The sequence below is a fragment of the Streptomyces lomondensis genome, assembly GCF_014651035.1.
Taxonomy (GTDB): domain Bacteria; phylum Actinomycetota; class Actinomycetes; order Streptomycetales; family Streptomycetaceae; genus Streptomyces; species Streptomyces lomondensis.
The window spans coordinates 169,031-224,591 of the sequence record NZ_BMWC01000007.1 but is presented as its reverse complement, the minus strand read 5'-3'; the positions used below and the strand labels follow the sequence as shown (position 1 = coordinate 224,591).

Below are 55,561 nucleotides of genomic sequence, written 5' to 3'. Positions count from 1 at the left end.
ATCACCGGTGTGGATTTTCACTTCGTTCAACCACGCCCCATCGCTCGCGTCAGCGCTATCTCGATCACCACGCGCGACGGATTGGGCGACGGCGTCCTGCCGTAGCGCTCGGCGTAGCGCCGCTCCGCCTCCGCCACCCGGTCCGGTTCGGTGCGGACGCGGGCCCGGCCCTCCAGCGTCGCCCACCGGCGGCCCGCCACCTGGCAGACGGCGACCGCGGCCCCCTGCTCGCCGGCGGCCAGTACGTTCCGCACCTTCGCGCTCGCCTTGTCGGCGATCACCCGAGCCAGCCGGGCCGCGGGATCGTATGTGACCCCGACGGGTACTACGTGCGGGGTGCCGTCCGGGCGGGGAGTCGTCAGGGTGCACAGGTGCCGTTCCCGCCAGAAGCTGAGATACGGCGGGTCGGGAGCGCCCGGATCCATGGAGTACTTGGTCGCCATGCCCCGGGAACTTAGCCCCTGCGGCCCTCCCCGAACCGCCCTTGAGTGCACTAGACTCAACTTTGTGCAAGTCGTTCGGGTCAGTGCAAGGAGGAGAACGCGAACGTGGACGCCGAGCTGACCAACCGGAGCCGGGACGCGATCAACGCGGCCAGCAACCGGGCCGTGACCGAGGGGCACCCCGACCTCACCCCTGCCCACCTGCTCCTCGCGCTGCTCCAGGGGCAGGACAACGAGAACATCACCGACCTGCTCGCCGCGGTCGACGCCGACCAGGCGGCCGTACGCTCCGGCGCCGAGCGCGTGCTCGCCGGGCTGCCGAGCGTGACCGGGTCGACCGTGGCGCCGCCCCAGCCCAACCGCGAGATGCTCGCCGTCGTCGCCGACGCGCAGGCCCGCGCCAAGGAGCTCGGGGACGAGTACCTCTCCACGGAGCACCTCCTCATGGGCATCGCTGCGAAGGGCGGCGCGGCCGGTGAGGTGCTGTCCCAGCAGGGGGCGAGTGCGAAGAAGCTCCAGGAGGCCTTCCAGAAGGCCCGGGGCGCACGCCGGGTGACCACGGCCGACCCCGAGGGGCAGTACAAGGCCCTGGAGAAGTTCGGGACCGACTTCACCGCCGCCGCGCGGGAAGGCAAGCTCGACCCCGTCATCGGCCGGGACCAGGAGATCCGGCGCGTGGTGCAGGTGCTGTCCCGCCGTACCAAGAACAACCCCGTCCTCATCGGTGAGCCCGGTGTCGGCAAGACCGCCGTCGTGGAGGGGCTTGCTCAGCGGATCGTCAAGGGTGACGTCCCCGAGTCCCTCAGGGACAAGCGGCTGGTCGCCCTGGACCTCGGCGCGATGGTCGCCGGGGCGAAGTACCGCGGTGAGTTCGAGGAGCGGCTGAAGACCGTCCTGGCCGAGATCAAGGAATCCGACGGGCAGATCATCACCTTCATCGACGAGCTGCACACGGTCGTCGGGGCCGGCGCGGGCGGGGACTCCGCCATGGACGCCGGCAACATGCTCAAGCCCATGCTCGCCCGCGGCGAGCTGCGCATGGTCGGCGCCACCACCCTCGACGAGTACCGGGAGCGGATCGAGAAGGACGCCGCCCTGGAGCGCCGCTTCCAGCAGGTGCTGGTCGCCGAGCCGACCGTCGAGGACTCCATCGCGATCCTGCGCGGACTCAAGGGCCGCTACGAGGCCCACCACAAGGTGCAGATCGCGGACAGCGCGCTGGTCGCGGCCGCCGCCCTCTCCGACCGGTACATCACCTCGCGCTTCCTGCCCGACAAGGCCATCGACCTCGTCGACGAGGCGGCCTCCCGGCTGCGCATGGAGATCGACTCCTCGCCCGTCGAGATCGACGAGCTCCAGCGCGCCGTCGACCGGCTGAAGATGGAGGAGCTGGCGATCGGCAAGGAGACCGACGCCGCCTCCCGCGAGCGCCTGGAGAAGCTGCGCCGCGACCTCGCCGACAAGGAGGAGGAGCTGCGCGGCCTCACCGCCCGCTGGGAGAAGGAGAAGCAGTCCCTCAACCGCGTCGGCGAGCTGAAGGAACGCCTCGACGAACTGCGCGGCCAGGCCGAACGCGCCCAGCGCGACGGCGACTTCGACACCGCGTCGAAGCTGCTGTACGGCGAGATCCCCGCCCTGGAGAAGGAGCTGGAGGCCGCCTCCGAGGCCGAGGAGGAGGTCGTGACGGACACCATGGTCAAGGAGGAGGTCGGCGCCGACGACATCGCCGACGTCGTCGCCTCCTGGACCGGCATCCCCGCCGGTCGGCTGCTGGAGGGCGAGACGCAGAAGCTGCTGCGCATGGAGGACGAGATCGGCAAGCGCCTCATCGGGCAGGGCGAGGCCGTGCGGGCGGTGTCGGATGCCGTGCGGCGCAGCCGCGCCGGGATCTCCGACCCCGACCGGCCGACCGGGTCGTTCCTCTTCCTCGGCCCGACCGGCGTCGGCAAGACCGAACTGGCCAAGGCCCTCGCCGACTTCCTCTTCGACGACGAGCGGGCGATGGTCCGCATCGACATGTCGGAGTACAGCGAGAAGCACAGCGTGGCCCGGCTGGTCGGCGCCCCGCCCGGCTACGTCGGCTACGAGGAGGGCGGCCAGCTCACCGAGGCCGTCCGCCGCCGCCCCTACTCCGTCGTCCTGCTGGACGAGGTCGAGAAGGCCCACCCCGAGGTCTTCGACATCCTGCTCCAGGTGCTCGACGACGGGCGCCTCACGGACGGCCAGGGCCGTACGGTCGACTTCCGCAACACGATCCTGGTGCTGACATCGAACCTGGGCAGCCAGTTCCTGGTCGACCCGCTCACCAGCGAGGCGGAGAAGAAGGAACAGGTACTGGAGGTCGTCCGGACCTCCTTCAAGCCGGAGTTCCTCAACCGCCTGGACGACCTGGTCGTCTTCTCGGCGCTGACCAAGCCCGAGCTGGAGCGCATCGCGGAGCTCCAGATCGACCGCCTGGCCAAGCGGCTCGCCGAGCGGCGCCTCGCGCTGGACATCACGCCCGAGGCCCTGGCCTGGCTCGCGGAGGAGGGCATGGACCCGGCGTACGGCGCGCGACCGCTGCGACGCCTCGTCCAGTCGGCCATCGGCGACCGCCTCGCCAAGGAGATCCTGTCCGGGGAGATCAAGGACGGCGACACGGTCCGGGTGGACCGCTTCGAGGACGGGCTCCTGGTGGGACCGGCCACGGGCAAGACGCTGTAGGACGTCAGGTCGTGAACGCCGAGAAGCGCACCCGCGCCGTCTCGGCGTTCACGTGCTCCACCCTCACCTGGACCACATGCGCCTCGGCGGTGCCGGGGAGCCCGTCCTCGTGGGTCACATCCAGACACAGCGCCCCGCAGGAGCCGCCCGTGCGGACCTCGGGGGCGTCCGGGTAGGTCGCGCGCAGCCAGCCGCGCACGTCCTCGCGCGGCATCCGCAGCACCGCCGAGTACATGGTGTCGATGCCTCCCTGCACGGTGCAGTGGCCGGCGTCCGCGGTCGCCGGGCGCTGGGCGCCGCCGAAGGCCAGTGCCTCGGCGCAGGGCACCGTGGCCTTGCCTCCCGCGCGCGTGTCGTCCTCGTCGGTCAGGGCCCACATGAACATGCCGATGACGAGGAACCCGAGAACGAGCACCGGCACTGCCAGGAACGGCAGGATCAGCCCCCACCGGGTGTGCCCTCTGCCCGTCGCCGCCATGGCCACCGACCCCTCCGTCCGCCGTTCAGGAGGACGGTGTCCGGCAGTCGGCGGTTGCGGTTGACCGGATCGTGTCAGCCGAGGGCTGACAGGGTCCGTCGGGGCTTGCCACCCCCCTCCCCGCATGGGGGAGGATGGCGGAATCCGTACGAAGGGAAATTCACGGTGACCATCGACCCGTCCTCGATTCCGAACTTCGGGGGCCAGCCCGAGCCGCAGCCGCAAGGACCGGCGGGCCCCGTCGTCCCGGATCAGGACCTCGTGAAGCAGCTCCTCGACCAGATGGAGCTCAAGTACGTCGTCGACGACGAGGGAGACCTCGCGGCGCCGTGGGAGCAGTTCCGCACCTACTTCATGTTCCGTGGAGAGGGAGACCAGCAGGTCTTCTCCGTGCGGACGTTCTACGACCGGCCCCACGAGATCGAGGCCAAGCCGCAGATCCTGGAGTCCATCGACGACTGGAACCGCCGGACGCTGTGGCCCAAGGTCTACAGCCACACCCACGACGACGGCACGGTCCGCCTGATCGGCGAGGCCCAGATGCTGATCGGCATGGGCGTCAGCCTGGAGCACTTCGTCTCCTCGACGGTCAGCTGGGTGCGCGCCGCGATCGAGTTCGACAAGTGGCTCGTCGAGCAGCTCGGCCTGGAGCAGGAGATCAACGAGGCGGAGAAGCCCGAGGACGACGAGTAGGGCCCTGAGCGGGCCGCCCACGGCGCGTCGGCGCGTACGAGCAGGTACGTGCTGTACGCGCCGTTTGCCTTTTCGTGACGCGGCGCCCATGCCGTCCTGCCCACCGGGCGGCGAGGCGCCGACACACCGGGCACTTGTCCACGAGGCTCCGGTCGGCCGCTGACCTCCTGAAGGAACCGGGGAAAGACCTACGCCGTACGACGCGACCGCATCGAGCGCACTTGGCCGCCGTGACCGGTCCGGCGCACCATTCGGGCGGAGGGTGCCTGCGTACCGGTGGGCCTAGAACGCCGCCCCGAGTCGCTTCGCGGCCTCCTGGAGAACTTCCGTTCGCTTGCAGAACGCGAACCGTACGAACGGTGCGCCCTCCTCGCGGTGGTCGTAGAAGACCGCGTTGGGGATGGCGACGACGCCGGCGCGTTCCGGCAGGCCGCGGCAGAAGGCGAAGCCGTCCGTCTCGCCGAGGGGGCGGATGTCGGTGGTGACGAAGTACGTGCCCGACGGGCGGAAGACGCGGAAGCCGGCCTCCTCCAGGCCCGCCGACAGCAGGTCCCGCTTGGCCCGCATGTCGTCGCGGAACGCGGAGAAGTACGACTCGGGCAGCGCCAGCGCCTCGGCGACCGCGTACTGGAACGGGCCCGCCGAGACGTACGTCAGGTACTGCTTCGCCGAGCGGACCGCCGTGACCAGCTCCGGGGCCGCCGTCACCCAGCCGACCTTCCAGCCGGTGAACGAGTAGGTCTTGCCGGCCGAGCCGATCGTCACCGTGCGCTCGCGCATCCCCGGGAACGTCGCCAGCGGCACGTGCTCGGCGTCGTCGAAGACCAGGTGCTCGTACACCTCGTCCGTCACCACGAGCAGGTCCCGCTCCACCGCCAGCTCGGCGATCGCGGACAGCTCTGCCCGGGTGAGGACCGTGCCGGTCGGGTTGTGCGGGGTGTTGATCAGCAGCAGGCGGGTGCGGTCGGTGACGGCGTCGCGCAGCTCGTCGAGGTCGAGGCGGAAGCGGCCCGCGCCCTCGTCCGGGCGGAGGGTGACCGGCACCCGGCGCCCGCCCGCCATCGCGATGCACGCCGCGTACGAGTCGTAGTACGGCTCGAAGGCGATCACCTCGTCGCCGGGCTCCAGCAGGGCCAGCAGCGAGGCGGCGATCGCCTCCGTCGCCCCGGCGGTGACCAGGACCTCCGCGTCGGGGTCGAAGGACAGGCCGTAGCGGCGCTGCTGGTGGGCGGCGACGGCGGTGCGCAGCTCGGGGATGCCGGGGCCCGGCGGGTACTGGTTGCCGCGGCCGTCCCGCAGGGCCCGTACGGCCGCCTCCCTGACCTCCTCGGGGCCGTCGGTGTCCGGGAAGCCCTGCCCGAGGTTGATGGCGCCGGTGCTCAGCGCCAGGGCCGACATCTCGGCGAAGATCGTCGTCCCGAACTCGGCGAGCCGGCGGTTGAGGAGGGGGCGCGCGCTGGAGGTCATGCCGGTCATCCTGCGCCGAAGCTCTGGACTTCCTCAACTCTGCTTTGACTCGGATGAGGGCCGGGCATCACCGGTTCACGCAAGAGCGAGGCGCCCACGGGGGGCCGCTTCGGGGGAAACGGAAGGAGGGTGGCGCCATGGTTGTCGGCATCATCCTGGCGGTGATCGGAGTCGTCCTGGTCGGGGCGCTGGTGTCCAAGGCCCGCAGTGGTGGGTCCGGGCGGGCGGCGCGTCGCGGGGCGGGGGCGTCCACCGGCAGCGGCCGCCACGACAGCGGCGGCAGCTGGTGGGCCGGCGGGGGAGACTCCGGCTCGTCCGGCGGGCACTCCTGCGGCGGCGGGTCGTCCTGCGGAGGCGGCGGAGGCGGCGGGGGCGGATGCGGCGGCGGAGGCAGCTGACCGTCACCGGCCGGCCCTCATGACGGGGGAGCCGCAGCCATCGAGCGCGGGGTCCGCACCTGGGGGCGGGCCCCGCGTTCCCGTGCCGGGGCGGAGTTCTCGTCCGGCGGATCCGTCGAACGCCTGTCGGGTGACTCCCTGTGGATTCGGGCAACTTCTCATGCCTGTAGGACAACCGCGTCCACGGAGCGGCGTATTCGCGCGTGACTCCGGCAACTGCGCGCGGCGAACGGCCAGTTCGGGAGCCAGGCGGCAGGCCGGGCGCCCGTCCGTCCCGGCTCCGGGCGCGAGCCACGGCGCACCGGCGCACGCCTCCCCGGCACCGGCGCACGCCGTGGTTGAACAGTTGAGCTGTGGAGCCCCCTGAGGGATGGAAAGCCTACGAACTTGGGTAAAAACGCTGTGGCGACGCCACAGTTCATGATTCCCTCTAAATCACCAACGCAGCCTCTCGGACGTCCCGCGGACACCTTCCTGAAACCGGCCGACCGGTCTGACCCGGGCCGACATCCCCCGGTGCGACCGGGGCGCAGCGGACCCATCTCCCTCTCCTTGTGTGCTTGCGGAGCCGATCCATGCTCACGACCCTGAACACCTCCTACAGCGACACGCGCGCGGCCGATCTCGCCTGGGCCCTGGGGCGCGAGCCGCTTCCCGCACTGGCCACGCTCGACCTCGAACTGGCGGGCAGCAAACTGCAGTTGCGCCTCCTCGGCGCGTCCCACCAGGTCCTGCTGGAGGAGGAGCGGGGCATCTGCTCGGAGACGGTTGCGTGCATTCCGGGCAGCAGCACTCCGCTTCCGCTCGGCGTCGCCAAGCGCGTGGGCGACTGGGAGTACGAGTTCGCGGCCCGGGTCGAGGTCCTCTCACCCGGCTCCTTCGCGGGCCGCGCCCAGGAGTTGCTGGCCCTCGTCTCCGACCACCCGCACGGCCTCGCCGGCGTCTTCCCCGGCAGCCCGCACGCCTTCACGGCACTGCTGGCCCAGCACCACGAGGGGCAGGTGCACTGGCGGACCTGGCACGCGTACCCGCAGGACGGCCAGTTGGTCGCGACCCGGACGAGAGTGGGCGTCCGGGTGCCGGCGACGGCCACCGCCACCTGACCGCGGCCCGGCCGGCCGGAGTGCCGTCCGGCGAACCGGATCTCATACCGATATCGGGCCTCTGTAAACCAGCACCACACGTGTGGGTGACGATCCGCGGTCGAGGCGTGACGTAACGTCGCAGCGTGATCGAGCCGCACGCGCCCGCCCCGCCCGGTTCCCCGCCGCCCTGGAGCGCCCCGGGCGGCCCCGGCGGCCCGGCGCGACTGCCCGTCCGGCCGGGCACCGGACGGTTCCTGGTCCTCGCGGGCGTGTTCGTCTGCGCGGCCTGCGGACTCGTGTACGAACTCGAACTCGTCGCGCTCGCCTCGTACTTGATGGGCGACTCCGTCACCCAGGCCTCCGTCGTGCTGTCCGTCATGGTCTTCGCGATGGGCATCGGCTCCCTCGCCGCCAAGCGGCTGCGCCGGCTCGCCGCGGCCGGGTTCGGCGCCGTCGAGGCCACCCTCGCCCTCGTCGGCGGGTGCAGCGCGATGGCCCTGTACGCCGTCTTCGCCTGGACCGGCGACTGGGGCGGCATATGGGCCAGCGGCCCCCGCTGCCTGCTGGTCGCGTTCTCCCTCGCGACCGGGCTGCTCATCGGCGCCGAGATCCCGCTGCTGATGGAGCTGATCCAGCGCATCCGCCGCGAGGACGCGGGCGGCGCGGTGGCCGACCTGTTCGCCGCGGACTACGTCGGCGCCCTCGTCGGCGGCCTCGCCTTCCCCTTCCTCCTGCTGCCGTTCTTCGGCCAGCTGACCGGGGCGCTGCTCACCGGCGCCGTCAACGCGGTCGTCGGCGGCGCGCTGGTGCTCGGCCTGTTCCGCCGGGACCTCACCCGGCGCGCCCGCTGGCTGCTGCTGCTCGCCAACGCCGCCGTGCTCGCGGTCCTCGCCTCGGCCGCCGTCCTCGTCGACGACTTCGAGGACGCCGCCCGGCAGGCGGTGTACGGAGAGGACGTACGGGTGGCACTCCAGTCCGGCGTGCAGGAAGTGGTCCTCACCGGCGGCACGCCCGGCCGGCCCCTCGACCTGTTCCTCGACGGCCGGCTGCGGGTCAGCGGACGCGACGAACTGCGCTACCACGAGGCCCTCGTCCACCCCGCGATGAACGGACCGCACGCGCGCGTGCTGATCCTCGGCGGCGGTGACGGCCTCGCGGCCCGCGAGGTGCTGCGCCACCCCGGAGTGCACCGGGTCGACGTCGTCGAACTCGACGCGGAGGTGGTCCGGCTGGCCCGCACCGACCCGGCCCTGTCCGCGCTGAACCAGCACGCGTTCGGCGACCCGCGCGTGCGCGTGACCACCGGGGACGCCTTCGGCTGGCTGCGCTCGGCGCCCCCGGCGGCGTACGACGTGGTCGTCTCCGATCTGCCGGACCCGGGCATCACGGCCAGCACGAAGCTGTACTCGCAGGAGTTCTACGGCCTCGCGCGGCGCGTGCTGGCCCCCGGCGGCCGGATCGTGGTGCACGCCGGACCGGTCGCGTCCAGCCCCCGGGTGTACTGGACGGTGGAGGCGACACTGCGCGCGGCCGGCTTCCGCACCGCCCCGTACGGCACGGGCGGCCGGCACGCCGGTTTCGCCGTCGGCCCCGACCGCACCCCCGCCGACCGCTCCCACGCGCCCCGGGACTGGGGTTTCGTCCTGGCGGCCCGCACCCAGCCGCGGCCGCGGCTCGACCCGGACGGGCCGCGCCCCCGGGTCCTCACCGACGCGTCCCTCGCTGCGGGCGCGCGTGCGGCGCGGGGGACGCGGATCGCGGGGTTGCCCGCGTCGACGCTGGTGCATCCGCGGTAGAGCGGGTGGGTTGGGATGGGCGGTTGGGATCGGCGGTCGGGATCGGCGGGCCGGGAGCATACGCCTGGTGGGCGTGGATCGGGGGTGAATCCCTCGGGCGGGGGTGCGTTTCGGGCTCTGCTGGGTAGAGTCCGTCGACATGGAGCACGAGGTGTTCGTTCCGGTTCCGGCCGAGCGGCTCAGGGAGGTGCTGGACGACCCCGCGCGGGTCGCCCGGGCGGTTCCCGGGCTCCAGCAGGACGCCGGTGCCGAGCCCGTCGCCGGGCGGCTGAAGATCCGGGTCGGGAGCCACTCCGTCACCTACCGGGGAGCCGTACGGCTGTCCCGGCGGGACGACGGGGCGTACGCCGTCGAGGGCGAGGCGGAGGAGTCGCGCGGCAGCGGCTCGGTCACGCTCGCGGTGCGGATCGCCCTGCGGGAGGCGGAGGACGGCTGCACGGTGGTCTTCGACGGGACGGCTTCGGCGGACGGGCGGATCACGGACCTCCCGCCGGACGCCGTCGAGGGCGCCGTCACCCGGCTGCTGAACCGTTTCGCGGAGCACCTGGCCGCGGCGGCCCCGGAGACGACCACGCCCCTCGCCACGCAGGACTTCGAACCCCGCGCCACGACGGACTACGAGACGACCCCGGACGCGGACGACCCGTCCCCGCCGCCTCCGCCTCCGCCTCCGGCGAGACCAGAGGGCGAGTCCGGGGGTTCCGGGGCGGCGGAGCAGGAAACTCCGGGTTCCGGGCCGGCCCCCGCGCGCGGCGGCGACGCTTCCGGTGCCGGGCTCACCGAGGAGCCGCCGGCGCGAGGGTCCGCCGACGAGGCCGCCACCGGCTTCGGCGCCGTCGAACCCCCGGGAGCCTCGGGAGCCTCGGGGGAGGACGAGGAGGACGCCGAGGGTGTCGCCGAGGCGGCGCACGCGCGGCGGACGATGATCGGGCGCAGTGCCGAGGAGGTGGACCACGCCCCGCCGCGCGGCCGGTACGCCCCCGTGCCCGCCCCCCAGACCGTGTCAACGCCCGCCCCGCTGCGCTGGGCGGCCCCCGCCGCGGCCCTGGCCGTGGCGTCGGCCATCGTGGCGGTCCGGGCCCTGCGCAGACGCCGCTGAAGCACGCCGCGCCGCCGCGGAAGCAGCCGCAACGCCTGAGGCCCTCTTGATCACCCCAGTAGGGTCGTCCCGTGAGTGACGAAGAGATCACGCTGACCGCGGGCGACGCGGAGGCGACCGTGCGGCCGGGCAACGGCGGCCGGGTCGGAGGACTGCGCGTCGGCGGCGTGGAGCTGCTGCGGCAGGGGGAGCGGTTCGGCTGCTTCCCGATGGTGCCGTGGTGCGGGCGGATCCGGGACGGCCGGTTCCTGGACGGCGCCGCCGTACGGCAGATGCCCCTCAACGCCCCGCCGCACGCCATCCACGGCACCGCCCGCGACGGCGCCTGGCGCACCGCCCGCACCGGCACGGCCGAGGCCGTCATCACCTACGAGCTCGTCGACCCCTGGCCGTACCCCGGCCGCGTCACCCAGGCCGTCGCCCTCACCGAGGACGCGCTGACGCTGACCATGTCCGTGGAGACGTACGAGTCGTCCTTCCCGGCGCAGATCGGCTGGCACCCCTGGTTCAACCGGAACCTCGGCGGCGAGGACGTCCGCATCGACTTCGCCCCCGCCTGGCAGGAGGAGCGCGGCGACGACCACCTGCCCACCGGCAACCGCATCGACCCCGAGCCCGGCCCCTGGGACGACTGCTTCGGGATGCCCGGCGGCGTCGACGTGACCCTCACCTGGCCGGGACAGCTGGAGCTGAAGGTGACCAGCCGGGAGGAGTGGGTGGTCGTCTACGACGAGCAGGAGGCCGCCGTCTGTGTGGAGCCGCAGACCGGTCCGCCCAACGGGCTGAACACCCTGCCGCGCCTGGTCACGCCCCTGGAGCCGCTGGAGGCCACCACGACCTGGAGCTGGCGCCGCCTCTAAGCTGGGCGCCATGACGGAAGTACGTGGCGCGCTGCTGCAGCAGATCAAGGACAAGGCCGTGGTGCACGGCAAGGTGACCCTGTCGTCGGGTCTGGAGGCCGACTACTACGTCGACCTGCGCCGCGTCACCCTCGACGGCGAGGCCGCGCCGCTGGTCGGGCAGGTGCTGCTCGACCTGACCGCCGACCTCGACTTCGACGCGGTGGGCGGGCTCACCATGGGCGCCGACCCGGTCGCCGCCGCCATGCTGCACGCCGCCGCCGCGCGCGGGCGGCGCCTGGACGCCTTCGTCGTACGGAAGGCCGCGAAGGCGCACGGCCTGCAGCGGCGCGTCGAGGGCCCGGACATCGCGGGCCGCCGCGTGCTGGTCGTCGAGGACACCTCCACCACCGGCGGCTCCCCGCTGACCGCCGTCGAGGCCGTGCGCGAGGCCGGGGCCGAGGTCGTCGCCGTCGCGACGATCGTCGACCGGGCGACCGGTGCCGCCGAGAAGATCCAGGAGGGCGCCGGGGTGCCGTACCTCTTCGCCTTCTCGAAGGACGAGCTGGGCCTCGACTGACCAGGGCGTGGACGGTGGCCTGGACCTTCCGGCCAAGTCTGGAAAGATGGGGCCGACGATGACGTCGCACCCAAGGTCTAGGTCAGGGCCGTAAGAGACGCAGTACGCCAACCCGCAGATACAAGGAGCGGACGCATGCCCATCGCAACTCCCGAGGTCTACAACGAGATGCTGGACCGGGCGAAGGCAGGAAAGTTCGCCTACCCGGCCATCAACGTGACCTCCACCCAGACCCTGCACGCGGCCCTGCGCGGTTTCGCTGAGGCGGAGAGCGACGGCATCGTCCAGATCTCCACGGGTGGCGCCGAGTTCCTGGGCGGCCAGTACAGCAAGGACATGGTGACCGGCGCGGTCGCCCTGGCCGAGTTCGCGCACATCGTCGCCGAGAAGTACCCGGTGAACATCGCGCTGCACACGGACCACTGCCCGAAGGACAAGCTCGACGGGTACGTACGTCCGCTGCTGGCGCTCTCCAAGAAGCGCGTCGAGGCCGGTCTGTCCCCGCTGTTCCAGTCGCACATGTGGGACGGCTCCGCCGAAACCCTCGCCGACAACCTCTCCATCGCGCAGGAGCTGCTGGAGCAGGCCCGCGCCGCGAAGATCATCCTCGAGGTGGAGATCACCCCGACCGGTGGCGAGGAGGACGGTGTCTCCCACGAGATCAATGACTCCCTCTACACCACGGTCGACGACGCGATCCGCACCGCCGAGGCCCTGGGCCTGGGCGAGAAGGGCCGCTACCTGCTCGCCGCGTCCTTCGGCAACGTGCACGGCGTGTACAAGCCGGGCAACGTCGTCCTGCGTCCGGAGCTGCTGAAGGAGCTGAACGAGGGCGTCGCCGCCCAGTTCGGCAAGGCCTCCCCGTTCGACTTCGTCTTCCACGGCGGCTCCGGCTCCACGGAGGAGGAGATCCGCACCGCGCTGGAGAACGGCGTCGTGAAGATGAACATCGACACGGACACGCAGTACGCCTTCACGCGCCCGGTCGCGGACCACATGTTCCGCAACTACGACGGTGTCCTGAAGGTCGACGGCGAGGTCGGCAACAAGAAGACCTACGACCCGCGCACCTGGGGCAAGCTGGCCGAGGCCTCCATGGCCGCGCGCGTCGTCGAGGCCTGCGGTCACCTGCGCTCGACCGGCACCAAGATCAAGTAAGTCCCGGTCGCTCGCGTCGAGCCCGGCACCTTCTGAGGTGCCGGGCTCTTCCGTATGCTCCGAGCATGCCCGATGTCCGGCTGGCGTCACCGCAGGGCCGATGGATCCTGCTCACCACCGTCCTCGGCTCCGGCATGGCGCTGCTGGACTCGACCGTCGTCAACGTCGCCCTGCCGCGCATCGGCCGCGACCTGGACGCGGACCTGGCCGCCCTGCAGTGGACGGTCAACGCGTACATGGTCACGCTGGCCGGGCTGATCCTGCTGGGCGGGGCGCTGGGGGACCGGTTCGGGCGGCGGAAGGTGTTCGTCGTCGGTGTGGTGTGGTTCGCGGTGGCGTCCCTGCTGTGCGGCATCGCGCCGAGCGCGGAGGTGCTGATCGCCGCGCGCGCTCTCCAGGGGGTGGGCGGTGCGCTGCTGACCCCGGGGTCGCTGGCGCTGATCCAGGCGTCCTTCCACCCTGACGACCGGGGGCGGGCGGTGGGCCTGTGGTCCGGGTTCGGCGGGATCGGGGCGGCGGTCGGGCCGTTCGTCGGGGGCTGGCTGGTGGACGGGCCGGGCTGGCGGTGGGTATTCCTGCTGAACGTGCCGCTGGCGCTGCTGTGCGTGCCGGTCGCTCTGCGGCATGTTCCGGAGTCGGGGGACGAGCGGGTCCACGGGCGGTTCGACGTGCTCGGGGCGGTGCTGGGGGCGGTGGCGCTCGCGCTGGTGACGTATGCGCTGATCGAGGCCGGTGCGGGTGGTGTCGTGCCGGCGGTCTCGGCGGTGGCCGGGGTGGCCGCGGCCGTGGCGTTCGTGGTCGTCGAGCGGCGGCGGGCCGATCCGATGATGCCGCCGGACATCTTCGCGTCGCGGCAGTTCACCGCGGTCAATCTGGTCACGCTGTGCGTGTACGCGGCGCTGGGCGGGTTCTTCTTCCTCGCCGCGCTGCAGTTGCAGGTGGTGGTGGGTTACTCGGCTCTCGCGGCCGGTACGGCACTGCTGCCGACGACCGTGCTCATGCTGCTGCTGTCGGCGCGGTCGGGGGAGCTGGCCGACCGGATCGGGCCGAGGGTGCCGCTGACGGTGGGGCCGCTGCTGTGCGCGGCCGGGATGCTGCTGATGCTGCGGGTCGGGCCGGGGGCGTCGTACCCGGCCGATGTGCTGCCGGCGCTGGTGGTGCTCGGGCTGGGGCTGGTGACGCTGGTGGCGCCGCTGACGGCGACCGTGCTGGGGTCCGTGGACGTGGCCCGGGCGGGGCTGGCCAGTGGGATCAACAACGCGGCGGCCCGGGCGGCGGGGCTGGTGGCGGTGGCGGCGTTGCCGTTGCTGGCGGGGATGGGGGAGGAGGCGTATCGGGAGCCGGGTGCTTTCGACGCGGCGTTCGGGCGGGCGATGGGGTGGGGTGCGGGGGTGCTCGTCGTGGGGGCGGTGGTCGCCGTCGCGGTGGTACGGAGGCCGCCGCCGGGGTGCAAGCGGCCGGAGTGTCTGAGGCATGGGGGTGTGACGGCGCCGCCGTTGGAGGGGGAGCCGGTGCGGAAGCGGTTGCAGTAGGGCGGGTGGGTTTCGGCGGGGCTGGTTGCCCTGGTGCTCGGCGTTGCTGCCGGGGCCGGGTGGGTTCGCAGCCCGGCGGTGCGGGGTGCCGCTTCTGTGGGACGGGCGCCGCCCCTGCGCACGATTGCCCGCAGCTGAGCGGAACCGGCGGTCCGCAGCTGAGCGGCGTGGCGCCGCCGCGCCAGATTGCCCGTAGCTGAGCGGAGTCGGCGGTTCGCCGCTGGGCGGAGTCAGTGGCTCGCAGCTGAGCGGTATGGCGTCGCCGCCCCTGCGCACGATTGCCCGCAGAGCGGAACCGGCGGTCCGCAGCTGAGCGGCATGGTGCCGCCGCCCCAGCGGCATGATTGCCCCGCAGCTGAGCGGCCGGCGTGCCCGCAGCTGAGCGGAACCAGTGCCCCGCAGCCTCGCGGCATGGTGCCGCCGCCCCAGCGGCATGATTGCCCGCAGCTGAGCGGCTGGCGTGCCCACAGCCAGGTGGCTGGCGTGCCCGCAGCCACGTGCCCGGCGTGCCCGCAGCTGAGCGCGTGGCCGCGGCCGACGGGGCGGGGGGCCGCGCCGGGGGCGATGGACCGCGGCTCATGCCGGAGGCAGGTGGCAGTACCGCTGCACACGGCCCGTCGGCATGGCGCAGACTTGGGGCATGTCCATTCACGAGAACCTCCTCGGGGGCCCGCCCCCGACCCACCTCCCCGATGACCCCGGGCCACGGGAAATGCTCGCGTCGGGTGCCGCGCCCGCCGAGGTCGCCGCCGCGCATCCGACCTCCTCGCTCGCCTGGGCTCAGCTCGCCGACGAGGCGTTCGAGCGGGGCGCGGCCGTGGAGTCGTACGCGTACGCCCGTACGGGCTACCACCGCGGCCTGGACGCGCTGCGCCGCAGCGGCTGGAAGGGCCACGGCCCCGTGCCGTGGGAGCACGAGCCGAACCGTGGCTTCCTGCGTGCCCTGCACGCCCTCGCCCGCGCCGCGCAGGCGATCGGCGAGCAGGAGGAGTACGAGCGCTGCTCCCAGTTCCTGAAGGACTCCTCGTCGACGGCGGCGCAGGTCCTGGGCTGACGGCGGCCCCTGGTGCGCGAGGCCCGGCCGTCCCGAGCGGGCGGGCCTTGCGGTTTCGGGGGACGATTGCGGAGTATGCCGGTGGGGACCGGGGCCCCCGTGCCGGCATCGGCAGGGGCGGACCGCTACCCGGAGTTATACGCAGGAGACAGCGATGTCCCACGAGGCTCATGAGCCCGAGACCCCGCATCTCGACTTCGCCGGCACGACGCCGTACGAGGACTACGTCAAGGCGGACGTGCTCACCCACCTCCAGCACACCCTCTCCGACGACCCCGGAGAGATGGTCTTCCTGGTGACGACCCAGGTGATGGAGCTGTGGTTCACCGTGATCGTCCACGAGTGGGAGACGGCCGCCCGCGCGCTGCGGGGTGACGACGTACCCACCGCCACCGCCGCACTGAAGAGGTCCGTGCGCGAGCTGGAGGCGCTGAACGCCTCCTGGCGGCCGCTGGCCCAGCTCACGCCGGCCCAGTTCAACTCGTACCGCAGCGCCCTCGGCGAGGGCTCCGGCTTCCAGTCGGCGATGTACCGGCGGCTGGAGTTCCTGCTCGGCGAGAAGTCCGCGTCCATGCTCGTCCCGCACCGGGGCGCGCCGCGCGTGCACGCCGAGCTGGAGAAGGCGCTGCACGAGCCGAGCCTGTACGACGAGGTCGTGCGGCTGCTCGCCCGGCGCGGCTACGACATCCCGCAGGCCGTGCTGCGGCGCGACGTGTCGCAGCGCTACGAGCCGTCGCCGGAGGTGGAGGCGGCCTGGGCGGCCGTCTACTCCGGGGACGAGAGCGACGAACTCTCCCGCCTCGGCGAGGCGTTGAGCGATGTCGCCGAGCTGGTGTGGCGCTGGCGCAACGACCATCTCGTCGCCACCCGCCGCGCGATGGGCGCCAAGACCGGCACGGGCGGTTCCGCCGGGGTGGCCTGGCTGGAGAAGCGCGCGCAGAAGAACGTGTTCCCCGAGCTGTGGACGGCGCGGTCCTATGTCTGAGTTGGCGGCGCGGGCCGAGAAACTGGACGCCACCGATGAACTGGGCGGTAAGCGGGGCGAGTTCGTCCTCGACGACGTCGTCTATCTGGACGGCAATTCGCTGGGCGCGCTGCCGGCCGTCGTGCCGGGGCGGGTCGAGGACGTCGTACGCCGCCAGTGGGGCGAGCTGCGCATCCGGTCCTGGGAGGAGAGCGACTGGTGGACGGCGCCCGAGCGGATCGGCGACCGGATCGCCCCGCTGGTCGGGGCGGCGCCCGGGCAGGTCGTGGTGGGTGACTCGACAAGTGTCAACGTCTTCAAGGCACTTGTGGGGGCGGTGCGGCTGGCGCGGCTGACCGACCCCGCCCGTGACGAGATCGTCGTGGACGCGACGACCTTCCCGACCGACGGGTACATCGCGGAGTCCGCGGCGCGGCTGACCGGCTGCACGCTGCGGCCCGTGGCACCGGCGGACGTCCCGGCCGTGCTGGGCGACCGTACCGCCGCCGTCCTCCTCAACCACGTCGACTACCGCACCGGCCGGCTGCACGACCTGCCGGGACTGACGGCCGCGGTGCACGCGGCCGGGGCGTACGCCGTCTGGGACCTGTGCCACAGCGCGGGCGCGCTGCCGGTCGGACTGGACGAGCACGGGGTGGATCTCGCGGTCGGCTGCACCTACAAGTACCTGAACGGCGGGCCGGGTTCACCGGCGTACCTGTATGTGCGCCGGGAGCTTCAGGACCGGTTCGACTCGCCGCTGCCCGGCTGGAACTCGCACGCCGAGCCGTTCGGGATGCGGACCGACTACGAACCGGCCTCCGGTGCCCCGCGCGGCCGGGTCGGGACGCCCGACATCCTCTCCATGCTCGCCCTGGAAGCGGCCCTTGACGTGTGGGACGGGGTGTCGGTGGAGGCCGTGCGGGCCAAGTCCCTCGCGCTGACGGACTTCTTCCTGGAGTGCGTCGCGGAGTACGTGCCCGCGGGGCGGGTCGCGTGCCTGACGCCGGTGGCGCACGAGGAGCGGGGCAGCCAGATCGCGCTGCGCTGCGACGACGCCGGTGACGTGATGAAACGGCTGATCGAGCAGGGCGTGGTCGGCGACTTCCGGGCACCGGACGTGCTGCGCTTCGGCTTCACGCCGCTGTACGTCGGGTTCGCCGATGTGGAGCGGGCGGCCCGGGTGCTGGCCCGGACGCTGGCGTGAGCGGCGGCGGGGCCGGGAAACCGCGGTCGCGGACCCGGCCCCGTCGCACGGAAACGACGGCAAACGACGGCACCGTTCGGTCTTCACCGAGCGTGACATCCCCGTGTCCGCGCATGTCACGCGCCTGATACCGTCCCGGCCAACGGCTGAACTCTCAACTGGTCCGCCGCGTACGTTTCATCGCTGAGAGGTTGGAGCATGACGGACGACGTCGCAGCAGCACGGGCCGCCGCCGAGGAGAAGTCGGTCTTCTCCCACGCGCCCGTCGACCCCGACGCCACCGCGGCCTACGGCGACCACCCCGACCAGGTGATCGACTTCTTCGCCCCGCGCGCGCAGGCCGGTCCGGGCGGGCCCGCCCCGGTCGTCGTCGTGCTGCACGGCGGTGCCTGGCGGGCGCCGTACGACCGGCGTCACCTCAGCCCCTTCGCGGACTTCCTCGCCCGCCGCGGGTTCGCCGTGGCCAGTGCCGAGTACCGGCGCGGCGGTGGCGACGACTCCCTCGCGGGCCGCTGGCCCGACACCTTCGACGACGTCGCCGCCGCGCTGGACGCCCTCCCTGCGCTGGTCCGCGAGCTGCTGCCGCAGGCCGACCCGCGCCGCACGGTCCTCACCGGCCACTCGGCGGGCGGGCACCTCGCCCTGTGGGGCGCGGCCCGGCACGTCCTGCCGGCGGACTCGCCCTGGCGCGCCGACAGCCCGGCGGCACTGCGCGGCGTGGTCGCCCTCGCCCCGATCGCGGACCTCGCGGTCGCCGACAAGCTGGACGTGTGCGGTGGTGCCGTACGGCAACTCCTGGGCGATGACGAGCACTTCGCCGAGCGGCAGCCGTACGCCGACCCGGCGCTGCTGCTGCCCACCGGCATCGCCACCACCCTCGTCCAGGGCCGCACGGACCTCGACGTGCCGCAGGCGGTCGCCGAGTCGTACGCGGAGGCGGCGGCGAAGGCGGGGGAGGTGGTGGGGGTGACGCTGCTGGAGGACGTGGGGCACTTCCCGCTCGTCGACCCGGCGGCGGACGCGTGCGCGGTGGTGGCGGAGGAGATCGCCCAGCTGGCCTGGTGAACGGCCGTGGCGACGACGCCGTGGTGGCTGTCCCGGTGATCGCCGTAGGGGTTGTCCCGCTGTCGCCCTGGTGGCTGTCCCGGTGACCGCCGTAGGGGCTGTCCCGCTGTCGCCCCGGTGGCCGTCCCGGTGACCGCCGTAGGGGCTGTCCCGCTGTCGCCCCGGTGGCCGTCCCGGTGACCGCCGTAGGGGCCGTCCCGCTGTCGCCCCGGTGGCTGTCCCCGGTCATACCCGTAGTACCTGAGAGCCAGTCCCGAGGTGAGCTCCGCGGTGTGACGCGGACGACGGGGCCCGCTCCGTACCTTCCCTTCCACGCAGACCCGATGGCCGGGTGCGCTGGAGGGGGACGACCGTGGGGTTCGCATCGAGGTACCGCCGTGGCGCCGGGCGGTTGCGCTGGGCCGCGCTCGCCGCCGTCGTCACGGGCGCGGTGGTGCTCCCGCTGTCCGCGGCGGTGCGGCCGGAGATCCCCGCGCCCGCACCCGCCGCCCTCGCCCCGCTCGACGCGTCGACGCTTCGCGCGGCGTACGCGGCCAACCGCGCGGGCGCCGCCGAGGCGGCCCGCATGGCCGCCGCCCACCACGACCGGGACCGCGCCGCGACGGACCGTTCCCTGGCCGACCCGGCCCGGCACCTCCTGGCGTTCGACGGCCGCGGCTCCGGCCGGGTGACGGAGGTCCTGGGCGACCTCGCCCGGGCCGACCGCATAGCCGTCCTGGTCCCCGGCTCCGACACGAGCCTCGACACCTACGGCCGGTTCCACGCGGCCGCCTCCGCCCTGTACGGGCAGCTCGCCCGGCACGCCCCGGCGGGCACGCGCCCCGCGGTCGTGGCCTGGCTGGGCTACGAGACGCCGGGCACGGTCAGCGCGACCGTCACGACGACCGGCAGGGCGGAGCAGGCGGCCCCGCGGCTGCGCGCGCTCGTGGCCGAGCTGCGTGCCATCACGGGCGGCGCAGCGCGCGTCTCGCTGCTGTGCCACTCGTACGGCTCGGTGGTCTGCGGGCGGGCCGCCGCCGGGCTCGCCGTCGACGACATCGCGCTCGTCGGCAGCCCCGGCACCGGCGCGGACTCCGCCGCCGCCCTGCGCACCCGCGCCCGGGTCTGGGCGGCCCGCGGCGCCGACGACTGGGTGCAGCACGTCCCGCACGTCAGCGCGGACCTGTTCGGCACGACCGTCGGCTTCGGCACCGACCCCGTCTCCCGGGCCTTCGGCGCCCGGGTCTTCGCGGCCGGCGACGGCGGCCACAGCGACTACTTCAGACCCGGCTCGACCTCCCTGACCAACCTGACCCGGATCGTCCTGGGCGAGACCAAGGCGGTGCCCCATGAGTGACATCGGCGTGCGCGCTGTCCCCGTCGCCCTGCGGCGGGGCGCCGACCGCTTAGGCGCGGCCACCCCGCCCGACCGGGACCGCGCTGTGGACGCCCTGCGGGCCCTCGCCGTCCTCGGCGTCGTGCTCGGGCACTGGCTGGTCACGGCCCTGGTCTCCGACAGCGGCACCCTGCGCACGGCGAGTCCCCTGCGGTACCTGCCCTGGCTGGCGCCGATCTCCTGGCTGTTCCAGACGCTCGCCGTGTTCTTCCTGGTCGGCGGCCATGTCGCCACCCGGGGTTACGCCTCGGCCCGCGCCCGGGGCGTCCCCTACCACCGTTGGCTGACGGGCCGCCTCGCCCGGTTGTTCACGCCGGTCGTCGCCGTCCTCAGCCTGTGGACGGTGGCCGCGACGGCCCTGCTGCTGTCGGGCGCCGAGTTCGGCACGGTCCGGACGCTGGTGAAGCTGGCCCTGTCCCCGCTGTGGTTCCTCGTGGTGTTCGCGGCCCTGACGGCGGCGACCCCGCTGCTCACCCGGCTCAACCCGCTCTGGCCGCTGGCCGTCGTCCTGCACGTGGACCTGCTGCGCTTCGGCCTCGGCGGCCCCTCCTGGCTGGGCTGGGTGAACGTGGCGGCGGGCTGGCTGGTGCCCTTCACGCTCGGCGCGGCCTGGACCCGGGGCGAGCTGGAGCACCGCCGCGCGGGCTGGGTCCTGCTCGCCGGCGGGGCGGCGGCGACCGCGGGGCTGGTGGCGTGGGCGGGCTACCCGGCGTCGATGGTCGGCGTCCCGGGCGAGGGCATGTCCAACCTCGACCCGCCGACGCTGGCCGTCGTCACCTTCGGCCTGGCCCAGTGCGGTCTCGCCCTGCTGCTGCGCGAAAGGCTGCGGAGGGTGACGCGCCGGCCCCTGGCATGGGCGGCGGTGGCCCTGGTCAACCTCTCCGCGATGACCGTCTTCCTCTGGCACCAGACGGCCCTGATGGCCACCACGGCCACCGGCCTCCTCGCGGGCCGGCTGCCCGGCCTGCACACACCGCCCGACGGCCTCGGCTGGGCCGCGGCCCGGCTCCTGTGGCTGCCCGTGTTCGCCCTGGCCCTCGCCGTCTGCTGGGCCGCCTTCCACTCCTTCGAGCAGGGCGGCGGCCGCGGCCGCGGGTCGCGGGTGGTGCGCTCGCACCGGCCGTCCGGCCGGGGGACGGCGGCGGAGACCCGGCATGTCTAGGCTGGGCCGCGTGACGGACACGGGGGTGGGCCGCGCGCCGCGGGCGCGCGTCAGGGGCTGGCTGCGGATGCTGCGCGCGGACCTGTGGACCCTCCGGCCGGACCCGCTGCCGCCCTCCACCTGGCTGCGCTGGCTGCCGCACGGCCTGCTGTGCCTGACCGCGTTCGGGGTCACTCTCGGTGCCGTGGCGCAGCTCGCCGACAACGGAGGCTCGGGCTCCCACATCGCCTTCCCGCTCGGGATCGCACAGGGCGGTGCGGTCGTGCTCGCGCTGTGGCGGCCGGTCCCGGCGTGGTGGCTCTCGACGGCGGCCATGGTGGCGGGGGCCGTCGAGGTGCGTCGCCACCTGCTGGCCGGTGGTGCCCACGACTTCACCTGGCCGTGGACGTCGGCCGGGATCATCGGGCAGATGGCCGTGCTGCTGCTGCTCGCCCTGCGCGTGCCTACCCGGGTGTCCGTCGAGGCGCTGGCGCTGACCGGGCTCCTCACGTACGTCATACAGGGGCTGTGGGGTGCGGCCGACTACCAGTCCACCGGCGTGCTCGCGGTCTCCCTGTCCACCGTCGTGGTGATAGTCGGCACCGCCCTGCGCGGCCGCCGCGAGGCCCGCGCGGAACTCGTCGAGCAGACCACGCTCACCGCCGAGGAACGCACCCGGCGCACTCTGCTGGAGGAGCGCAGCCGCATCGCGCGGGAGCTGCACGACGTGGTGGCCCACCACATGTCGGTCATCTCCATCCAGGCGCAGGTCGCCCCGCACCTCGTCGAGAACCCGCCCGACGAGCTCAAGGAGAACCTCGCCGGCATCCGGCAGAACGCGCTGGAGGCGCTGACCGAGCTGCGCCGGGTGCTGGGCGTGCTGCGCTCGGAGCACCCGGACGCGGGGGAGTCACCCGCCGGGCCGGGCGGCGACACCGTCCCGCACGCCCCGCAGCCCGACCTCGACCGGCTCGACGCGCTGGTGGAGAACACCCGGGCCGCCGGCCGTGAGGTCATCACCGAGATCAACGGCGAGCGGCGGCCGCTGCCGCCCGGCGTGGAACTGTCGGCGTACCGGATCGTGCAGGAGGCGCTGAGCAACGTCCTGCGGCACGCGCCCGGCGCGAGAGCCACGGTCCGTCTCACGTACCTGCCGGACGGGCTGGAGGTGGAGGTCGTCAACGGCCGGCCGACCGGGCCCGCACCGCCGTCCACGGGAGCGGGACACGGACTGCTCGGCATGCGGGAGCGGGTCGCGATGCTCGGTGGCACGATGACGGCGCACCCCTGGCACTGGGACGGCTTCAAGGTGACCGCGTTCCTCCCGGACACCCCGCCCGCCGACGCCCCGGGCACCGACCACACCACGGACCTCAAGGGAGGGACCCCATGACGAGCGGCTCCGGCCGACCCATCCGAGTTCTCATCGTCGACGACCAGGCGATGGTCCGGCAGGGCTTCACCGTGCTGCTCGGCACCCAGCCCGACATCGAGGTCGTCGGCGAGGCCAAGGACGGAGAGGGCGGTGTCGCGAAGGCCGCCGAGACCGCCCCGGACGTCGTCCTCATGGACATCCGCATGCCCGGGATCGGCGGCATCGAGGCCACGGAGCGCATCACCACCGCGCACCCGGACATCAGGGTGCTGGTGCTCACCACCTTCGACCTCGACGAGTACGTGTACGACGCCCTGCGCGCCGGAGCCTCCGGGTTCCTGCTGAAGGACGCGTCGTCGGATCAGCTCGCCGAGGCAGTCCGGGTGATCGCGGCCGGTGACGCGCTGCTCGCCCCGGTCATCACGCGCAAGCTCATCGCCGAGTTCTCCCGGCTGGACGACCGGCCCCGCGCTCCGCTCAAGGAACGGATCGGGGACCTGACCGAGCGCGAGACGGAGGTGCTCTCCCTGATCGCGCAGGGCCTGTCGAACGCGGAGATCGCCCGGCACCTGTTCGTGGCCGAGCAGACGGTGAAGACCCACGTGGGCCGGATCCTGGTGAAGCTGGGCCTCAGGGACCGGACGCAGGCGGCGGTGTTCGCGTACGAGTCGGGGCTGGTGCGGCCGTCGGGGTACTGAGGCCATGCCCGTGGACCCCGTAGTACCTGAGAGGGACGCCGAGGGACCCCTCTCCAAGGGGACGACCGGGACCCGGGGTGCGCCTACCGTTCTGTACGTGACCGAGACGACTCACCTGCAGACCACGCCGCCGGGGGACGGGGCAAAACCGCGCAGCCCGGAGTACCGGCTGGCCGTGGACGCCCTGCGCGGGCTGCGGCAGGACCTCATCGACGACGCCTTCGCCTACCGCCTGCTGCCGCGCATGCGGGTGGACGGCCCCCTGACCAGGAGGCTGCCCGGGCGGCTGCGTGAGTACGCGGCCTGGACACCGCACGCGCTGATCGCCGTGACGGCCCTGTTCACCCTGCTCCTCACCAGCGTCGACACCGACGCAGAGGTGCTGCTGATCGCCCCGCTGACCGTACTCCCGGTCCTGCTGACCATGGTCCGGCCGGTGGGGGCGTTCTGGCTGTCCATGGCGGCCACCCCGGTGGTGGGCGTGATCGGCAGCAGCTGGGGCGACTGGCCGTGGCAGGACGGCAGCTTCGCCTGCCACCTGAGCGTGCTGACAGTCGTGGCGATACGCACCAGGCCGCGCACGGCGGCGTGGATGTGGGTGTTGACGGCGGCTTATGCCCTCGTCGTGGATGCCGGCTTCGGCCCCGGCTACGGCACCAACTCCGCCCCCATGCTGATCTTCTCGGCCATGATCCTGCTCTGCGTCACCGTCTGGCACATCCGCCGCGACGCCGCGCAGGAGGTCACGGCCCAGCAGACGGTCACCGCGCACGAGCGGTCCCGGCGCACCCTGCTGGAGGAGCGCACCACGATCGCCCGTGAGCTGCACGACGTGGTCGCCCACCACATGTCGGTGGTCGCCATCCAGGCGGAGGCCGCGCCCTACCGGGTGGAGAACCCGCCGCCGGAGCTGGAGAAGGCCTTCGCCACGATCCGGGAGAACGCGGTCGCGGCCCTGACCGAGCTGCGCCGGGTCCTGGGCGTCGTCCGCGCCGAGGACTACGAGGCCCCGGACGCCCCGCAGCCCACCCTCGCCGACCTGGACGGCCTGCTGGCCAATGTGCGGGAGGCCGGGCTGAGCGTGGAGAAGGTGGTGACCGGGGCGGTGCGGGAGCTGCCGCAGGGCGTGGAGCTGTCGGCGTACCGCATCGTGCAGGAGGCGCTGAGCAACAGCCTGCGGCACGCCCCCGGCGCGAGCGCCCGCGTCGAGATCGGGTACGTTCTCGGCGGCCTGGGCCTGCGCATAGTCAACGGCCCGCCGCCGAACCTCAGCCTGATCAAGCCCTCGCCCGGCGCCGGGCACGGCATCACCGGCATGCGGGAGCGCGTGACGATGCTCAACGGCGAGATGACGGCGGGCCGCACGGACGACGGAGGATACGAGGTGGCGGTGTTCCTGCCGGTCGCCCTGCCGGACGAGGACGACGTATGACGATCCGCGTACTGATCGCGGACGACCAGATGATGGTGCGCGAGGGCTTCTCGGTCCTGCTGAACGCGATGCCGGACATCGAGGTCGTCGGCGAGGCCGTCAACGGCCGGGAGGCCGTCGCGAAGGTCCGCGAGCTCGCCCCGGACGTCGTGCTGATGGACATCCGCATGCCCGAGCTGAACGGCATCGAGGCGACCCGTGAGATCGTCGCCGCCGACGGCGCGGCGAAGGTGCTGGTGCTCACCACCTTCGACCTCGACGAGTACGTGTACCAGGCGCTGCGCGCGGGAGCCTCCGGCTTCCTGCTCAAGGACGCCTCGGCCCGCCAGCTCGCCGACGGGGTGCGGGTGGTGGCCTCCGGGGAGGCGCTGCTGGCGCCCTCGGTGACCAGGCGGCTGATCACCGAGTTCTCCAAGCTCTCCGAGACCCCGCGCCTGATGCCTTCCGCGCAGGCGGCGTACGGCGATCTCACCGAGCGGGAGACGGAGGTGCTGGTCCTCATCGCGCAGGGCCTGTCCAACGCGGAGATCGCGGAGCGGCTGGTGGTCGCCGAGTCGACGATCAAGACGCACGTCAGCCGGATCCTGGTGAAGCTGGGCCTGCGCGACCGCACGCAGGCGGCGGTGTTCGCGTACGAGGCGCGGCTGGTGACGCCCGGCTAGCCGGCCGCGTCGACCACGTGAAGGAACACCCCTGGTCAGTGAGGGGGATGTGGGGCTAGCGTCCCGGCATGGCTGCCCTCTTCGACCCGTGGGACCCGGCGTTCCTCGCCGACCCGTACCCCGCCTACGCCGAGCTGCGTGCCCGGGGCCGCGTGCACTGGTTCGAGCCCACGAACCAGTGGCTCGTCCCGCACCACGCGGACGTCTCGGCCCTGCTGCGCGACCGGCGCCTGGGCCGGACGTACCAGCACCGCTTCACGCACGAGGAGTTCGGCCGCAGCGCGCCCCCGCCGGAGCAGGAGCCGTTCCACACGCTCAACGACCACGGGATGCTCGACCTGGAGCCGCCGGACCACACCCGGATCCGGCGCCTGGTGTCGAAGGCGTTCACGCCCCGCACGGTGGAGCGGCTGAAGCCGTATGTGCGGGGCCTGGCGGACGAGCTCGCGGCCGCCCTGGCCGAAGCGGGCGGCGGCGACCTGCTGAAGGACGTCGCCGAGCCCCTCCCGGTCGCCGTCATCGCCGAGATGCTGGGCATCCCGGAGTCCGACCGGGCCCCGCTGCGCCCCTGGTCGGCGGACATCTGCGGGATGTACGAGCTGAACCCGTCGGAGGAGACGGCGGCGAAGGCGGTCCGGGCGTCGGTGGAGTTCTCCGACTACCTGCGCGAACTGATCGCGGCCCGCCGCAAGGAACCGGGCGAGGACCTCATCTCGGGCCTGATCGCGGCCCACGACGAGGGCGACCGCCTCACCGAGCAGGAGATGATCTCGACGGCGGTCCTCCTCCTCAACGCCGGCCACGAGGCCACGGTGAACGCCACGGTCAACGGCTGGTACGCCCTGTTCCGCAACCCCTCCCAGCTCGAGCTGCTGCGCGCGGACCACTCCCTGATCCCCTCCGCGATCGAGGAGCTGATGCGCTACGACACCCCGCTCCAGCTCTTCGAGCGCTGGGTCCTGGACGAGATCGAGATCGCCGGCACGACGATCCCGCGCGGCGCGGAGATCGCCCTGCTCTTCGGCTCCGCCAACCATGACCCGACGGTGTTCGAGAACCCGTCCGCCCTGGACCTGACCCGCGCGGACAACCCCCACATCTCCTTCAGCGCCGGCATCCACTACTGCATCGGCGCGCCGCTGGCCCGTATCGAACTGGCGGCGTCGATGGGGGCGTTGCTGGAGCGGGCGCCGACACTGCGCCTGGCAGCGGAGCCGGAGAGGAAGCCGAACTTCGTGATCAGGGGGTTGGAGGGGCTGGCGGTCGAGGTGGGGTGATCACCCGTTCGGCTGGTCGTGGGGGGATCGGGGCGGTCGGACACCGGTTGCTCGGCAGGCTGGTGGGGCCTGAGAGGGGAGCAACCATGGTGGTCGAGGTGCGGCAGTCGTCGGCTCAGATGTCGGTCGAGGAGTTCGAGGCGCTCGCCGAGTTCACAGCCCGCGAGATCGAGACGGTCGGACTCGAGTTCATCGGCGGGCGGCTCGGGGTCAGGAAGGCGAGGAACGGCAACCACGGCACGGTGGCCGCGTGGCTGGCCCGCCGATGCCTGCGGGACCGGCCCGACCTCGGCCTCCACCCGAACGTCGGCCTGCGCGTGGCGGAACACGGCGAGGGGCGCGCTCTTCCCGACGGGGTGCTGGCGCCCACGGGGAGTTTCGCGGGCCAGGGCGCCTGGGCCGACCCCGGGAGCGCCCTGATGACGGTGGAGATCACCTCGTGCGACTCGGACACCCATCACCGTGACCGCGAGGAGAAGCCCCAGGCCTACGCCGGCGCCGGCATCCCCCTCTACCTGCTGGTCGACCGCCACACCCGCTGGACGGCCGTGCACAGCGAGCCGGACCCCGCACTCGGGTACCGGGACGTCCACATGGTCAGGTTCGGCGGCACCATTACCCTCCCCGAGCCCCTCGGCATCGAACTCGACACCGAGGAGCTCAAGCAGTACGTCGACTGATCACGTCGACAGGTCCCGCCTCCGCAACCCGGCGAGCCCCGCAGCCACCAGCACGACCGCCGAACCGGTCAGCACGCCCACCGGCCCCGACTCCATGGATCCCCCGGGCAGCTTCGGCAGGTGCCCGAACGGCGAGATGTCCAGCACCGCGCCAGGACCGGTTCCGCCCGGCCCGGGCTGACCCCGGCCGCACACCCGCGCACCCGCTCACCCCGCCGCCGGCACCGTCAGCCCCCAGGCTCCCTCGCGTACCACCCAGGTACGGGTGCGCACCGGCCCCGACACCAGCGCGTCCGCCCGGTAGCGGAAGTGCGCGCCCGACACCGTCACCGTCCGGCCCTCCGCGAGCAGGGGCGACGCCTCGGCGCCCACGGACACCGGACGGACCTCCACCGAGGCCACTCCGGCAGCCGACGGGGACACCGACACCGCCTCCACCGGCTGGTTCAGGTCGACGAGGGTCTCGCCGTCGACCTCCACCCGCAGCCGGGAGGGGCCCGGCTCGGGCGCGGCGGCGGGCCGGGACGGGCGGCCGGCCGGGACCAGGGTGCGGACCAGGGACTGGCAGGTCCGCAGCCAGGGGCGGCCCGGGGCCGCGTCGGGATCCGGCGGCTGCGCGGCGGCCGTCACCGGCGGTATCCGCAGCGCGCCGAGCACCACCCCGTCGCTGTCGTCGACCAGCAGGTCCATCCGCCGCACGACCCCGTCGAGCACCGCCCGCGCCGCCGCCACCGTCCCGGTCGGCACGCCCAGCGACCGGGCCAGGGCGAGCCCGCCCCCGACCGGCACCACCGACAGCGCGCATCCGGCCAGCTCCCGGTGCCGGTGCAGCAGCGACACCGCGCGGATCAGGGCCCGGTCGTCACCCACCACCACCGGGCGCCGCGAGCCCCGCCGCCGCAGCGCCCGGGCGAACTCCTCCGGCCCCTCGGGCAGGCACAGCTTCACGGCCGCACCCGCTCCGAGCACGTCTTTCGCGATCCGTACGGACTCGCCGTCCGACCGACGGGCGACCGGGTCGACCACCACCAGCAGCTGCTCGGACGTCGCGGAAGTCGCCACCTCGGCCATGCCTCGCTTCCTCGGGTAGCATCTTTGTGCAAGAGCCCCTTGCGCTATTGCGCCAGGGGCTTCGTCTATTCCGGGGCATCCGGTCCGACGGTTGGCGGCCAACGGCGGTCGCGGTGACGCGGCTGCAGACGCTCCGCGTTCGCCCTCGACCATGGACATGCCCCGCCCGGAAGGGGTGTACGCGCGTGCCCGCACTTGTGCTGCTCGGTGCTCAGTGGGGTGACGAAGGCAAGGGAAAGGCCACCGACCTGCTCGGTGGCTCGGTGGACTATGTAGTGCGCTACCAGGGCGGCAACAACGCCGGCCACACCGTGGTCGTGGGCGACCAGAAGTACGCCCTCCACCTCCTCCCTTCCGGAATCCTGTCCCCCGGCTGCACGCCGGTCATCGGTAACGGCGTCGTCGTCGACCCGTCTGTCCTGCTCTCCGAGCTGAGCGGGCTGAACGAGCGTGGCGTCGACACCTCCAAGCTCCTCCTCAGCGGAAACGCGCACATCATCACGCCGTACAACGTGACGGTCGACAAGGTGACCGAGCGCTTCCTCGGCAAGCGGAAGATCGGCACGACCGGGCGCGGCATCGGCCCGACCTACGCCGACAAGATCAACCGGGTCGGCATCCGCGTGCAGGACCTGTACGACGAGTCGATCCTGATGCAGAAGGTCGAGGCGGCCCTCGACGTCAAGAACCAGATCCTCACCAAGCTCTACAACCGGCGCGCGATCGCCGTGGACCAGGTGGTCGAGGAGCTGCTGGACTACGCCGACAAGCTCGCGCCGTACGTCGCCGACACCGTCCTGGTCATCAACGAGGCGCTGGAGGAGGACAAGGTCGTCCTGTTCGAGGGCGGCCAGGGCACCCTGCTGGACATCGACCACGGCACGTACCCCTTCGTCACGTCGTCGAACCCGACCGCGGGCGGCGCCTGCACGGGCGCGGGCGTGGGCCCGACGAAGATCAGCCGCGTGATCGGCATCCTCAAGGCGTACACGACCCGCGTCGGCGCCGGCCCCTTCCCGACGGAGCTCTTCGACGAGGACGGCGAGGCGCTGCGCCGCATCGGCGGCGAGCGCGGCGTCACCACCGGCCGCGACCGCCGCTGCGGCTGGTTCGACGCGGTCATCGCCCGCTACGCGACCCGCGTGAACGGCCTGACCGACTTCTTCCTCACCAAGCTCGACGTCCTCACGGGCTGGGAGCAGATCCCGGTCTGCGTGGCGTACGAGATCGACGGCAAGCGCGTCGAGGAGCTCCCGTACTCCCAGACCGACTTCCACCACGCCAAGCCGGTCTACGAGATGCTCCCGGGCTGGAGTGAGGACATCAGCAAGGCCAAGTCCTTCTCCGACCTGCCGAAGAACGCCCAGGACTACGTCAAGGCGCTGGAGGAGATGTCCGGCGCCCCGATCTCCGCGATCGGCGTGGGCCCGGGCCGGGACGAGACGATCCAGATCAACTCGTTCCTGTAGGCCGGACGGCCGTCAGCGCACCCTCACCGGCGCCCGCGCGGGCGCCGGTGATCGGGCATAGGCTGAAAGCCGACCCCCCGCGTGCGTCGATCAGAAGAAGGTGAGTGCGATGCGCGTACTGCTCAAGGCCCACTTCGACACGGAAAAGGCGAACGGGCTGGTCAGCAGCGGCAAGATGGGCGAACTGATCCAGGACATCGTGGAAAAGGTCCATCCGGAAGCCGCCTACTTCCTCCCGGACGAGGGAGACCGCACGGCCTTCCTGGTCTTCGACATGGAGGACCCGTCGCAGATGCCGGTGATCACCGAGCCGCTCTTCCGGGAAGCGGACGCCAAGGTGTCCTACAGCCCGGTGATGAACCTGGACGACGTGCAGAAGGGACTCTCCCAGCTGTCCGGCGGCTGACTCAGCTGAACACGATCATCGACCCCTGGGCCAGACTCCGCGTCACGGCCGCGTGCAGGCCGAGCCAGACATGGCGTTCGCGGGCGAACGGGCTGGGGTCGTACGGGGCGGGGACGGCGGGTTCCTCCAGCTCCGTGGGCACGAGCGGCGGCTGCGGGGCCGCCGGCGGGTTGGCCGGGTCGATCCCGATGACGGGGGCGACCACCTCCAGTTCCCGCAGCAGCGCGTGCGAGGAGCCCAGCGGTCCGCCGCCCGCGAGGAGCTCGTCGTCGGCGAGCGGGCTCGGGAAGTCGACCGGGACGTAGGCGCCCGCGTGGTCGTAGTGCCAGACCAGGTGCGACTGCTGGGCCGTCGACTCGAACATCTCCAGCAACTGCTCGTAGTCCCCGCCCAGTTCGTCCACCGGCGTCACCGGCAGGCCGCACACCTGGAGCAGGTAGGCGCGGCGCAGGAAGTGCAGCGCGTCGTAGTCGAAGCCCGCGACCGGGGCGACATCGCCCGACAGGCCCGGCATGTACTGGTACACCGGCACCGGCGGCAGCCCGGCCTCGGCGAGCACCTTGTTGTATTGCGCGAGTTCCTCGGCGAACGGGTTGTCCGGCGTGTGGCACAACACGTCGACGAGCGGTACCAGCCACAGATCACAGGCCAAAGAAGGCTCCTCGCTCAGCGCGGTGGTCGGGTAGCACGGTGGTCAGGGCAGGGTACCGGTGCGGCACGGTCACGGCTCCCGCCGTGCATGTCCCATACCCAGCAGGACACGGGCGACGCAGGTCATCCGGAGGCGAGGCGCTCGATCAGGGCGAGGGAGTGGGCGTTGTAGCGGGCGATGATCGCCCGGGCGGTGTCGGTGTCGCGGGCACCCAGCGCGTCGACCAGTTCGGTGTGGCCGGCCCACAGCTCCCCGCGCAGATCGCTGAGCCGCCGCAGGTGCTGCACCGCGCACACCCAGGTCTGGACGCGCAGCCGGTGCAGGAAGTCGGCGAGGTAGGGGTTGCCGAAGCAGGCGCCGAGCTCGCGCCAGAAGCGCAGGTCGTAGCCGATCAGGACGGTGAGGTCACCGGCCGCAGCGGCCCGCTGCGCCTCCTCGCCGCGCCGCCGCACCCCGGCGAGCACGGCGGCGGCCCGGGGATCGTCCGGCGAAATGGAGCCGCGGTGCCCCTCGGTGAGCGCGAGGAACATGCCCTCGATGACCAGGCCGCGCGCCTCGATCATGCCGCGGAAGTCCTCGACCGAGTACTCGTGCACCCGGAAGCCGCGGTGCTGGTCGGCGTCGAGCAGCCCCTGCGCGGAGAGGTCGACGAGCGCCTCCCGCACGGGCGTCGCGGAGACGCCGTACTGGTCGGCGATCTCCTTGACCGTGAACTCCTGCCCCGGCTGGAGCCGCCCGGCCAGCACCTCGTCGCGAAGCGCGTCGGCGATCTGCTGGCGCAGGGTGCTGCGCGTGACGGCGCCGTTGCCGGAGCTGCCGGGCATGGTCAGAGCGTCTCCCTCGTCGCGTTCGGGTGGCGTGCGCGTCTATGTCTACGGGCACGCCACCTTACGCGTTCGAATGAGGCGCGAGGATGTCTGTTACTGACGGGTTTACAGCTGTTTACTCGACGTGCTCGTCCGCCACGGAGAGCGCCGCGTCCAGCACGGCGAGCCCTTCCTTCAGCTCCGCCTCGCTGATGGTGCAGGGCGGCACCACATGCGTCCGGTTCATGTTCACGAACGGCCACAGCCCGCCCGCCTTCGCGGCGGCGGCGAAGGCGGCCATCGGCGCGTTCGCCTCGCCCGCCGCGTTGTACGGCACCAGCGGCTCCCGCGTCTCCCGGTTCCGGACCAGTTCCAGAGCCCAGAACATGCCGACGCCGCGCACCTCGCCCACGCTCGGATGCCGCTCGGCCAGCGCCCGCAGTTCCGGTCCGACGACGGACGCGCCGAGGCGGGCCGCGTTCTCGACGACGCCCTCCGCCGCCATGACGTTGATCGTCGCGACGGCGGCGGCACACGCCAGCGGGTGCCCGGAGTAGGTCAGGCCGCCGGGGTACGGCCGCTTCCCGAACGTCTCCGCGATCGCGCCGGAGATCGCGACCCCGCCCAGCGGCACATAGCCGCTGTTCACGCCCTTGGCGAAGGTCAGCAGGTCGGGCGTGACGTCGAACAGGTCCGCCGCGAACCACTCGCCGGTCCGCCCGAACCCGGCCATGACCTCGTCCAGGACGAAGACGATCCCGTACTTGTCGCACAGCTCCCGCACCCCGGCGAGATAGCCGGGCGGCGGGACCATGATCCCGGCCGTCCCGGGGATCGTCTCCAGGATGATCGCCGCGACGGTCGAGGGCCCCTCGAAGGCGATCGTCGTCTCCAGGTGCTCCAGCGCCCGCGCGCACTCCTGCTCCTCGGTCTCGGCGTAGAAGCGGGAGCGGTAGAGGTAGGGCGCCCAGAAGTGCACGACCCCGGCCGTGCCGCTGTCGGAGGCCCAGCGGCGCGGGTCGCCGGTGATGTTCACGGCCTGCTGCGTGCCGCCGTGGTACGAGCGGTACGCCGAGAGCACCTTCGGTCGGCCCGTGTGCAGCCGGGCCATCCGGATCGCGTGCTCGACGGCGTCGGCGCCGCCGTTGGTGAAGAAGATCTTGTCCAGGTCGCCCGGGGTCCGCTCGGCGATCAGCCGGGCCGCCTCCGAGCGGGCCTCGATGGCGAACGCGGGCGCGAAGGTCGTCATCCGCGCCGCCTGCTCCTGGATCGCGGCGACGACCTCGGGGTGCTGGTAGCCGATGTTCGTGTAGACGAGCCCGCTGGAGAAGTCGAGGTAGCGCCGGCCGTCGTAGTCCCAGAAGTACGACCCCTGCGCCCCGGCGACGGCGAGCGGGTCGATGAGGTCCTGGGCGGACCAGGAGTGGAACACATGGTCGCGGTCGGCGGCCTTCACGGCGGCGCCGGCTTCGGGGTTCGGCTGAGGGGTCATGCGGGTGAGCGTAGGCGCGGGGGAGAGGGCGGTGACATCGGCGGCCTGTCTGCCGTCGGCGGCATTCCGCGACAGGTTGTCCAGGCGAGGGTCCGTCGATTGACAGCGCACTGTCGAAATGTCAGGATGCTGTCATAAGGTTCACGGTCCGAGGAGGAACCATGAACGCCACGCCGACCACCGCCGGACACGACCGCAAGCCCGTCCACCTCGCGGTCTACGACACCCTCGCCGACTGGGAGACCGGCCACGCCACGGCCCACCTCGCCCGCGCCGGCCGGGAGATCCGCACCGTCGGCCCGTCCACGGCCCCCGTCACGAGCATCGGCGGACTGCGCATCCAGCCCGACCTGGCCCTGGACGGCGTACGGCCCGAGGACAGCGCGCTGCTGATCCTCCCGGGCGCCGACCTCTGGGACACAAGCGACGACCTGGCGCCCTTCGCCCGCACGGCCCGGGCCTTCCTGGAGGCGGGCGTGCCCGTCGCCGCGATCTGCGGAGCCACCGCCGGACTCGCCCGCGAGGGCCTGCTCGACGACCGGGCCCACACCAGCGCGGTCTCCTTCTACCTGGCCGCGACCGGCTACGCGGGCGGCGAACGCTACGTCGAAGCCGACGCCGTCACCGACGGATACTTGATCACGGCCGGCCCGACCGAGCCCGTCGCCTTCGCCCGGGAGATCCTCCGCCTGCTCGGGGTCTACGAGGGCGAGGTGCTGGACGCCTGGTACCGGCTGTTCCACGACTCCGACGCGGGGGCGTACGCGGTGCTGGAGAAGGCCGGCGCGCTGTGAGCCGGGAGCGTCAGGACCTGCTCAGCCGCAGCGCCCTCGGGGTGTTCCGGCTCAACGGCCAGTTCCTCGGCGTCGCGGAGGAACTGGCCCGGCCGGCAGGGCTGACCGCCGCCTGGTGGCAGGTGCTCGGGGCGGTCCTCGGCGAGCCGCTGCCCGTCTCGGGCATCGCCCGCGCCATGGGCATCACGCGGCAGAGCGTGCAGCGCATCGCCGATCTGCTGGTGGAGCGGGGTCTCGCGGAGTACCGGCCGAACCCCGCGCACCGCCGGGCCAAGCTCCTCGCGCCGACCGCGGAGGGCCGGGCGGCCGTCGCCCGGATCGACCCCGGGCACGCGGCCTTCGCCGACCGGTTGGCCGAGGCGTTCGGGGAGGCGGAGCTGGCGGAGGCGGTGGGGGTGCTGGAGCGGTTGTCGACGGTGCTCGACCAGGTCGGTGCGCCTGTTACGGAGCCGTAGAGGTCTCCCAGGTCGCCGCGCACCTGCCCCGCACACGGCGGCGTGCCCGGTCGCGGAACTGCTTGGGCCGCATGCCGAGGCTGTAGGCGGCCAGCTCGGTCGGCACCGGGGGGCGCCCGTCGCGGCCCGTCTGTGAAGCGGGAAGCATGCCACCCATGTGCGGCGCGCGCTTTGGTGACCTTGCCAGGAAACCCGCCGAAGCGGCGCCTGACTGCCGTCTCCCGACTGATCTGGGCGCCGCGCGGGCAAAACGGTGCCGCAAGCGGGTGGTACGGCCGGGAGACGGGCGCTGAGAGAGTCAGCGTCGCTGTGCTGCGACGGCGGCCGTGTAGGTGTCCCGCGTCAGGTCCCCGGGGCCGATGCCGAGTTCGGCGAGGACCGCGCGGATGTCGTCCAGGGCGGTGCTCACCGCCTGTTCGTCCACGAGGGTCTCCACTTCGAGGAAGGTGCCGTCGATCTCCGGAACCCGCACGAGCGTGGCGAGCATCTGCCGACCGTGCGCCTCGAAGTCGTAGTTGCGGCACCGCTTCTCGAAGGCGATCAGCTCAACGTGGCCGAGGCCGCGCAGGATGGCGTGCGCTTGGTCAGCGTCCTCGACTCGGGTTTCGTACTCGGGCTTCGACCCGGACTCCTCGTCGACCGCTGCGCCCTTGTACGTCAGGACCGTGCGGGTGCCGTCGGCACCGTGGACGGTGCGCACCCGGAGTTCCTCGCCCGCCTTCTCCAGCGAGCCGTCCGGCCGGTCGTAGTACGTGTCTCGGTACACCTCGACCCGCGCGGTGGCGCGCTCGTCGAGCTGCCGCATGACCTGTTCGGGTGCGTGCACGCGTGCCTTCAATTCCGCCTCGATCACTTGCGGTTCCTCCCTCTCAGATCGTGCGCCGCGCGCCGTCGATGACCGCCTCGAACATCCTCCGGAACCCCCGGTAGAGGGGGCCATGCGGAGTGTCCATCACCTTGTACAACGCCGACTCGTGCCCTTCCCACCCGGAGTCGAACGCGCCGACGAACATCGTCCCGTCGGTGCGGATCAGCCGCCACGTCGGGAGCATCCGGTATCGCCACACGCCTACGTCGCCCGCGTCCGCGAGTTCTCTGAGCCGCGCTTCGGCCAGCCGTACCCCGGACGCGAGGGACTCGGCGGACTCCCCGATCTCCGCCGCGCGGCGCGCCAGGGCGTCGCTGTCGGGGTCAAGGAGGGCGACCCGGACGCGGAGGCCCTGGCCGCCCTGTTCGCGCGGCAGACAGGCGCGCAGCAGGCTGTCATTCAAGCCGATCAGTCCAAGGCCGCGTACAGCGAGCACGTCCAATTCCGTAGCTGAGCGCGCCAGCTGCTGGATCTCCTGCGCTGCGGAGTTCTGCGCGGCGTACACGCGCACGACCTCGGGGAACGCCGCCAGGTCGAACGCAGCCCCGCCCGCCCGGCGTTCCCGGCTGGCGGCGAGGCCGAGGAGATGGCGGGCGTCGTCTGGCATGTGGAGTCCGTCGGCGATCCGCTCGTACACGTCCAGCCGGGATACTTCACGGCGCCCGCTGATGATCTCGGAGACGCGGGCCTGAGTCATGCCGGTGGCCGTCGCGATGCGGGCCTGGCTGGCACCGGCGTACTGCTGCGTGTGCCGGAACACGGCACCGATGTCGCGGGCTCTCAGCGCTTCCCGCACCTCGGCACGCTCCCATGCCCAGTCGGGCAGTTCGATCGGCTCCAACGCGGTCCCCATGGTGCGGCCCCCGGTATCCACGAACGGATGAGATTCCATCTCACCGTGAGATTACCGGCAGGGGATCGCACACGGACCCACGCGCCCACCAGGCTGGCCGGACAACAAGACCCCGGCGCCGCTGTCACGGCCCGGGGCGTGGTCAACGCGTACTAGGAGCGTCGACAGTGAACCTTGTATCACTACTACTCGACAGGGCGAGAACACTCCTGTTCGGACGGGCGGAGCGCAGTGCATTCGCTGGCACGGAGCCGCCCTCTGGGGCCGGCCCCCGCTGGGCGGGGCCGGTGCCGTCGCCGGAGATGTGGGCCGCGGTCCTTGCCGGGGCGCGCCGCCGCAGGGCCCCGCACCTGTTCCCGGCGGCTACGTCGCCCGCTGCCACGGACGACGTCGGGGCCCCGGTGCGCCCCTACGTGCTGCCGCCCCAGGAGCGTGCTCGGGTCCTGGCCACGGCTGCCGGAGAGGTGCGGTGATGATGACGGCGTACGAGCCGCGTCTCGGAGACCTGGTCGAGGACACCGGCGGCAAGAAGGTCGGCAAGGTGATGGGCTTCATCGGCTTGTACGTGCAGCTGCGGCCGGTCGGTGGTGGCGTCGAGTGGGACGCGAAGCCGGAGAAGCTGCGGCCTGTCACCGTGGCCGACGCGCTCAGCGCGGGTGTGGCGGTGGCCAACGCCCGCTCACGGGGTGAGCGGGCATGACCAACTCCCTGCCGCCCGACATTCCCACCATGCGCGTCGCAACTCAGCGGGTGCTCGCGCAGGGAGCCGCGCCGCTCTCCGACGAGCAGCTGGAGACGCTGAGGCTTCAGCTGCGAGGGCATATCCAACTGCTCGGCCCCGAGATCGAGCGGGCGGCCCAGCGTCTCCCCAAGGGAGACTCGCTGCGCGAGTGCGCCCTGACCAGTGCCGGAGAAGCCCGGATGCGGCTTCTCCTGGGGCCGGGAGACACGGTCGTCGTCCGCGTGGCGGTGGTACAGAAGCTCGCCCGCTCGGTCCGCGCCCTTTGCGATCAGTACGAGCAGCTGGGCGGTGGACGCGTATGAAGGCGACCATCCGGCCTGCCACGGAGAAGGCTTCCCTGTCGGCGGAATGCACCCTGGGCCTGACGCCGGACTACCAGGGCTTGCACCGCGACTGCCGCCAGACCCGCGACATCCCGCTGCCGCACTCGCGCGGGCTGCTGTTGGTGCGCCGGTGTGGCTGCACCTGCCACAGGGGGACCGGATCCGCGTCGTGACCGCGGTCGCTGGTCTCCTGCTGTACGTGGCGGCCGTGACCGCTCCCGTCCTCGCCTTGGTGCTGGAGCGGACACCGTCCTGACGCTCCCCCACGGCGACCGCAGGATCAAGGTCGCACCACAGACGCCCGTCCCGTCGGAGGACCGCAAGCTCCGGCGGGCCGGGTCCCCAGACTCCCGCCCCGGCTTCCCGGAATCCTGGACAGGTCGAGCAGCCGCGGCGGGGCTCCCCATCCTCGACGGGCGCACCACTGCACAAGCCCGTCGAGGCGTCCACCCAACGCGAATTGGAGGCCCCATGAAGGCAGGCACGTTACGAGCCGAGGCGGCGGCAGCGCGCTCGCTCCTCGGTGATGAAGAGTTCGGCCACGTCGTCGCCACTGTGCTCGGCGACAACGAGGGCATGGAGCAGCGCGCCGCTGAACGGATCGTCGAGGAGGCGCTGAAGTTCGTCGCCACCTGCGCCGCGACGAACGGGGAGAGCATGCGCCCGTCCCGGGCGGTCGACAAGGGTTGGCACGCCCTCATCCTGCACACGCACACCTATGAGCGCCTCTGCTCGCGCCTCGGCCGCTTCGTCCACCACAGGCCCGACAAGCCGGCCTCCACGGAGGTTCGGAGCGAGGCGCTGGATCGTACGCAGGAACTGATGGCTCAGGCCGGGTACGAGCCGGACCGGACGTTGTGGCTCCAGCCCTCGGGATCCGCCGAGTGCGAGGGCGGCCCGGCCCCCTGCTGTGACTACTGCGGCCCCAAGAAGTAGACGCCCGGCCCTTGATACGCCCTCCCGTCGCGGACCGCAAGCCGCGGCGGGAGGGGTCCCCAGACTCCCGGGCCCATGTAAGGCCCCGGCGGGCGCACCGCCGAGCACAGGGCCTGACCTGGACTCATTGGACTGTGTAGACCTCTAACGGACGTCGAAGACGCTCTGTAGACTCCTCCGTCTGTTGCTCGCGTGTGGGGGGAGGCGGCTGAGCGATGGAGACGTTGGGGCCCGGGGATCCGCAGCGCATTGGTGCGTACCGGTTGCTGGCGCGGCTCGGTGCGGGGGGCATGGGGTACGTGTACCTGGCCCGCTCGGAGCGGGGCCGTACCGTCGCCGTGAAACTCGTGCGCGAGGAGCTGGCCGCGCAGGAGGAGTTCCGCGAGCGGTTCCGGCAGGAGGTGCAGGCCGCGCGGCGGGTCGGCGGGTACTGGACGGCGCCGGTGCTGGACGCCGACACCGAGGCCGCCGTGCCGTGGGTCGCCACCGGGTACGTCGCCGGGCCGAGCCTCCAGCAGGTCGTCGGGCAGGACCACGGTGCGCTGCCCGAGCGGACGGTCCGCATCCTCGCGGCCGGGCTCGCGCACGCGCTCAAGGACATCCACGCCGCCGGCATCGTCCACCGCGACCTCAAGCCGTCCAACGTGCTCGTCACCATCGACGGCCCGCGCGTCATCGACTTCGGCATCGCACGCGCCCTGGAGACCGTGACCGACGGCGGGCTCACGCGCACCGGGGCTCTCGTCGGATCGCCCGGCTTCATGGCGCCCGAGCAGGTGCGGGGCGACCGCATCACCCCGGCGTGCGACGTCTTCTGCCTCGGCTCGGTCCTCGCCTACGCCGCCACCGGCAACCTGCCCTTCGGCACCGCCAACAGCGGCGTGCACGCCCTGATGTTCCGCATCGCCCAGGAGGAACCGGGCCTGGAGGGCGTCCCCGAGGGCATCGCCGACCTGGTCCGCGACTGCCTGCGCAAGGACCCCGCCGCCCGCCCGAGTCTCGACCGCGTCCTGGAACGCACGGGCGCGGACGACACCGTCGCGGACGGCCGCGCCCTCGACCCGTGGCTGCCGAGTGCGCTGGTGGCCCAACTGGGGCGGCATGCGGTGCGGTTGCTGGACGCGGAGGACCCGGAGGGGGAGGGGGTTGCCGCCGACGGGCCTGTGGAGCAGCAGGGTTCTGGTTCCGAGGAGCGTCCCGGCCCTGACCCGACCCCCGAACACGCCCCCGCCGCCGACGAGTCGGCCCCGGGCCCCGCGCTGCCCCCGGCCCCCGCGACGGCGCCCGCCGCGATCCCCGGCCCGCCTCCGCCGGGCCGTCCGGGCGAGGGGCCGCCGCTGAACCACCTGCCCACCATGGTCGCGGGCCAGAGCACCACCGCGCCTCCGCCGGGGCCGGCTCCCGGCAGCCACCCGCAGACACCCCAGCCGAGCCACGCCCCGGGCGCCCCGGCCCACCAGGCGTCCTCGCCGAGCCCCGGCCCGGGCGCCCCGGTCCACCCGCAGTCGCCCCCGCCGAACCCCGCCCCGGCCCCCGTCCCCCACCCGCAGACACCCCCGCCCCCGTACCCGGCGTACGGCTACCCGCAGCAGCACCCCCAGCAGCACCCCCAGCCCGCCGCCCCGACTGGCGCCGCCCCGCCCTACTCCGGCTACGGCGGCCTCGGCGCAACCCCGCCCTACGGCCCGCCGCCCTACGGCACGGCTCCGCCCTACGGCACGGCTCCGCCCTACGGCACGGCTCCGCCGTACGCGCACCCGCAGGAGCCGCCGCGAAGAGACGGCCGTTCCACCGCGCTGCTCGTCGTGATCGCCCTGGTCGTCGCGCTCGCCGCGGGCGGGTCGGTGTACGCGCTGATGCAGGGCGGTGAGGGCGACCGGGCAGGCGGCGACCCCACCTCCACGCGGAGCACGGCCGCGCCCACCACCCCGGGCCCGTCCCCGACCACCTCGCCCTCCCCGGCGGACGGCGCGATCCCGACGGCGTACCTCGGCACCTGGACCACGACCATCGACAACGCCGACGGGCAGCACAGCCGCTCGCTCACCCTCCAGCAGGGGGAAGCGGGCGACACGGTCCTGTCCCTCGTGGCGGACGGCCCCACCGACGGGGGCGGCACCTACCACTGCGTGTTCGAAGGGGACCTGACGGCGGCCCCGGACGCCGACGGCCCGCTGAAGATCGGCCCGACCACCGTGACCGTCGGGCAGCCGCGCACCGCCTGCACCCCGGGCGCGGCCACCGAGGTCGCCCTCCTCCCGGACGGCACGCTCCAGCGCGTCAACACGAGCAGCGGGGAGAAGCTGACGTACACGAGGCAGTGACGAACTCCCGGTGCCCGTGAGGTCGTTGAACGTCCGGCGAATTCGAGCCGACCAATCCCGGATACCCGCTCGTACAGCCGTACGGTAACCAGACGATCGAGTTCGTCGGGCGGCAGCGGGGGCACCCACGATGGAATGGCTGAGCGCTGAGAACCTCGTGGCCGTGGCGACGGCCCTCCTCGGCATCATCGCCTCGGGCGTCATGGTCTGGTACGAGCGCCGGGTGCCGCGCCGCAAGCGCATCGGCTACCGCGTGCAGATGGACAACCCCATCGGCGACGACGTGCGCTCGGGGCGAGTCAACCCCCGTCTCGGCCTGTTCGACGAGGTCCCGGGCATGGCCGACGCGACCCTGGTCCTGCTGCGCATCGAGAACGACGGCTCGCAGGGCATCGACCGCGACGACTACACCGGCCCCGAACTCCACGGCCTCACCGCGGTGTTCACCGGCCGCACGGTCCGAGCCGTGTCGGTCACCCAGCCGTCGGACACCGACCACATCATGGACCACTTCACCGTGGGGCACGGCTTCGCCTACGAGGGCAACACGCTGCGCATCCCGCGCGTCCCCCTCAACCGCGGCGACCACTTCAAGCTGCTCGTGCTGCTGTCCGGCGGCGACGTCGGCGACGCGATACGGCTGGTCGGGGGCCTGCGCGACGGCGAGGTGCACCCCAACCGCAGTGCCACGCCCGACGAGAAGCCGCCGCTGTTCAGCCGGGCGGCGCGGCTGATCACCATCGCGCTCACGGCGAGCGTGGTCGTGCTGGCCGCGATCGTCGTCGCCCAGGACGACACCCCGCCCCCGATCGGCTGCGCGAGCGGCACGCTCACCCTCACCGGCTCGACCGCCTTCGCGCCCGTGCTGCGCGAGGTGGCCCACAAGTACGAGCGGGACTGCGGCGGCGACCCGGTCATCGAGGTGGACACCCATGGCTCCACGGCCGGGATCAGGGAGCTGGCGGCGGCCGGCGCCCAGGCGGCACGGGACGAGAAGGGCTCCCCGCCGGTGGTGGCGCTGTCGGACGGGCCGAAACCCGCCGGGCTGCCCGAACTGCGCGAGAACCGGGTGGCGGTGTCCGTCTTCGCGCTCGTGGTCAACGAGGACGTGGGGCTGAGGAACCTGTCCACGGAGGACGTCCGGCGCCTGTACCGGGGCGAGATCCGCAACTGGCGGCAGCTCGGCGGCCCCGATCTCCAGGTGCACCTGGTCAGCCGGGACGCCAACTCCGGGACGAGACAGGTGTTCCAGCGCCGGGTGCTGGGGCGGGGCGAGATCGCCAACTCCTCCGTCGACTGCGTCCACAAGGACGACCCGACGGCGGCCGTCATCCGCTGCGAACTCGACTCGACCGAGCAGGTGCTGGCCACGGTCGCCGACCTCCCGGGCGCCATCGGCTACAGCGAACTCAACCTGGCGGCCCGCGCGAAGGGCCTGCACTCGCTGCGCCTGGACGGCGACCCCGCCTCCGTCGACGCCATCGAAGACGGCACGAGCGACTACCCGTACCGCGAGATCGAGTACGCCTACACCTACGGCCGGCCCCCGGCCGACTCCCTGGCGTCGAGCTTCCTCACGTACCTCTCCCGCGGCAACGGCCAGGACGTCATCCGCACGCACGGCCATCTGCCGTGCTGGACGCCGGAGGGCCTCACGCTGTGCGCGCAGGACGACCCGAGCTGAGCCCCTTGTCGCCCGTTGGCGTGTCCACGACCATATGTAAAGGCCGGCACCCCCAGACCCGGGAGGACACATGCGCCCCAGCAGGAGAACGGTCCTGACCGCGACGGCGGCGGCGGGAGCGGCAGGGGCGACGGCGGGCACGGCCGCGGCGGCACCGCACCCGGGATCCGGCCGCCCGCCGGCGACGGCCCAGCGCCCCTCCCGTGAACTGCGGTCCCTGCTCGGGGAGATCGACCCGGACCGCATCGCGGCGACCGTCCACAAGCTCGTCTCCTTCGGCACCCGCCACACCCTCTCCGCGCAGGACGACCCCGCCCGCGGCATCGGCGCGGCCCGCGACTGGCTGCTGGCCGAACTCCACTCCTACGCCGCCGGGTCGGGCGGCCGGATGACGGCGGAACTCCAGTCGTACGTCCAGGAACCGGCCCCGCGCATCCCGGCCGCCACCCGCATCACGAACGTCGTCGCCACGCTGCGCGGCTCGGTCACCCCCGACCGGATCTACGTCGTCGCCGGCCACTACGACTCCCGTGTCACGGACGTCATGGACGCCACGTCCGACGCGCCCGGCGCGGACGACGACGCCTCGGGCGTGGCCGTCGTCCTGGAACTGGCCCGGGTGCTGGCCAGGCGCCGCCCGGCGTCGACGATCGTGTTCGCGGCGGTGGCGGGGGAGGAGCAGGGCCTGTACGGCTCCGCCCACATGGCACAGCGGTTCAGGGCGGCCGGGGCGGACGTCCAGGGCATGTTCACCAACGACATCGTCGGCAGCTCCACGGCGGACGACGGCACGCGGGACCCGTACACGATCCGCCTGTTCGCGGAGGGCGTCCCGTCCTCGGAGACCCCGGAACAGGCGGCGATCCGCCGCTCGGTGGGCGGCGAGAACGACTCCGCGACCCGCCAGCTGGCCCGGTTCGTGCGCGACGTGGCCGACAACGACGCGACGGGCATGAACGTCCGCGTGATCTACCGCCGCGACCGCTACCGCCGGGGCGGCGACCACATCCCGTTCCTCGAACGCGGCTACCCGGCCGCCCGCTTCACCGAGCCCGCCGAGGACTTCGCCCACCAGCACCAGGACGTACGCGTCGACGAGACGGGCAAGCAGTACGGCGACCTGCCGGAGTTCTGCGACTTCGACTTCACGGCCCGGGTGGCGAGGGTGAACGCGGCCGCCCTGTGGACCCTCGCCCAGGCCCCGGGCACCCCGAGGGGCGCGAAGATCCTCACGTCGACCCTCACGAACGCGACGGAGCTGGTGTGGAGCCGGGGCACGGAGCCCGACCTCGCGGGCTACGAGGTGGTCTGGCGCGAGACGACCGCCCCGGAGTGGACCCACGTCATCCCGGTCGGCGACGTCACGACCCACGAGGTGGACCTGTCCAAGGACAACGTCTTCTTCGGCGTACGAGCGGTCAACAGGGCGGGCCTACGGAGTCCGGTGGCCTTCCCCGCCCCGGCTGCCTGAGCGGCTGAGCTCCCTAGCTGCGGGCAATCGTGCCGCTAAGGGCGGCACGGGTGGGCGCAGCGGCACCCCGCTACGCCGGGCTGCGCACCCACCCGCCCCCGGCAGCAACGCCGAGCACCAGCAAACCCGGCCCCCCTCACCGCTGGTCCGGCGGCCGCTGCCGAGGCATGTTCGGCCGAGCCCCGCCATGCGGCGGCACGGTGAACCGCCCGTTCCCCCCCACCGTCTCGGCCCCGCGCCCACCCCCCGGAAACACCACGGCCTGCACCCCCACCGGCGCACCCCCGCTCCGGAACTCCCCCATCCAGTCGGCCGTCTCCACTCGCACCAGCTCGGTCACGTCCTCGGAGAACCTCCGCAGCACCCCGAGACACCGCTCGGCCGCCTCACCGGCCGTCCCCTCCGTCGGCCCCAGCACCTCCCGCACGCTCTCCGCCGCCCAGTCGAACTGCAAGGCCTGCAACCGCCGCTGCACCGCCTGCGCGGTCGCCACGTCCCGCATCCAGCCCGACGTCACCCCGAAGTACCGGTCGACGGCCACGCACGCCACCCCCAGCAGCAGCGCCAGGCACCCCCAGGGCGCGACCCCGCCCGCGACCCCGGTCAGATCCAGCAGCGGCAGCGCGACCCCGGTGACGGCGCCCACCGCCGTCCCGCAGCGCAGCACCCGCGCGCACCGCCGCTTCCACACCCGGTCTTCCAGATACCAGGCCGCCGTCTGCAGCGCCCCGCGCTCCACCCACCGGTACAGCTCGTCCAGCCGGGCCGCCGGCTCGCCCCAGTCCCCGAGCGGAAGGGCCCGCCCGGTCAGATCCCCCGGCCGCAGCCGAGCCGCCGCCCCCTCGCCCCGCCCGTCCTGAGGCGGCCCCTCGGGCTGCATCTCCGGCTGACCCACCCGGCACTCCTCACTGACCACGAATGACCATGCACGGTTCACTCACCGATCACGCCGCGCGACGGATCGACTCCGCATCCGGAACGCGCCCGACCCTTCCTACCCCCCAATGGGTGGCGAAGGCGTAGCTTTCGCCGCTTTTCCGCCCGGAAGTATTCCTTGATCAGTTATGGGGCGCGAGGGGGACTCACCCGAAAGAGTGCTGGAGCGACGGCAGGCCCGACCACGTAGGCTCGTGCCGAACGGGAAAACCCGTACCGAGCAAGGAGCTGATCGTGATCCCCGGTGGTGGCCAGCCCAACATGCAGCAGCTGCTCCAGCAGGCCCAGAAGATGCAGCAGGACCTGGCGCGGGCGCAGGAGGAACTGGCGCAGACGGAGGTCGACGGGCAGGCGGGCGGCGGCCTGGTGACCGCCACCGTCACCGGCGCCGGCGAACTGCGCGCCCTGAAGATCGACCCGAAGGCCGTGGACCCCGACGACACCGAGACCCTCGCGGACCTCGTCGTCGCGGCCGTCCAGGCGGCCAACGAGAACGCGCAGGCGCTCCAGCAGCAGAAGCTGGGCCCGCTCGCGCAGGGTCTGGGCGGCGGCGGGATTCCCGGCCTGCCGTTCTGACCCGCTCACCGCCTTCCTCGGACAGGCGGCTGACAACTACGGTACGTACGGGAGGTCGCGTACCGGCCTCGAAGACCCAGGAAGGGCAGTCCGTTGTACGAAGGCGTGGTCCAGGACCTGATCGACGAACTGGGGCGGCTGCCCGGCGTCGGTCCGAAGAGCGCGCAGCGGATCGCCTTCCACATCCTCCAGGCCGAGCCGACCGACGTACGGCGCCTCGCGCAGGCCCTGATGGAGGTCAAGGCGAAGGTCCGCTTCTGCGCGACCTGCGGCAACGTCGCGCAGGAGGAGCTGTGCAACATCTGCCGCGACACCCGCCGCGACCCGGCCGTCATCTGCGTGGTCGAGGAGCCGAAGGACGTCGTGGCGATCGAGCGGACCCGTGAGTTCCGGGGCCGCTACCACGTGCTGGGCGGCGCGATCAGCCCGATCGACGGGGTGGGCCCGGACGACCTGCGCATCAGGGAGCTCCTGGCCCGCCTCGCCGACGGCACGGTCACCGAGCTCATCCTCGCCACGGACCCGAACCTGGAGGGCGAGGCGACAGCGACGTACCTCGCCCGCATGATCAAGCCCATGGGCCTGAAGGTCACCCGCCTGGCCAGCGGCCTCCCGGTGGGTGGCGACCTGGAATACGCGGACGAGGTCACGCTCGGCCGCGCCTTCGAGGGGAGACGACTCCTAGATGTCTGACGCCACGCTGCACGCGACCGACCAGAACCCGGACGACTTCGCGGTCCAGATCGCGGATCAGGTCGAGAGCTTCCTGGTCGCCGTCACGGAGGTCGCCAAGGGCGACGAGCCGGAATCGGCCGTGCCCTTCCTTCTCCTGGAGGTCTCCCAGCTCCTGCTGGCCGGCGGCCGGCTCGGCGCGCACGAGGACATCGTGCCCGACGAGCGCTACGAGCCCGACACGGGCCCGGACGCGGACGTCGACGAACTCCGGGAGAACCTGGCCCGGCTGCTGGACCCCATCGACGTCTACTCCGAGGTCTTCGACCCCTACGAGCCCCGCAAGGCGCCGGTGCCGGCCCGTATCTCCGACGACCTCACGGACGTCATCACGGACCTGCGCCACGGCATGGCCCACTACCGGGCCGGCCGCACCTCGGAGGCCCTGTGGTGGTGGCAGTTCTCGTACTTCTCCAACTGGGGCTCCACGGCGTCGGCGACCCTGCGGGCGCTCCAGTCGGTCCTCGCCCACGTCCGCCTCAACCAGCCCCTGGCCGAGCTCGACGGCCTGGACACGGACCAGGGCATGGGCGACGACACGCTGGAGATCGAGGCGGGCCGGGTCATGGCGGAGGAGATCGCGGGCCCGCTGGGCCTGCGCCCGGCGCAGTAGGAGGGCAGGAGGCCGGTCAGATCGGGACGGCCGTCCCGGTGACGCCGATCCCGGTGTGCGGGCCGGCCGGCACCGACACGGTGATCGTGCTCGGCCGTCCCATGTCCGCACCCTGATGGACCGTCAGGGTCGCGGGTGCGGTGACGAGGTCCAGCTCGCGCAGATAGCCGCCGAACGCGGCGGCCGCCGCACCCGTGGCCGGGTCCTCGACGACACCGCCCGGCGGGAACGGGTTGCGGGCGTGGAACACCGTGGGGGACTCCCGCCACACCAGGTCGACGGTGGTCCAGCCCTCGCGGTGCATGAGGGCGGTGAGCGCGGGGACGTCGTAGTCGAGGTCGGCGAGGCGCCGCCGGCTCCCGGCGGCGACGACCGGGTGCCAGGCGCCGGCGTAGGCCGCGCGCGGCGGCAGCGCCGGGTCGAGGTCCTCGGCCGGCCAGCGCAGGGCCGTCAGCAGTTCGTCCAGCACGGCCGGCGGGATCGGTGCCGTCCGCGGTGCGACGCTCACCAGGGTCGCCACCACGGTGCCGTCCTCGGCCCGGTCGGTGGTGACGGCGACCTCGCCGGCCCTGGTGCGCAGCCGCAGGCTCCCGGTCCCGTGAGCCCGGGCGTGGGCGACGGCCGTCGCGATCGTCGCGTGCCCGCAGAACGGCACCTCGGCGAGCGGGCTGAAGTACCGCACGTCCAGCAGGCCGTCGCCGGACGCCGTCACGAACGCCGTCTCCGAATAGCCGACTTCGGCCGCGGCCGCCTGCATCGCCGCGTCGTCGGCCCCGGTCGCGTCGAGCACCACGCCCGCGGGGTTGCCGCCCTTGGGGTCGGTGCTGAAGGCGACGTAGCGCAGTATCTCCATCCGCTTCTCCATTCGCCGACCGTAGCGCGCGCTCGGCCTCGTCACGCGGGTTTTTTCTGCGTCCCGGCGGGCGCCGGCGCGATGATGGGCCCATGACGACGGGGCGCTCGAAGGCGTTGATGTGGACGGGGATCGGGCTGTGCGCGGCCGGGGCCCTCGGGCTGGTCGTGGGGGGTGTGCTGGATGTCGAAGCGGCGGACCCCTGGGCGAGTGTGGCCGGGGGAGCGGCCGGGCTGGTCGGGCTGGCGCTCACGATCCACGCCCTCTTCTCGGGAAGGGGCGGTGGTACGCCCGGCGCGTCCTCGGTGACCGCGAACGGCGCGCGGTCGGTCGCCGCCGGCGGGAGCATCGGTACCGTCGCGACCGGGGACGGGGCGTCCGTGCCGCCCCCGGCCTCCCCGCCCGCCCCGCCCGCTGCGGCGCCGCGTCCCGCGGGCGGGTCCGTCACCGCCTCCGGTGACCGTTCCGTCGCGGCGGGCGGTGACATCGGGAGCGTGTCGACGGGAGACGCGTGAGCGAGAGGTCCGCACGGGCTGCCCTCGCCGCGGCCCGCACCCCCGGGACGACGTGATCGCCCCGTCACGGCACGTGATTTATCTCCTCCTTGTACGGCCCCTGTACGACGGCTGCACAGGCCCTAACCGGTGTCACGCGAATCTGGAGTCACTTCCTCCCCCGGAAGCGAACCGGAGCCAACGGAGGGAGCAACTGCCCTCCCGCCTGAAGGAGTTCGCGATGACCACTCGTTCCACCGGCAAGCGCATAGCCATCGCCACCGCAGTCGCCGTCGTCGCCGCCGGCACCTTCGCCGCCGGCGCCGGGATCGCCGGAGCCGACTCCGGGAGCACGTCCAGGACTTCTGCCAGGATGGCCACCGAGGCGCAGGTGCTCGGCCTGTTCGACAACTGGAACGCCGCGCTCCAGACGGGCGACCCGCAGAAGGTCGCCGCGCTGTACGCGGAGGACGCGGTCCTGCTGCCGACCGTCTCCAACCACGTCCGCAAGGACAGAGCCGAGATCGTCGACTACTTCGAGCACTTCCTCCAGCACAAGCCGTTCGGCACGAAGATCGAGTCCGTGGTCAACGTCCTCGACCGCGACACCGTCATCGACACGGGCGTCTACGAGTTCACGCTCACCAACCACCAGACGGGCGAGAAGAGCAACGTCAAGGCCCGCTACACCTACGCCTACGAGAAGCAGGCCGACGGCAGGTGGCTCATCGTCAACCACCACTCCTCGAAGATGCCCGAGGGGTGATGACCGCGGGGTGAGCCGCCTCAGCGGTCGGCCCGGGGGGACGCCCGCAGCGTGATCGTCACGCACAGGCCGCCCCCGGGTGCGTCCGTCAGGGCCACGGTCCCGCCGTCGTCCGTCGCCAGCTGCCTGACGACGGCGAGGCCGAGGCCGGAACCGGACTTCCCGGTCAGGCCCTGGCCCCGCCAGAAGCGGTCGAAGGCACGGGACTTCTCGGCGTCCGACATGCCGGGTCCCTCGTCCAGCACCGACACCCCCACCACATCGCCCCGGGGCTCCACCCGCACGGTGATCGTCCCGCCGTCCGGTGAGACCTCCAGGGCGTTGGAGAGCACGTTGTCCAGCATCTGGTCCAGAGCACCAGGGCTGGCCAGCACAGACGGCCGGCCGTCGGTACTCCCCCTGAGCGCGATGGTGACTCCGCGCTCGTCGGCGGCCGGCCTCCACACGGCGAGCCGCTCCCACACGCTGTCCATCAGCGGGAGCGGCTCGGCCGCCGACACCTTGGCCTCGGCCCGGGCCAGCACCAGCAGTCCGTTGACCAGACGGCTCATCCGGACGACCTCCGCCGTCGCCTGCTCCACGTCCTCCCGTACGAACTCGTCGTTCACCCCGTCCGCGATGTTGTCCAGGGACAGCCGCAGTGCCGTCAGCGGCGTGCGCAGCTGGTGGGAGGCGTCGGCGACGAAAATGCGCTGGGCCGCGATCAGCGTGTCCAGGCGTTCCGCGCCCTGGTTGAGGGTGCGCGCCAGGGTCTGCGTCTCCGGCGGGCCCGTCACAGGGGAGCGGGCGGTCAGATCGCCGTCGCTGAACTTGCTGGCCATGTCGTTGAGCTGGCGCAGCGGCCGGGTGAGCCGGCGGGCCACCCCGACACCGAGCAGGGCCGCCACCCCGAGGACGAGCACGGCGAGGATCGCGCGGAACCCCCAGATCTGCCACAGGCGGTCGGTCATCTCGTCCGTCGAGTACACGACCCGCACCGCACCCACGACCCGGTCCGTGCCGGTCGCGCGGGCGGGCACGGTGACCACCAGATCGGGGCCCCAGATGAAGGAGGAGCCCCAGTCGGTCGTGGGTTCACCCTTCTCCAGGGCCTTGGTCAGTGCCGCGTCCGCCGCCGGGCGCGGCAGGTCCGCCGGGCAGCTCGCGGTGCGGGTGACCTGGATCTCGTCCTCGTAGGCCTTGGCCATCTCCTCCAGGGCCTGGCAGGAGGCGGCCCGGCCGTCGCCCAGCAGCAGGGCCATGGCGTCGGCCTCGCGCAGGACGGCCGATTTGGTGTCACCCCGCAGCTGATCGGTCAGCGTGAACGCCACCGGCACGGTGAACAGCGCGATGGCGACCGCGACGAGCAGCACGTAGCTGCGGACGAGCTGGCGGATCATGAGGAGTCGCCGCCGCCGGTCGCGTCGCCGCCCTCGGCGATCTCCAGCCGGAAACCGACCCCGCGCACCGCCTCGATCGTGATCGCGCCCGCCAGCTTCCGCCGCAGCGCCGCCACGTGCACGTCCAGCGTCTTCGTCGGCCCGAACCAGTTGGCGTCCCAGACCGCTTCCATGATCTGCTCGCGCGACATCAGCGCCCCGGGCTCCTCGGTGAGGAAGGCCAGCAGGTCGTACTCCTTGGGGGCGAGGGCCACCTCCTCGCCGTCGAGGCGCACCCGGGCCGCCTTGCGGTCGATGGTCAGGCGCGTGCCGTAGCGGTCGGGGCCGGCCTCGGGCGTCCCCCCGGCGGCGGTGCGGGGCTGCACGCGGCGCATGACCGCCCGTATCCGGGCGATGACCTCCCGGACGCCGAACGGCTTGGAGACGTAGTCGTCCGCGCCGAGCTCCAGGCCCACCACCCGGTCCGTCTCCTCGCTGCGGGCGCTGATCACGATGATCGGGACGTCACCGCGCTCGCGCAGCGCCCTGCAGACGTCCAGGCCGTCGGTGTCGGGCAGGCCGAGATCCAGCAGGACGACCTCGTAGGGCCCCTCGTGCCTCAGCGCCGCCTCGCCGGTGCTGACCCACTCGACCTCGAAGCCGTAGCGCTTGAGGCCGCGTCTCAGGGACTGGGCGACCGGTTCGTCATCTTCCACCAGAAGTACGCGCACGGCCGAACAATATGCTTAAAAGTTGGATCTCAGAGATCGTCGGCCGGCGATTGTGACGCCGGGCACTTTCTCGCGTGGCCTGTGCCCAGATGGGCATGAGCAGCTCTGGACGAGTGGCCGGGAAATCTCACCATGCGATACCGCGGAAGGGATTTTCGGACGCTCGTTAGACTGAGCCGACCGCAGTACGAATGCGTATGAGCGGATAGAGACGGATTGAGCGAGGAGCGCACGTGGGCCTTGTCGTGCAGAAGTACGGAGGCTCCTCCGTAGCCGATGCCGAGGGCATCAAGCGCGTCGCCAAGCGGATCGTGGAAGCGAAGCAGAACGGCAACCAGGTGGTTGCCGTCGTTTCCGCGATGGGCGACACGACGGACGAGCTGATCGATCTCGCCGAGCAGGTTTCCCCGATGCCTGCCGGGCGCGAGCTCGACATGCTGCTGACCGCCGGAGAGCGGATCTCCATGGCCCTGCTGGCCATGGCGATCAAAAAGCTGGGCCACGAGGCCCAGTCGTTCACCGGCAGCCAGGCAGGTGTCATCACCGACTCGGTCCACAACAAAGCCCGGATCATCGACGTCACACCGGGTCGGATCAAGACCTCGGTGGACGAGGGCAACATCGCGATCGTCGCCGGTTTCCAGGGTGTCAGCCAGGACACCAAGGACATCACCACGCTCGGCCGCGGCGGCTCCGACACCACGGCGGTGGCCCTGGCCGCCGCCCTCGACGCCGACGTGTGCGAGATCTACACCGACGTCGACGGCGTGTTCACCGCCGACCCGCGTGTGGTGAAGAAGGCCCGGAAGATCGACTGGATCTCCTTCGAGGACATGCTCGAACTGGCGGCGTCCGGGTCCAAGGTGCTGCTCCACCGCTGTGTGGAGTACGCCCGCCGGTACAACATCCCGATCCACGTCCGGTCCAGCTTCAGCGGACTTCAGGGCACATGGGTCAGCAGCGAGCCGATCGAGCAAGGGGACAAGCAGGTGGAGCAGGCTCTCATCTCCGGTGTCGCGCACGACACCTCCGAGGCCAAGGTCACGGTCGTCGGCGTGCCGGACAAGCCGGGCGAGGCGGCCTCGATCTTCCGCACGATCGCCGACGCCGAGATCAACATCGACATGGTCGTGCAGAACGTGTCCGCCGCCTCCACGGGCCTGACGGACATCTCCTTCACGCTGCCGAAGACCGAGGGCCGCAAGGCCATCGACGCGCTGGAGAAGAACAAGGCCGGCATCGGCTTCGACTCCCTGCGCTACGACGACCAGATCGGCAAGATCTCCCTCGTCGGCGCCGGCATGAAGACCAACCCGGGCGTCACGGCCGACTTCTTCACGGCGCTGTCCGACGCGGGCGTGAACATCGAGTTGATCTCGACCTCCGAGATCCGCATCTCGGTCGTCACGCGCGCCGACGACGTGCCCGAGGCCGTCCGTGCCGTGCACTCCGCGTTCGGGCTCGACTCCGACAGTGACGAGGCCGTCGTCTACGGAGGCACCGGCCGCTGATGGCCGACCTTCGACGGGGCGGCCGGACCGGCCGATCGGGCCGGCCCACGCTCGCCGTGGTGGGAGCGACCGGAGCCGTCGGCACGGTCATGCTCCAGATCCTGTCCCACCGGGCGGACATCTGGGGCGAGATCCGACTGGTCGCCTCCCCGCGCTCGGCCGGCCGCAAGCTGGCCGTGCGCGGCGAGGAGACCGAGGTCCTGGCGCTCACCGAGGAGGCCTTCGACGGCGTCGACGTCGCCCTGTTCGACGTCCCCGACGAGGTCGCCGAGCGGTGGGCGCCCCTGGCCGCCGCCAAGGGCGCGGTGGTGGTCGACAACTCGGGCACGTTCCGGATGCATCCGGACGTGCCCCTCGTCGTGCCCGAGGTCAATCCGCACGCCGTGCGCATGCGCCCGCGCGGCATCATCGCCAACCCCAGCTGCACCACGCTCTCCATGATCGTCGCCCTGGGCGCGCTGCACGCCGAGTTCGGGCTGCGCGAGCTGGTGGCCTCCTCGTACCAGGCCGTGAGCGGCGCCGGGCGCGCGGGCGTGGCGACGCTGCGGGAGCAGCTCTCCCTGGTCGCCGGCACGGAGCTGGGCACCAGCCCCGGTGACGTACGGCGGGCCGTCGGCGACCGCACCGGGCCGTTCCCGGAGCCGGTCGCGCTGAACGTCGTGCCGTGGGCCGGTTCGGCGCGCGAGGACGGCTGGTCCTCGGAGGAGCTGAAGGTGCGGGACGAGTCCCGCAAGATCCTCGGCCTGCCCGGCCTTCCGGTGGCCGTCACCTGCGTCCGCGTGCCGGTGATCACCACGCACTCCCTGACCGTGCACGCCCGCTTCGAGGGCGAGGTCACCGTCGACAAGGCCCGCGAGATCCTCGCCACCGCGCCCGGTGTCGTGCTGTTCGACAACCCGGCCGCCGGGGAGTTCCCGACCCCCGCCGACGTGGTCGGCACCGACCCGACCTGGGTCGGGCGGGTCCGCCGCGCCCTGGACGACCCCACGGCCCTCGAACTCTTCGTGTGCGGGGACAACCTGCGCAAGGGGTCCGCGCTCAACACCGCGCAGATCGCCGAGTTGGTCGCGGCCGAGCTGTCCTGAGAGGACGGGCGAGCTGTCCTGGGCGGACGGCCGGGCTTTTCGTGAAGTTTCGCGACGGCGAAAACTCCGGCTTGCGCCGTACGTGGTTTGTAGGATCCATGTGTGACATGTGATCCGGTCGATGGTCCGGACCACTTGTCCCCGGCGCTTCGGCATCAGAGGATTTACCTCCCCGCCCTCCGCAACCATGCGGAGGGCGGGGAGCGTCTTTGCGGTCACCCTCCGGCCGTGGGAGCGCTTCATCAGGCGTGGGGACGCCTGGACCGGACGTGGGGACGTCCGTTCATATCTGGACATAGGGGAAGAGCGGGACGCATGAGGGCCTTTGATGCACTATCGGTTGTGCTGCCTGACGCGGGCAGACCGTCGACGGCGACGGTCGGCCTGAAAGTGACGCCCGGCACGTACAACCCTCGCGGGGGTGAGCGTGTCCAACAGACGTGGCAGAGGTACTCGACTTCAGCGCGGCACGCGGCACGGTCCTTCGACCGCCCCGTCCGGCGGCTCTACGACCCCGCATGCCCGGTACGCCCGGTGGCATGCCGGTGATCGCGCCCGTGCCCGCAGCGCGGCCGGCCCGCATCCCGAACCAGCGCGACGGCGCCGAGGACGGAGTCGCGGCCGGTACGACCGTCGACCACCTCACCGAGACCTACCGGGCGCACTACCGCTCGTTGCTGGGTCTCGCCGCGCTCCTCCTCGACGACACGGCCTCCTGCGAGGACGTCGTCCAGGAGGCCTTCATCCGTGTCCACTCGGCCCGCAAGCGGGTCCGCGACCCCGAGAAGACCCTGGCGTACCTGCGCCAGACGGTCGTCAACCTCTCGCGCTCGGCGCTGCGCCGCCGCATCCTCGGCCTCAAGCTGCTGTCGAAGCCCATGCCCGACATGGCGAGCGCCGAGGAAGGCGCCTACGACCAGCTGGAGCGCGACTCCCTCATCAAGGCGATGAAGGGCCTGCAGCGCCGCCAGCGCGAGGTGCTGGTGCTGCGCTACTTCGCGGACATGACCGAGGCGCAGGTCGCCGAGACGCTCGGCATATCCCTGGGCTCGGTCAAGGCGTACGGCTCGCGCGGGATCGCGGCGCTCAGGCTGGCCATGGAGGCGCCGGCATGAGCGAATCGGACGGCGCGCGCCGTGACGGGCGCGACCGGCACGAGCCCTTCGAGTGGCACGAGCCGACAAGGCTGCACGGGCAAGATCCGAAGCAATCGCACGCTGGGAACGGAACTGTGAACCACGGCCCCGACGACCAGAGCCCCCAGGGGCTCGACTCGGACGAGCTGGACCTGCGCAGGATGCTGCACCAAGTGGTGCAGGAGGTGGAACCGCGCGACGGCACCCTGGACTATCTGCGGAAGGCGGTGCCCCAACGGCGGGCACGCAAGCGGCAGGCCGTCGTCGGCATGGCCGCCGCCGCCCTCTTCATCGGCACCGCCGTCCCCGCCCTGGTGCACGTCTCCAACGCCACCGGCTCCGAAGCCAACCCGTCGGTCGCCGGCCACGCCTCGCAGACCCAGGGCGGCGCGAGCGAGGGCAAGGGCCCGGACGGCGGCGAGAGCAGCGCCGCCGGCACCTCGGGCAAGCCCGAGGGCAAGGACAAGGGCGACAAGAAGGAGAAGGACGAGGAGAAGGGCACCGGCTCCTCCCCCGGCGCGCCCCAGGGCGCCGACCCCTCCTCCAGCACCGCCGCCGGCATCCCGGCGTGCACCGCGGCCCAGCTCGGCCCGGCCGCCGGCAGCAGCGCCGCCCCCGACTCCACCGGTGCGGTCTACGGCTCCTTCCGCGTCACCAACGTCTCCGCCGCGAGTTGTACGGTCAGCGGCCCCGGCTCGGTGAGCGCCCTGCCCCAGGGCGCGGCCGACGCCACGAAGGTCGGTGCCGCCCGGCACGCGGCCGGGGACGCGGCGGCCGGCCTGCCCGACCCGTCCCTGGAGGCCGCCCAGCTGGTGCTCCAGCCGGGCACCGCCTACGACGTGAAGTTCGCCTGGGTCCCCACCGAGACGTGTCCCACCCCCGGCGGCGACCCCGGTGACCCCGGCGACCCCACCCCCGACCCCACACCGTCGGGCGACACGACGGACACGGGCGGCACCTCCACCGGCGGCGACACGGGCACGGCCCCGCAACTGACCACGGAGGACGGCACGGCCGAGGGCAGCGTGGCAGTGACGTACACCCCGGAAACGGGCTCGGGCGCGGCGACGGTGACGGTGTCCAACGCGTGCGCGGGGACGGTGTACTGGACGGGGTTGCTTCAGGGGGCGTAGGGGAGCGGGTGCGGGGGCTGCCGTCCTGGTCGCCCTAGCGCTGCTTTGTGTTCACTTCACCCCGGCGTCCACAGCGACAGGCTCCTCATT

56 protein-coding genes and 1 pseudogene (1 of these 57 only partly in view) are annotated in these 55,561 nt (G+C 72.6%); 42 read left to right on the top strand and 15 right to left on the bottom strand.

The genetic code is table 11. From position 1 onward, the window contains the following. Nucleotides 1-26 precede the first annotated feature (26 nt). The gene (locus tag IE255_RS24090) at nucleotides 27-443 is read right to left on the bottom strand and encodes a pyridoxamine 5'-phosphate oxidase family protein (RefSeq protein WP_190052455.1); all 417 of its coding nucleotides are present in this window, start codon (nucleotides 441-443) and stop codon (nucleotides 27-29) included. Between the two features lie 105 nt (nucleotides 444-548). On the opposite strand from IE255_RS24090, the gene clpB reads away from it, so the two are divergent. Next, complete coding sequence (gene clpB, locus IE255_RS24085) at nucleotides 549-3,146, top strand: ATP-dependent chaperone ClpB (protein WP_190052454.1); 2,598 nt, start codon at nucleotides 549-551, stop codon at nucleotides 3,144-3,146. Nucleotides 3,147-3,150: 4 nt separating this feature from the next. Here clpB and IE255_RS24080 read toward each other — a convergent pair whose 3' ends face one another. After that, the gene (locus IE255_RS24080) at nucleotides 3,151-3,624 is read right to left on the bottom strand and encodes a hypothetical protein (protein ID WP_190052453.1); all 474 of its coding nucleotides are present in this window, start codon (nucleotides 3,622-3,624) and stop codon (nucleotides 3,151-3,153) included. 165 nt (nucleotides 3,625-3,789) lie between these two features. On the opposite strand from IE255_RS24080, the gene IE255_RS24075 reads away from it, so the two are divergent. Further along, nucleotides 3,790-4,317, top strand: a complete 528-nt coding sequence (locus tag IE255_RS24075; RefSeq protein WP_037765125.1) for a YbjN domain-containing protein — start codon at nucleotides 3,790-3,792, stop codon at nucleotides 4,315-4,317. A 282-nt stretch (nucleotides 4,318-4,599) separates the two neighbouring features. On the opposite strand, the gene IE255_RS24070 is transcribed toward IE255_RS24075, so the two are convergent. After that, nucleotides 4,600-5,793, bottom strand: coding sequence for a pyridoxal phosphate-dependent aminotransferase (locus tag IE255_RS24070; RefSeq protein ID WP_190052452.1), 1,194 nt, complete (start codon nucleotides 5,791-5,793; stop codon nucleotides 4,600-4,602). A 128-nt stretch (nucleotides 5,794-5,921) separates the two neighbouring features. Here IE255_RS24070 and IE255_RS24065 point away from each other — a divergent pair, with 128 nt between their 5' ends. From IE255_RS24065 to IE255_RS23970, 20 genes are all read left to right on the top strand, one after another. Continuing rightward, nucleotides 5,922-6,182, top strand: a complete 261-nt coding sequence (locus tag IE255_RS24065) for a hypothetical protein (RefSeq protein ID WP_190052451.1) — start codon at nucleotides 5,922-5,924, stop codon at nucleotides 6,180-6,182. 575 nt (nucleotides 6,183-6,757) lie between these two features. Further along, a complete protein-coding gene (locus IE255_RS24060) occupies nucleotides 6,758-7,285 on the top strand; it encodes a DUF2617 family protein (protein WP_190052450.1) in 528 nt (175 codons plus the stop codon). A 125-nt stretch (nucleotides 7,286-7,410) separates the two neighbouring features. Further along, nucleotides 7,411-9,063, top strand: coding sequence for a polyamine aminopropyltransferase (locus tag IE255_RS24055; RefSeq protein WP_190052449.1), 1,653 nt, complete (start codon nucleotides 7,411-7,413; stop codon nucleotides 9,061-9,063). Nucleotides 9,064-9,202: 139 nt separating this feature from the next. Continuing rightward, nucleotides 9,203-10,162, top strand: a complete 960-nt coding sequence (locus IE255_RS24050) for an SRPBCC domain-containing protein (RefSeq protein ID WP_190052448.1) — start codon at nucleotides 9,203-9,205, stop codon at nucleotides 10,160-10,162. Between the two features lie 71 nt (nucleotides 10,163-10,233). Further along, complete coding sequence (locus IE255_RS24045; protein WP_190052447.1) at nucleotides 10,234-11,022, top strand: aldose epimerase family protein; 789 nt, start codon at nucleotides 10,234-10,236, stop codon at nucleotides 11,020-11,022. A gap of 10 nt (nucleotides 11,023-11,032) precedes the next feature. After that, nucleotides 11,033-11,581, top strand: a complete 549-nt coding sequence (pyrE, locus tag IE255_RS24040; protein WP_190052446.1) for an orotate phosphoribosyltransferase — start codon at nucleotides 11,033-11,035, stop codon at nucleotides 11,579-11,581. Nucleotides 11,582-11,716: 135 nt separating this feature from the next. Then, on the top strand, nucleotides 11,717-12,739 hold the full coding sequence (gene fbaA, locus IE255_RS24035) for a class II fructose-bisphosphate aldolase (protein ID WP_190052445.1): 1,023 nt from the start codon (nucleotides 11,717-11,719) through the stop codon (nucleotides 12,737-12,739). 65 nt (nucleotides 12,740-12,804) lie between these two features. Beyond that, entirely contained in the window at nucleotides 12,805-14,271 is a 1,467-nt protein-coding gene (locus IE255_RS24030; protein WP_190052444.1) for an MFS transporter, read from the top strand. Nucleotides 14,272-14,911: 640 nt separating this feature from the next. After that, the gene (locus tag IE255_RS24025) at nucleotides 14,912-15,325 is read left to right on the top strand and encodes a DUF3151 domain-containing protein (RefSeq protein WP_190052443.1); all 414 of its coding nucleotides are present in this window, start codon (nucleotides 14,912-14,914) and stop codon (nucleotides 15,323-15,325) included. 154 nt (nucleotides 15,326-15,479) lie between these two features. Continuing rightward, nucleotides 15,480-16,310 carry a tryptophan 2,3-dioxygenase family protein gene (locus IE255_RS24020; protein ID WP_190052442.1) on the top strand — a complete coding sequence of 277 codons (831 nt, stop codon included), beginning with the start codon at nucleotides 15,480-15,482 and terminating at the stop codon, nucleotides 16,308-16,310. Then, on the top strand, nucleotides 16,303-17,496 hold the full coding sequence (gene kynU, locus IE255_RS24015; RefSeq protein WP_190052441.1) for a kynureninase: 1,194 nt from the start codon (nucleotides 16,303-16,305) through the stop codon (nucleotides 17,494-17,496). Before IE255_RS24020 ends, kynU begins: the two co-directional genes overlap by 8 nt. A 198-nt stretch (nucleotides 17,497-17,694) precedes the next feature. Beyond that, nucleotides 17,695-18,561 (top strand): alpha/beta hydrolase family protein, encoded by an 867-nt coding sequence (locus IE255_RS24010; RefSeq protein ID WP_190052440.1) that lies wholly within the window; start codon nucleotides 17,695-17,697, stop codon nucleotides 18,559-18,561. Between the two features lie 352 nt (nucleotides 18,562-18,913). Continuing rightward, nucleotides 18,914-19,897, top strand: a complete 984-nt coding sequence (locus IE255_RS24005) for an alpha/beta hydrolase (protein WP_190052439.1) — start codon at nucleotides 18,914-18,916, stop codon at nucleotides 19,895-19,897. Beyond that, a complete protein-coding gene (locus tag IE255_RS24000) occupies nucleotides 19,890-21,098 on the top strand; it encodes an acyltransferase family protein (protein ID WP_190052438.1) in 1,209 nt (402 codons plus the stop codon). The genes IE255_RS24005 and IE255_RS24000 overlap by 8 nt, the downstream gene beginning before the upstream one ends. Continuing rightward, a complete protein-coding gene (locus IE255_RS23995) occupies nucleotides 21,091-22,470 on the top strand; it encodes a sensor histidine kinase (protein WP_190052437.1) in 1,380 nt (459 codons plus the stop codon). Before IE255_RS24000 ends, IE255_RS23995 begins: the two co-directional genes overlap by 8 nt. Next, nucleotides 22,467-23,150 (top strand): response regulator, encoded by a 684-nt coding sequence (locus IE255_RS23990; protein ID WP_190052436.1) that lies wholly within the window; start codon nucleotides 22,467-22,469, stop codon nucleotides 23,148-23,150. The genes IE255_RS23995 and IE255_RS23990 overlap by 4 nt, the downstream gene beginning before the upstream one ends. A gap of 97 nt (nucleotides 23,151-23,247) precedes the next feature. After that, complete coding sequence (locus IE255_RS23985; protein WP_229906539.1) at nucleotides 23,248-24,582, top strand: sensor histidine kinase; 1,335 nt, start codon at nucleotides 23,248-23,250, stop codon at nucleotides 24,580-24,582. Beyond that, complete coding sequence (locus tag IE255_RS23980; protein WP_190052434.1) at nucleotides 24,579-25,244, top strand: response regulator; 666 nt, start codon at nucleotides 24,579-24,581, stop codon at nucleotides 25,242-25,244. Before IE255_RS23985 ends, IE255_RS23980 begins: the two co-directional genes overlap by 4 nt. Before the next feature lie 68 nt (nucleotides 25,245-25,312). Continuing rightward, on the top strand, nucleotides 25,313-26,521 hold the full coding sequence (locus tag IE255_RS23975) for a cytochrome P450 (protein ID WP_190052433.1): 1,209 nt from the start codon (nucleotides 25,313-25,315) through the stop codon (nucleotides 26,519-26,521). An 86-nt stretch (nucleotides 26,522-26,607) separates the two neighbouring features. Continuing rightward, nucleotides 26,608-27,201 (top strand): Uma2 family endonuclease, encoded by a 594-nt coding sequence (locus IE255_RS23970; protein WP_229906538.1) that lies wholly within the window; start codon nucleotides 26,608-26,610, stop codon nucleotides 27,199-27,201. Here IE255_RS23970 and IE255_RS23965 read toward each other — a convergent pair. Both IE255_RS23965 and IE255_RS23960 read right to left on the bottom strand, forming a co-directional pair. Then, nucleotides 27,202-27,357: pseudogene (locus IE255_RS23965) on the bottom strand (efflux permease Rv1217c-related protein); the annotation flags it as partial. It abuts the gene before it with no gap. Nucleotides 27,358-27,408: 51 nt separating this feature from the next. Further along, the gene (locus IE255_RS23960) at nucleotides 27,409-28,272 is read right to left on the bottom strand and encodes a diacylglycerol kinase family protein (protein ID WP_190052432.1); all 864 of its coding nucleotides are present in this window, start codon (nucleotides 28,270-28,272) and stop codon (nucleotides 27,409-27,411) included. Between the two features lie 185 nt (nucleotides 28,273-28,457). Between IE255_RS23960 and IE255_RS23955 the strand changes: the two genes are divergently transcribed. After that, entirely contained in the window at nucleotides 28,458-29,741 is a 1,284-nt protein-coding gene (locus tag IE255_RS23955) for an adenylosuccinate synthase (RefSeq protein WP_190052431.1), read from the top strand. A 109-nt stretch (nucleotides 29,742-29,850) separates the two neighbouring features. Beyond that, nucleotides 29,851-30,147 carry a hypothetical protein gene (locus tag IE255_RS23950; protein WP_190052430.1) on the top strand — a complete coding sequence of 99 codons (297 nt, stop codon included), beginning with the start codon at nucleotides 29,851-29,853 and terminating at the stop codon, nucleotides 30,145-30,147. A 1-nt stretch (nucleotide 30,148) separates the two neighbouring features. Here the strand turns inward: IE255_RS23950 and IE255_RS23945 are convergent, their stop codons facing one another. From IE255_RS23945 to IE255_RS23935, 3 genes are all read right to left on the bottom strand, one after another. Further along, nucleotides 30,149-30,799, bottom strand: a complete 651-nt coding sequence (locus IE255_RS23945) for a putative DNA-mimic protein (RefSeq protein WP_086604371.1) — start codon at nucleotides 30,797-30,799, stop codon at nucleotides 30,149-30,151. 122 nt (nucleotides 30,800-30,921) lie between these two features. Then, nucleotides 30,922-31,623 carry a GntR family transcriptional regulator gene (locus IE255_RS23940; RefSeq protein ID WP_190052429.1) on the bottom strand — a complete coding sequence of 234 codons (702 nt, stop codon included), beginning with the start codon at nucleotides 31,621-31,623 and terminating at the stop codon, nucleotides 30,922-30,924. A 118-nt stretch (nucleotides 31,624-31,741) separates the two neighbouring features. Beyond that, the gene (locus tag IE255_RS23935; protein ID WP_190052428.1) at nucleotides 31,742-33,097 is read right to left on the bottom strand and encodes an aspartate aminotransferase family protein; all 1,356 of its coding nucleotides are present in this window, start codon (nucleotides 33,095-33,097) and stop codon (nucleotides 31,742-31,744) included. A 161-nt stretch (nucleotides 33,098-33,258) separates the two neighbouring features. Between IE255_RS23935 and IE255_RS23930 the strand changes: the two genes are divergently transcribed. Both IE255_RS23930 and IE255_RS23925 read left to right on the top strand, forming a co-directional pair. Next, nucleotides 33,259-33,891, top strand: coding sequence for a type 1 glutamine amidotransferase family protein (locus IE255_RS23930; RefSeq protein WP_190052427.1), 633 nt, complete (start codon nucleotides 33,259-33,261; stop codon nucleotides 33,889-33,891). Then, nucleotides 33,888-34,346, top strand: coding sequence for a MarR family winged helix-turn-helix transcriptional regulator (locus IE255_RS23925; RefSeq protein ID WP_190052426.1), 459 nt, complete (start codon nucleotides 33,888-33,890; stop codon nucleotides 34,344-34,346). Before IE255_RS23930 ends, IE255_RS23925 begins: the two co-directional genes overlap by 4 nt. A 298-nt stretch (nucleotides 34,347-34,644) precedes the next feature. Here the strand turns inward: IE255_RS23925 and cyaB are convergent, their stop codons facing one another. Further along, nucleotides 34,645-35,199 carry a class IV adenylate cyclase gene (cyaB, locus tag IE255_RS23920; protein WP_190052425.1) on the bottom strand — a complete coding sequence of 185 codons (555 nt, stop codon included), beginning with the start codon at nucleotides 35,197-35,199 and terminating at the stop codon, nucleotides 34,645-34,647. Nucleotides 35,200-35,215: 16 nt separating this feature from the next. Beyond that, nucleotides 35,216-36,067 carry a helix-turn-helix domain-containing protein gene (locus tag IE255_RS23915; protein WP_190052424.1) on the bottom strand — a complete coding sequence of 284 codons (852 nt, stop codon included), beginning with the start codon at nucleotides 36,065-36,067 and terminating at the stop codon, nucleotides 35,216-35,218. Between the two features lie 472 nt (nucleotides 36,068-36,539). On the opposite strand from IE255_RS23915, the gene IE255_RS23910 reads away from it, so the two are divergent. The 7 genes from IE255_RS23910 (at nucleotide 36,540) to IE255_RS23885 (ending at nucleotide 43,547) form a co-directional block, all read left to right on the top strand. Then, on the top strand, nucleotides 36,540-36,767 hold the full coding sequence (locus IE255_RS23910) for a hypothetical protein (protein ID WP_372487542.1): 228 nt from the start codon (nucleotides 36,540-36,542) through the stop codon (nucleotides 36,765-36,767). A 29-nt stretch (nucleotides 36,768-36,796) separates the two neighbouring features. Then, on the top strand, nucleotides 36,797-37,111 hold the full coding sequence (locus tag IE255_RS23905) for a DUF6415 family natural product biosynthesis protein (RefSeq protein ID WP_229906537.1): 315 nt from the start codon (nucleotides 36,797-36,799) through the stop codon (nucleotides 37,109-37,111). Nucleotides 37,112-37,262: 151 nt separating this feature from the next. After that, entirely contained in the window at nucleotides 37,263-37,388 is a 126-nt protein-coding gene (locus IE255_RS39945; protein ID WP_267974474.1) for a hypothetical protein, read from the top strand. 215 nt (nucleotides 37,389-37,603) lie between these two features. Then, nucleotides 37,604-38,068 carry a glycine-rich domain-containing protein gene (locus IE255_RS23900; protein ID WP_190052421.1) on the top strand — a complete coding sequence of 155 codons (465 nt, stop codon included), beginning with the start codon at nucleotides 37,604-37,606 and terminating at the stop codon, nucleotides 38,066-38,068. 215 nt (nucleotides 38,069-38,283) lie between these two features. Continuing rightward, complete coding sequence (locus IE255_RS23895; protein ID WP_190052420.1) at nucleotides 38,284-40,392, top strand: serine/threonine-protein kinase; 2,109 nt, start codon at nucleotides 38,284-38,286, stop codon at nucleotides 40,390-40,392. A gap of 130 nt (nucleotides 40,393-40,522) precedes the next feature. After that, complete coding sequence (locus tag IE255_RS23890) at nucleotides 40,523-42,076, top strand: substrate-binding domain-containing protein (RefSeq protein WP_190052419.1); 1,554 nt, start codon at nucleotides 40,523-40,525, stop codon at nucleotides 42,074-42,076. A gap of 70 nt (nucleotides 42,077-42,146) precedes the next feature. Then, on the top strand, nucleotides 42,147-43,547 hold the full coding sequence (locus IE255_RS23885; protein ID WP_190052418.1) for a M20/M25/M40 family metallo-hydrolase: 1,401 nt from the start codon (nucleotides 42,147-42,149) through the stop codon (nucleotides 43,545-43,547). 136 nt (nucleotides 43,548-43,683) lie between these two features. On the opposite strand, the gene IE255_RS23880 is transcribed toward IE255_RS23885, so the two are convergent. Next, nucleotides 43,684-44,442, bottom strand: a complete 759-nt coding sequence (locus IE255_RS23880) for an SLATT domain-containing protein (protein ID WP_190052417.1) — start codon at nucleotides 44,440-44,442, stop codon at nucleotides 43,684-43,686. Between the two features lie 275 nt (nucleotides 44,443-44,717). On the opposite strand from IE255_RS23880, the gene IE255_RS23875 reads away from it, so the two are divergent. The 3 genes from IE255_RS23875 (at nucleotide 44,718) to IE255_RS23865 (ending at nucleotide 46,404) form a co-directional block, all read left to right on the top strand. Then, entirely contained in the window at nucleotides 44,718-45,059 is a 342-nt protein-coding gene (locus IE255_RS23875) for a YbaB/EbfC family nucleoid-associated protein (protein WP_190052416.1), read from the top strand. Nucleotides 45,060-45,152: 93 nt separating this feature from the next. Next, nucleotides 45,153-45,752 (top strand): recombination mediator RecR, encoded by a 600-nt coding sequence (gene recR, locus IE255_RS23870; protein ID WP_003991835.1) that lies wholly within the window; start codon nucleotides 45,153-45,155, stop codon nucleotides 45,750-45,752. After that, on the top strand, nucleotides 45,745-46,404 hold the full coding sequence (locus tag IE255_RS23865; protein ID WP_190052415.1) for a DUF5063 domain-containing protein: 660 nt from the start codon (nucleotides 45,745-45,747) through the stop codon (nucleotides 46,402-46,404). The genes recR and IE255_RS23865 overlap by 8 nt, the downstream gene beginning before the upstream one ends. A gap of 16 nt (nucleotides 46,405-46,420) precedes the next feature. On the opposite strand, the gene IE255_RS23860 is transcribed toward IE255_RS23865, so the two are convergent. Next, the gene (locus IE255_RS23860) at nucleotides 46,421-47,257 is read right to left on the bottom strand and encodes a PhzF family phenazine biosynthesis protein (protein ID WP_190052610.1); all 837 of its coding nucleotides are present in this window, start codon (nucleotides 47,255-47,257) and stop codon (nucleotides 46,421-46,423) included. 92 nt (nucleotides 47,258-47,349) lie between these two features. On the opposite strand from IE255_RS23860, the gene IE255_RS23855 reads away from it, so the two are divergent. Further along, a complete protein-coding gene (locus IE255_RS23855) occupies nucleotides 47,350-47,772 on the top strand; it encodes a hypothetical protein (protein ID WP_229906536.1) in 423 nt (140 codons plus the stop codon). A gap of 220 nt (nucleotides 47,773-47,992) precedes the next feature. Further along, nucleotides 47,993-48,517: an SgcJ/EcaC family oxidoreductase gene (locus IE255_RS23850; protein WP_190052414.1), complete on the top strand. Its 525-nt coding sequence runs from the start codon at nucleotides 47,993-47,995 to the stop codon at nucleotides 48,515-48,517. Nucleotides 48,518-48,537: 20 nt separating this feature from the next. Here IE255_RS23850 and IE255_RS23845 read toward each other — a convergent pair whose 3' ends face one another. Together IE255_RS23845 and IE255_RS23840 are read right to left on the bottom strand one after the other, a co-directional pair. Next, entirely contained in the window at nucleotides 48,538-49,896 is a 1,359-nt protein-coding gene (locus tag IE255_RS23845; RefSeq protein ID WP_190052413.1) for a sensor histidine kinase, read from the bottom strand. Continuing rightward, nucleotides 49,893-50,606, bottom strand: a complete 714-nt coding sequence (locus IE255_RS23840; RefSeq protein ID WP_190052412.1) for a response regulator transcription factor — start codon at nucleotides 50,604-50,606, stop codon at nucleotides 49,893-49,895. The genes IE255_RS23845 and IE255_RS23840 overlap by 4 nt, the downstream gene beginning before the upstream one ends. A 233-nt stretch (nucleotides 50,607-50,839) precedes the next feature. On the opposite strand from IE255_RS23840, the gene IE255_RS23835 reads away from it, so the two are divergent. The 4 genes from IE255_RS23835 (at nucleotide 50,840) to IE255_RS23820 (ending at nucleotide 55,471) form a co-directional block, all read left to right on the top strand. Beyond that, a complete protein-coding gene (locus tag IE255_RS23835) occupies nucleotides 50,840-52,117 on the top strand; it encodes an aspartate kinase (RefSeq protein WP_190052411.1) in 1,278 nt (425 codons plus the stop codon). Next, nucleotides 52,117-53,202 (top strand): aspartate-semialdehyde dehydrogenase, encoded by a 1,086-nt coding sequence (locus IE255_RS23830; protein ID WP_190052410.1) that lies wholly within the window; start codon nucleotides 52,117-52,119, stop codon nucleotides 53,200-53,202. The genes IE255_RS23835 and IE255_RS23830 overlap by 1 nt, the downstream gene beginning before the upstream one ends. Before the next feature lie 539 nt (nucleotides 53,203-53,741). Beyond that, nucleotides 53,742-54,317 (top strand): SigE family RNA polymerase sigma factor, encoded by a 576-nt coding sequence (locus tag IE255_RS23825; RefSeq protein WP_010032008.1) that lies wholly within the window; start codon nucleotides 53,742-53,744, stop codon nucleotides 54,315-54,317. A gap of 116 nt (nucleotides 54,318-54,433) precedes the next feature. Beyond that, nucleotides 54,434-55,471 carry a hypothetical protein gene (locus IE255_RS23820; protein WP_190052409.1) on the top strand — a complete coding sequence of 346 codons (1,038 nt, stop codon included), beginning with the start codon at nucleotides 54,434-54,436 and terminating at the stop codon, nucleotides 55,469-55,471. Nucleotides 55,472-55,522: 51 nt separating this feature from the next. Here IE255_RS23820 and IE255_RS23815 read toward each other — a convergent pair whose 3' ends face one another. Beyond that, a protein-coding gene (locus IE255_RS23815; RefSeq protein WP_190052408.1) for an SURF1 family protein crosses the window boundary here: on the bottom strand, nucleotides 55,523-55,561 show its 3' portion. It continues 756 nt past the right edge of the window; only the last 39 of its 795 coding nucleotides appear in the window; its start codon lies beyond the right edge, outside the window; the stop codon is at nucleotides 55,523-55,525.

What these genes read in the sequence shown, in the direction of transcription:
- IE255_RS24090 (WP_190052455.1), bottom strand. Translation starts at nt 443, where the DNA reads ATGGCGACCAAGTACTCCATGGATCCGGGCGCTCCCGACCCGCCGTAT.
- IE255_RS24080 (WP_190052453.1), bottom strand. Translation starts at nt 3,624, where the DNA reads ATGGCGGCGACGGGCAGAGGGCACACCCGGTGGGGGCTGATCCTGCCG.
- IE255_RS24070 (WP_190052452.1), bottom strand. Translation starts at nt 5,793, where the DNA reads ATGACCGGCATGACCTCCAGCGCGCGCCCCCTCCTCAACCGCCGGCTC.
- IE255_RS24065 (WP_190052451.1), top strand. Translation starts at nt 5,922, where the DNA reads ATGGTTGTCGGCATCATCCTGGCGGTGATCGGAGTCGTCCTGGTCGGG.
- IE255_RS24060 (WP_190052450.1), top strand. Translation starts at nt 6,758, where the DNA reads ATGCTCACGACCCTGAACACCTCCTACAGCGACACGCGCGCGGCCGAT.
- IE255_RS24050 (WP_190052448.1), top strand. Translation starts at nt 9,203, where the DNA reads ATGGAGCACGAGGTGTTCGTTCCGGTTCCGGCCGAGCGGCTCAGGGAG.
- pyrE (WP_190052446.1), top strand. Translation starts at nt 11,033, where the DNA reads ATGACGGAAGTACGTGGCGCGCTGCTGCAGCAGATCAAGGACAAGGCC.
- fbaA (WP_190052445.1), top strand. Translation starts at nt 11,717, where the DNA reads ATGCCCATCGCAACTCCCGAGGTCTACAACGAGATGCTGGACCGGGCG.
- IE255_RS24030 (WP_190052444.1), top strand. Translation starts at nt 12,805, where the DNA reads ATGCCCGATGTCCGGCTGGCGTCACCGCAGGGCCGATGGATCCTGCTC.
- IE255_RS24025 (WP_190052443.1), top strand. Translation starts at nt 14,912, where the DNA reads ATGTCCATTCACGAGAACCTCCTCGGGGGCCCGCCCCCGACCCACCTC.
- IE255_RS24020 (WP_190052442.1), top strand. Translation starts at nt 15,480, where the DNA reads ATGTCCCACGAGGCTCATGAGCCCGAGACCCCGCATCTCGACTTCGCC.
- kynU (WP_190052441.1), top strand. Translation starts at nt 16,303, where the DNA reads ATGTCTGAGTTGGCGGCGCGGGCCGAGAAACTGGACGCCACCGATGAA.
- IE255_RS24010 (WP_190052440.1), top strand. Translation starts at nt 17,695, where the DNA reads ATGACGGACGACGTCGCAGCAGCACGGGCCGCCGCCGAGGAGAAGTCG.
- IE255_RS24000 (WP_190052438.1), top strand. Translation starts at nt 19,890, where the DNA reads ATGAGTGACATCGGCGTGCGCGCTGTCCCCGTCGCCCTGCGGCGGGGC.
- IE255_RS23995 (WP_190052437.1), top strand. Translation starts at nt 21,091, where the DNA reads ATGTCTAGGCTGGGCCGCGTGACGGACACGGGGGTGGGCCGCGCGCCG.
- IE255_RS23990 (WP_190052436.1), top strand. Translation starts at nt 22,467, where the DNA reads ATGACGAGCGGCTCCGGCCGACCCATCCGAGTTCTCATCGTCGACGAC.
- IE255_RS23980 (WP_190052434.1), top strand. Translation starts at nt 24,579, where the DNA reads ATGACGATCCGCGTACTGATCGCGGACGACCAGATGATGGTGCGCGAG.
- IE255_RS23975 (WP_190052433.1), top strand. Translation starts at nt 25,313, where the DNA reads ATGGCTGCCCTCTTCGACCCGTGGGACCCGGCGTTCCTCGCCGACCCG.
- IE255_RS23970 (WP_229906538.1), top strand. Translation starts at nt 26,608, where the DNA reads ATGGTGGTCGAGGTGCGGCAGTCGTCGGCTCAGATGTCGGTCGAGGAG.
- IE255_RS23960 (WP_190052432.1), bottom strand. Translation starts at nt 28,272, where the DNA reads ATGGCCGAGGTGGCGACTTCCGCGACGTCCGAGCAGCTGCTGGTGGTG.
- IE255_RS23950 (WP_190052430.1), top strand. Translation starts at nt 29,851, where the DNA reads ATGCGCGTACTGCTCAAGGCCCACTTCGACACGGAAAAGGCGAACGGG.
- IE255_RS23940 (WP_190052429.1), bottom strand. Translation starts at nt 31,623, where the DNA reads ATGCCCGGCAGCTCCGGCAACGGCGCCGTCACGCGCAGCACCCTGCGC.
- IE255_RS23935 (WP_190052428.1), bottom strand. Translation starts at nt 33,097, where the DNA reads ATGACCCCTCAGCCGAACCCCGAAGCCGGCGCCGCCGTGAAGGCCGCC.
- IE255_RS23930 (WP_190052427.1), top strand. Translation starts at nt 33,259, where the DNA reads ATGAACGCCACGCCGACCACCGCCGGACACGACCGCAAGCCCGTCCAC.
- IE255_RS23915 (WP_190052424.1), bottom strand. Translation starts at nt 36,067, where the DNA reads ATGGGGACCGCGTTGGAGCCGATCGAACTGCCCGACTGGGCATGGGAG.
- IE255_RS23910 (WP_372487542.1), top strand. Translation starts at nt 36,540, where the DNA reads ATGATGACGGCGTACGAGCCGCGTCTCGGAGACCTGGTCGAGGACACC.
- IE255_RS23905 (WP_229906537.1), top strand. Translation starts at nt 36,797, where the DNA reads ATGCGCGTCGCAACTCAGCGGGTGCTCGCGCAGGGAGCCGCGCCGCTC.
- IE255_RS23900 (WP_190052421.1), top strand. Translation starts at nt 37,604, where the DNA reads ATGAAGGCAGGCACGTTACGAGCCGAGGCGGCGGCAGCGCGCTCGCTC.
- IE255_RS23895 (WP_190052420.1), top strand. Translation starts at nt 38,284, where the DNA reads ATGGAGACGTTGGGGCCCGGGGATCCGCAGCGCATTGGTGCGTACCGG.
- IE255_RS23890 (WP_190052419.1), top strand. Translation starts at nt 40,523, where the DNA reads ATGGAATGGCTGAGCGCTGAGAACCTCGTGGCCGTGGCGACGGCCCTC.
- IE255_RS23885 (WP_190052418.1), top strand. Translation starts at nt 42,147, where the DNA reads ATGCGCCCCAGCAGGAGAACGGTCCTGACCGCGACGGCGGCGGCGGGA.
- IE255_RS23865 (WP_190052415.1), top strand. Translation starts at nt 45,745, where the DNA reads ATGTCTGACGCCACGCTGCACGCGACCGACCAGAACCCGGACGACTTC.
- IE255_RS23860 (WP_190052610.1), bottom strand. Translation starts at nt 47,257, where the DNA reads ATGGAGATACTGCGCTACGTCGCCTTCAGCACCGACCCCAAGGGCGGC.
- IE255_RS23855 (WP_229906536.1), top strand. Translation starts at nt 47,350, where the DNA reads ATGACGACGGGGCGCTCGAAGGCGTTGATGTGGACGGGGATCGGGCTG.
- IE255_RS23850 (WP_190052414.1), top strand. Translation starts at nt 47,993, where the DNA reads ATGACCACTCGTTCCACCGGCAAGCGCATAGCCATCGCCACCGCAGTC.
- IE255_RS23845 (WP_190052413.1), bottom strand. Translation starts at nt 49,896, where the DNA reads ATGATCCGCCAGCTCGTCCGCAGCTACGTGCTGCTCGTCGCGGTCGCC.
- IE255_RS23830 (WP_190052410.1), top strand. Translation starts at nt 52,117, where the DNA reads ATGGCCGACCTTCGACGGGGCGGCCGGACCGGCCGATCGGGCCGGCCC.
- IE255_RS23825 (WP_010032008.1), top strand. Translation starts at nt 53,742, where the DNA reads ATGCCGGTGATCGCGCCCGTGCCCGCAGCGCGGCCGGCCCGCATCCCG.